The organism is Spirosoma daeguense, assembly GCF_054776875.1.
Genome location: NZ_BAAHBF010000003.1, coordinates 696,201 through 753,871 on the forward strand (window position 1 = coordinate 696,201; position 57,671 = coordinate 753,871).

General features: G+C 47.3%; 33 protein-coding genes and 1 pseudogene (1 of these 34 only partly in view). 20 read left to right on the forward strand and 14 right to left on the reverse strand.

Features of this window, described 5'->3' with window-relative positions; translation table 11 throughout:
- A partial coding sequence (locus ACYVD4_RS11920) for a hypothetical protein (RefSeq protein WP_460945776.1) occupies positions 1-248 on the reverse strand: 248 nt, incomplete at its 3' end.
- Positions 249-578: 330 nt separating this feature from the next.
- Between ACYVD4_RS11920 and ACYVD4_RS11925 the strand changes: the two genes are divergently transcribed.
- Positions 579-2,186, forward strand: a complete 1,608-nt coding sequence (locus tag ACYVD4_RS11925) for a hypothetical protein (protein WP_460945778.1) — start codon at positions 579-581, stop codon at positions 2,184-2,186.
- Between the two features lie 316 nt (positions 2,187-2,502).
- On the opposite strand, the gene ACYVD4_RS11930 is transcribed toward ACYVD4_RS11925, so the two are convergent.
- The 10 genes from ACYVD4_RS11930 to ACYVD4_RS11975 form a co-directional block, all read right to left on the reverse strand.
- Positions 2,503-3,162: a hypothetical protein gene (locus ACYVD4_RS11930; protein WP_460945781.1), complete on the reverse strand. Its 660-nt coding sequence runs from the start codon at positions 3,160-3,162 to the stop codon at positions 2,503-2,505.
- Positions 3,163-3,199: 37 nt separating this feature from the next.
- A complete protein-coding gene (locus tag ACYVD4_RS11935) occupies positions 3,200-3,988 on the reverse strand; it encodes an ISL3 family transposase (RefSeq protein ID WP_460945783.1) in 789 nt (262 codons plus the stop codon).
- A 209-nt stretch (positions 3,989-4,197) separates the two neighbouring features.
- Complete coding sequence (locus ACYVD4_RS11940) at positions 4,198-4,890, reverse strand: hypothetical protein (protein ID WP_460945785.1); 693 nt, start codon at positions 4,888-4,890, stop codon at positions 4,198-4,200.
- Positions 4,891-4,902: 12 nt separating this feature from the next.
- Positions 4,903-7,623: a VWD domain-containing protein gene (locus ACYVD4_RS11945; RefSeq protein ID WP_460945787.1), complete on the reverse strand. Its 2,721-nt coding sequence runs from the start codon at positions 7,621-7,623 to the stop codon at positions 4,903-4,905.
- A 17-nt stretch (positions 7,624-7,640) separates the two neighbouring features.
- Positions 7,641-8,144 (reverse strand): hypothetical protein, encoded by a 504-nt coding sequence (locus ACYVD4_RS11950; RefSeq protein WP_460945789.1) that lies wholly within the window; start codon positions 8,142-8,144, stop codon positions 7,641-7,643.
- A 15-nt stretch (positions 8,145-8,159) separates the two neighbouring features.
- Entirely contained in the window at positions 8,160-8,675 is a 516-nt protein-coding gene (locus ACYVD4_RS11955) for a DUF3575 domain-containing protein (protein WP_460945791.1), read from the reverse strand.
- A 53-nt stretch (positions 8,676-8,728) separates the two neighbouring features.
- Positions 8,729-9,769, reverse strand: coding sequence for a TolB family protein (locus tag ACYVD4_RS11960; protein ID WP_460945793.1), 1,041 nt, complete (start codon positions 9,767-9,769; stop codon positions 8,729-8,731).
- 261 nt (positions 9,770-10,030) lie between these two features.
- Positions 10,031-12,016 (reverse strand): caspase family protein, encoded by a 1,986-nt coding sequence (locus tag ACYVD4_RS11965; protein WP_460945795.1) that lies wholly within the window; start codon positions 12,014-12,016, stop codon positions 10,031-10,033.
- A 6-nt stretch (positions 12,017-12,022) separates the two neighbouring features.
- Positions 12,023-12,757 (reverse strand): hypothetical protein, encoded by a 735-nt coding sequence (locus ACYVD4_RS11970; RefSeq protein ID WP_460945797.1) that lies wholly within the window; start codon positions 12,755-12,757, stop codon positions 12,023-12,025.
- Between the two features lie 9 nt (positions 12,758-12,766).
- Positions 12,767-13,783, reverse strand: a complete 1,017-nt coding sequence (locus ACYVD4_RS11975; protein ID WP_460945799.1) for an RNA polymerase sigma factor — start codon at positions 13,781-13,783, stop codon at positions 12,767-12,769.
- A gap of 137 nt (positions 13,784-13,920) precedes the next feature.
- Between ACYVD4_RS11975 and ACYVD4_RS11980 the strand changes: the two genes are divergently transcribed.
- Positions 13,921-16,722 carry a CHAT domain-containing protein gene (locus ACYVD4_RS11980; RefSeq protein WP_460945801.1) on the forward strand — a complete coding sequence of 934 codons (2,802 nt, stop codon included), beginning with the start codon at positions 13,921-13,923 and terminating at the stop codon, positions 16,720-16,722.
- Between the two features lie 88 nt (positions 16,723-16,810).
- On the opposite strand, the gene ACYVD4_RS11985 is transcribed toward ACYVD4_RS11980, so the two are convergent.
- The gene (locus ACYVD4_RS11985; RefSeq protein ID WP_460945803.1) at positions 16,811-17,083 is read right to left on the reverse strand and encodes a hypothetical protein; all 273 of its coding nucleotides are present in this window, start codon (positions 17,081-17,083) and stop codon (positions 16,811-16,813) included.
- A 178-nt stretch (positions 17,084-17,261) separates the two neighbouring features.
- Here ACYVD4_RS11985 and ACYVD4_RS11990 point away from each other — a divergent pair, with 178 nt between their 5' ends.
- Entirely contained in the window at positions 17,262-17,801 is a 540-nt protein-coding gene (locus ACYVD4_RS11990; RefSeq protein WP_460945805.1) for an RNA polymerase sigma factor, read from the forward strand.
- Positions 17,798-18,466 carry an anti-sigma factor family protein gene (locus ACYVD4_RS11995; protein WP_460945807.1) on the forward strand — a complete coding sequence of 223 codons (669 nt, stop codon included), beginning with the start codon at positions 17,798-17,800 and terminating at the stop codon, positions 18,464-18,466. The genes ACYVD4_RS11990 and ACYVD4_RS11995 overlap by 4 nt, the downstream gene beginning before the upstream one ends.
- Here the strand turns inward: ACYVD4_RS11995 and ACYVD4_RS12000 are convergent.
- Positions 18,448-21,261: a CHAT domain-containing protein gene (locus ACYVD4_RS12000; RefSeq protein WP_460945809.1), complete on the reverse strand. Its 2,814-nt coding sequence runs from the start codon at positions 21,259-21,261 to the stop codon at positions 18,448-18,450. The two genes, ACYVD4_RS11995 and ACYVD4_RS12000, sit on opposite strands and share 19 nt — an antisense overlap.
- A gap of 612 nt (positions 21,262-21,873) precedes the next feature.
- Here ACYVD4_RS12000 and ACYVD4_RS12005 point away from each other — a divergent pair.
- The 7 genes and pseudogenes from ACYVD4_RS12005 to ACYVD4_RS12035 all read left to right on the forward strand — a co-directional run bounded on the left by ACYVD4_RS12005 (position 21,874) and on the right by ACYVD4_RS12035 (position 41,431).
- Positions 21,874-21,990: a transposase gene (locus tag ACYVD4_RS12005; protein ID WP_460946219.1), complete on the forward strand. Its 117-nt coding sequence runs from the start codon at positions 21,874-21,876 to the stop codon at positions 21,988-21,990.
- A gap of 136 nt (positions 21,991-22,126) precedes the next feature.
- Positions 22,127-22,998, forward strand: a pseudogene (locus ACYVD4_RS12010) (IS982 family transposase).
- A 391-nt stretch (positions 22,999-23,389) separates the two neighbouring features.
- Complete coding sequence (locus ACYVD4_RS12015) at positions 23,390-23,830, forward strand: FKBP-type peptidyl-prolyl cis-trans isomerase (protein WP_460945811.1); 441 nt, start codon at positions 23,390-23,392, stop codon at positions 23,828-23,830.
- Positions 23,831-24,761: 931 nt separating this feature from the next.
- Complete coding sequence (locus tag ACYVD4_RS12020; protein ID WP_460945813.1) at positions 24,762-35,222, forward strand: Ig-like domain-containing protein; 10,461 nt, start codon at positions 24,762-24,764, stop codon at positions 35,220-35,222.
- 58 nt (positions 35,223-35,280) lie between these two features.
- On the forward strand, positions 35,281-38,862 hold the full coding sequence (locus ACYVD4_RS12025) for an Ig-like domain-containing protein (RefSeq protein ID WP_460945815.1): 3,582 nt from the start codon (positions 35,281-35,283) through the stop codon (positions 38,860-38,862).
- An 81-nt stretch (positions 38,863-38,943) separates the two neighbouring features.
- On the forward strand, positions 38,944-40,473 hold the full coding sequence (locus ACYVD4_RS12030) for an Ig-like domain-containing protein (protein WP_460945817.1): 1,530 nt from the start codon (positions 38,944-38,946) through the stop codon (positions 40,471-40,473).
- 55 nt (positions 40,474-40,528) lie between these two features.
- A complete protein-coding gene (locus ACYVD4_RS12035) occupies positions 40,529-41,431 on the forward strand; it encodes a T9SS type A sorting domain-containing protein (RefSeq protein WP_460945820.1) in 903 nt (300 codons plus the stop codon).
- A gap of 99 nt (positions 41,432-41,530) precedes the next feature.
- Here ACYVD4_RS12035 and ACYVD4_RS12040 read toward each other — a convergent pair whose 3' ends face one another.
- On the reverse strand, positions 41,531-41,944 hold the full coding sequence (locus ACYVD4_RS12040) for an RrF2 family transcriptional regulator (RefSeq protein ID WP_460945822.1): 414 nt from the start codon (positions 41,942-41,944) through the stop codon (positions 41,531-41,533).
- 490 nt (positions 41,945-42,434) lie between these two features.
- Between ACYVD4_RS12040 and ACYVD4_RS12045 the strand changes: the two genes are divergently transcribed.
- The 9 genes from ACYVD4_RS12045 to ACYVD4_RS12085 all read left to right on the forward strand — a co-directional run.
- A complete protein-coding gene (locus tag ACYVD4_RS12045; RefSeq protein ID WP_460945824.1) occupies positions 42,435-42,929 on the forward strand; it encodes a hypothetical protein in 495 nt (164 codons plus the stop codon).
- Positions 42,930-42,988: 59 nt separating this feature from the next.
- Positions 42,989-44,236: a peroxiredoxin family protein gene (locus ACYVD4_RS12050; protein WP_460945826.1), complete on the forward strand. Its 1,248-nt coding sequence runs from the start codon at positions 42,989-42,991 to the stop codon at positions 44,234-44,236.
- Positions 44,237-44,569: 333 nt separating this feature from the next.
- Entirely contained in the window at positions 44,570-47,635 is a 3,066-nt protein-coding gene (locus ACYVD4_RS12055) for a SusC/RagA family TonB-linked outer membrane protein (protein WP_460945827.1), read from the forward strand.
- A gap of 66 nt (positions 47,636-47,701) precedes the next feature.
- A complete protein-coding gene (locus ACYVD4_RS12060; RefSeq protein WP_460945829.1) occupies positions 47,702-49,054 on the forward strand; it encodes a RagB/SusD family nutrient uptake outer membrane protein in 1,353 nt (450 codons plus the stop codon).
- A gap of 57 nt (positions 49,055-49,111) precedes the next feature.
- Positions 49,112-50,473, forward strand: a complete 1,362-nt coding sequence (locus tag ACYVD4_RS12065; protein WP_460945831.1) for an O-acetylhomoserine aminocarboxypropyltransferase/cysteine synthase family protein — start codon at positions 49,112-49,114, stop codon at positions 50,471-50,473.
- Positions 50,474-50,482: 9 nt separating this feature from the next.
- Positions 50,483-51,901, forward strand: a complete 1,419-nt coding sequence (locus ACYVD4_RS12070; protein ID WP_460945833.1) for a DoxX family protein — start codon at positions 50,483-50,485, stop codon at positions 51,899-51,901.
- A gap of 13 nt (positions 51,902-51,914) precedes the next feature.
- Positions 51,915-53,651 carry a hypothetical protein gene (locus ACYVD4_RS12075; protein ID WP_460945835.1) on the forward strand — a complete coding sequence of 579 codons (1,737 nt, stop codon included), beginning with the start codon at positions 51,915-51,917 and terminating at the stop codon, positions 53,649-53,651.
- A 258-nt stretch (positions 53,652-53,909) separates the two neighbouring features.
- Positions 53,910-57,071, forward strand: a complete 3,162-nt coding sequence (locus ACYVD4_RS12080; RefSeq protein ID WP_460945837.1) for a SusC/RagA family TonB-linked outer membrane protein — start codon at positions 53,910-53,912, stop codon at positions 57,069-57,071.
- Positions 57,072-57,088: 17 nt separating this feature from the next.
- Positions 57,089-57,671, forward strand: the start of a protein-coding gene (locus tag ACYVD4_RS12085) for a RagB/SusD family nutrient uptake outer membrane protein (protein ID WP_460945839.1). Its footprint extends 878 nt past the window's final position; the window shows 583 of its 1,461 coding nt (coding positions 1-583); it begins with the start codon at positions 57,089-57,091; its stop codon lies off the right edge, out of view.

Consider the following 57,671-nt stretch of genomic DNA (forward strand, 5'->3'; position numbering starts at 1 on the left):
CCTTGAGCCAGCAGGGTGCCGTTGATCTGCAGACTGGCATTGTAAGCGGGTGCCTCAATGGTCACTCCGGGGGCAATAATAAGTGTCTGTCCACTTGGAACAGTTACGGCTCCATTGAGTAAATAAGGACTGTTAGCCTTTGTTAGCGTGCCAGAAATAGTACCGCTTATAGCAGTTTGGGAGTAACTATTATTAAAGAAAAATACTGCTAAAACAAGAGTGAGACCTAGCGTATATATTTTATTCATATTATTTTCATTTGTGAGAGAACAACTCTCGGTTGATTATACCAAAACATGAGAGATGGAAACTACTACATCGTGTGGTGGTGGATGATAGTAAAAGTTGTCGTGAAGTATTTTCATTGTACCCCTTGGCGATTTAGGATGCTTTAAGACCGTTTTGGTTAGTACAAAATTCTTATTGAACGCAAGCAACGGCAATATGGTATTTGGCAAAAGGAGGAAAATTTTGTTGCTGTATATTGCTGTATATTGCTGTATATTGCTATTTTGTCCTGTTCACTGTTAGAATATTCTAATAGCCTGCTTTACTGATAAATTACTACCAATTGTTCCATGCCTTCTATAACGCATTTTACTGAACGCTTAAAATTGCATAGAATTCATCCATTTATAAGACGTAATTGGAACGTCTTAAAAAACCATCTCTCTGAAGATAACTACAAAACGGAGCAGTTTTCTCATGCTATTTTTTGCGAGCTGATTGGTAAAAAGAATGACCAATGGGCAAAACTTTTACTTCGTCCTAAGGATGGGGAAATATCTATAGATAAATTTTCTGAACTTAAAAAAAAGAATTCGGTAGAAATTTCTACTAATGATATCTTCACTGAAGATTGGGCCGGCAAATCTGATAAGTATACGGATATTTCTGATAAGCTAATAAGTTTATTTGGTAATATATTTGAATGGAATCCGGATACTATTAGCTGGCAATTCAAAAAGTTAAAAGAAATAGCCGGTGATAATTCTGCTACGCATAGACTTCTCAATAACCTGCTGCAACCAAATTTAGTAGACGGATTCGCGGGTTCGTACTGGTATATGTACAAGCGTCACCAAAAGGGGGGGGCGCAACGAATGATATTAACTGTAAGTGATTCTGTAAACGAAGAAGGTTTTTATACGGTCAAAATTCTGACTCGATATAATCCTGATGAAGAAGTATATGAAGCAGATACAATATATAAGGGTATTGCATTAACCGATAAAAAGGGTAGAACTATTTTTATACTCGAAGACCGGGATGAACAATATGCACACATGATTCTGTTTACACAGAAAGTTGCTAGCATTAGCAAACGTGAAATTTGCGTAGGGCATTTTACATTTTTTTCGAAAACTCCACATGTAAAGAAATACTTAACTAAATCCATAATAATGCTTGCTGCCCCCAAACAGGCACTAGAAGTTAAACATGTCACATCTTCAACTGAGGATCTAATAATTGGAGAAGATTTGGTCTTACGTTATCTAAGGGATAAGCAGTTGAATAGATTAACTTCAATTGATGATCACATATATTATCTAAGGGGCTTCCAACAATGGCTTGAAAAGTATTCATTGACTCCATCTGCTGAAAAAGAGGAGAAGGAGTCAATATACTCGTATTTAGGTGACTATCATGTTTTTTACGTAAAGAAACATCCTAAAGGAGATAGCACTGAGAATCGGATGGAGTTTTTTCAAGACAAATTGAACTTGAGTCTTTATGCTGAGACAAAAACTCTAAATGGAACTTATGAGCATTTGCAAAGTTTAGAAACTGGTTTTATACATGAACGGACTAAAATTCATTCTGATTACAAAGGATCGTTTAATGTTTGGTCAAATTATTTATTTGGGCAGTTATTATCTAATGAGGGAGGGCCACTTTTCTTGACTATGCTTATACGGGAGAGGGGGCTTATAAAAACAACAGAACGTTTTATTGGTACTCTTGTTGGGGAGCGAGATTCAGGAGTGGTTACTGTGGCTTATACTTGTGTAGTTGTTCCATTCTCAATTTTGGAAGGTTTAAACGATGGAATCAAGCAAAAAAAAATCGAAAAAATTAAAGATTACCTGGAAGGAGAAGCGAGAAAAGGATGGGGCGTGATCGACCCTCCGAGGCATAATGTTAATTCATTCTCTATCGACGACTTAAGAAGTGATGATAACTAATGCAGGTTCTGATTAATCCAAACTACTGTCGATTATAGGATTGACCTCCTCCCAGTAAACTGGCTCTTACGCACTTTGTGTGGTTCAGCACCGATAGAGTACCCGTTGCCGCAACAAGTCTAGCTTGGCTCGCCCGTACATCTGGCGCTTGATTAGTTTAACTCTAGTCACTTGACCCTCGGTTTGCCCGTTACTCCATTCAGTGGCTAAGGCAGCTTGAACGTCGGTGTCTTAACCCCCTGAATGGCTGGACAAAATTGCAAAAACAGTTTAGTCCTTTTACATTCAGAAATCATGAGCAAAATTAGGCGAAGTTTTACCCCCGATGACCGCTACTCCATCGTTCAGGAAGCCATTCGCGATGGCCATGTCGAACCATTGCGGCAAACTCCTTAGCTAGTTTGTAGACTTGGTTAATAACGGTGTTCTGACAGACATGGATTAGAAGTTGTCGATCAATCTCCTCTAACTGAGAGACTGGGCGAACCATCAGCCAGGCAAGTTGTTGGGTAGAGGGTAATTCAATGGGTGGTTTGGGCGGATTAATAAGCGGCTGATTCGCTAATAGCTTGTCTGCAAATGCCTGGCCTTCAGTCACTGGTGGGTCCTCCGCACGGCGTCGACTGAGCCATTTAGTGGGTTGACTATCCGAGCCGGGGTAGCCTTGCTCACAAAGCTCTCGCCATAACTGTTGGGCATTATGACACCCCGCTTGATAGCGCTGCTCTAAATAAGCCAGGTAAGGGGTTAACATACTGCGGCCTGTGGGACGACGAATTCGCTCCGGGAATGATTCAGCGTAGGTATACCGTCGCACTGTAGTCCGATTCAGGTTCAACTCTCGGCTAATCTGGCGAACGGACCAACTAGCCTGGAGCAACTGTTGTACTTTATGGTAATATTCCAATCGCCTTTCCCGGCTATTATGACGAGTTTCCAGTTCATTTTGTGAATAATCGCGCAGAGTGTAAGCCAATCTCTTAGTAGACTGACCTAATGGCTCCGCTTCTGACTTAAGTAGATTCCGCAGTCGTTGGTAGCTGTTTGTCAGTATCCGTTCTAAGACTTTCGGACCGCCGAAGCGGCTCAAGATTTTGTAATAAGTGCCACCGATCGGCAACCTGTTGAGCCTGTAGCGCACCTTCCCGCGCACCCCGCGCATATTCTCCTGAACGATCCCTTGTTATCACTTCTACGCCAGGATGGCCCCTCAGCCAATCTCGTAGGCCTTCGGCAGTACGACCTTCAAGTAAATCAATAGGTTGATGCCGATCCAGATCAACTAAAATCGTACCATACGTCTTGGCTTTTCGTATCGCCCAGTCGTCGACTCCCAAAGCCTGAGGTATCTGAGTGACAATCGGTTGCCATTTGCGGATGAGCCGTAACAACGTATCATGGCTAGTCGACATATGTAGTTGAGTCAACAATCGGCTACCCGCTTTGCCACCCAACATCATGTCTACACTACATTGAGCATGAGCTAATCGGCTGGTTCGACGGGCATAAACAGGTAGCCAATCCGGGCAAGGCTGACGAAAAGTTCGCTTAGGACAAGCTGGATTCAAACAGCGAAATCGTCTCAATCGTAATCTCAACTGGACTGGTTTATTGCTGATTGGTAAATCCGTAGGCTGACGAAAAGAAAATCCATGCAGTCGTTTGGATAGTTGCTGGCAAACAGGGCAGTTAGCCTGCTTGTTGGTTGAGAAGGCTGTCAGGCTATAGTCTTCTTGAAAGGGTCGGTATTCAATGATTTGGCAATTGGGCAAGTAAACAAGAAACGGAAGTTCAGTACTCATTTAGACCGAACAACTAATCAGTCACACAAAGTGCGTAAGAGCCAGTAAATGGGGTACCTCATATTTGGGAGGAGCTTAATTTAATCATGGTGATGAGAGCTACTGATCAGAAAGCCAAAATACTTGACAAAATAACCTTTAAGCAGTACTAGTAAATTTATCTATTTCAACTTTTAAATTACTGGCATCAAGGCCTTAACTCTTAGTGTTCATCTTTTCTCCCATCCAATACTAATCTCAATGCCAATGAAATGAAACGGCCCATCTAAATTTTGAAGCATCTGGTTCGGTGTGAACTGGTAGTGAATACCAATGTCGGTAAGTAGTCGTTTTGTTCGAAATTCATAACCAATTACACCGCCAATCGCCGGCCGAAACACCTGTAGTTTTTTATCGCTGCTTTTACCAGGATATGTATCTGAAAAAGAATGAGAGATTTCAATAATCTGCCCACCACCCACAGGCTGTATAAATAGCTGATGGTAGGGGTAAACCCGAACAGTTGCCATTAGAGCCAACTGACGCATCTGTTGTTGGCTGCTGAACTTTATTGTACTATTTTCAAAAAAACGGCGTTGTACCTGCCATTGGGCATAGTTCACTCTCAAGCCCACAGCGAGCCAGCGAACTAATGCCCATTGTACCTGTGCTCCTCCGCCTACACCCCAGTCCATTCCTACACCTCTTTCTGTATCAGCCCAATCACCCGATAAGGGAGCTAAAGCCCTGTTCAGGTTTCCATAAAATAGCAAATTCCATCGGCCAGGAGTTAGCGGTTTATTGATCATTGAAACATTCGAATCAAATTGACTTCCAGAATGATCGCTGGCTGACGTCGTTTGGGCTCTGACAGAAGTTACAAGTTCTATACCTAATAACCCGATAATTAGTATCCATTTCATGACATCCTAAGTCTATAAGGTTTTGTACTGCCAGTTAAAGAGCTTAACGATAGAAGGAGAGCCCTGATTAATCTGAAACTCGATATAACCAACACCGCTATTGACATCAATCTGGTCGGCAATTGATTCATTGTTCACAACCGAATAGGAGGGAGTAACAAGATTATCAAGAAACATATCTACTTGCCACCTACCGTTGGCTAATGGGTATTCTGTTATTCGAACCTTGTGGGTTCTACCATCGACAAAATTGGCTATATGGCTCTCTGCCAATGTGCTCGATGAGCCACCAGCGGTTAGCTGGTAGAAAGCTGTGTAATGCCCATTCATGTATCCGAAACAAAAACCAACTCGCTGTTGGCTACCACTTCTGGTTTTAGTATCTGTTGGCCACAGGGCTAAATAGAAGCAGGAAGACGGATCTAATTCAGCGGTAGAGAAATTAAATTCAGTAGAAAAACCCCGACGAATATTAACCCCCTGCCGCATCACTATCCGCGAAAATCCATTGGAACGTGTGTCTAAAACGGCGGCTCGATTCTCGGTAGTGGCTCCATAATACTCCAACTGAACATCAGATGTGGAGAATTCACCCACTGAAAAAGCATTTAAGGCCGAAGTCGTTAGCTGGAAATCCAGCGCGCGATTAGCAAACGTTGAATTGTTCGTCATCGCTACATCTACAATACAATTGCTGAGTGCCAGCGGATCTGTCACTCCAGCCGCCCTGCAGACTGCTTCTGCCGATGCGCGTTGCTGAGCCGTTAGGGTTACGGCTGTCCGGGGAAAACTACGATCTGTATACGTTTCTGTATTTTTTCCAGTTTCGTAGACGAACAGCGACTCTGCCTGCCTAATCCGCCAGCTATCTGCATACGCCGGGTAGAGCCCGATAAATGTATTTTGAACAGGCGAACCATTATCTCCTCGTACAAGATCATTAGCGGCTGCCCCGTCATAATTGCCAAATAGCCCTTTTATCCGACCCGTTCGGTTAGTAGAAAGTACAAGATCATAATCCAGCGTTGACCCAAACAATCGAATGTCTATTTGGTCTCCTAATGCCGTCCGTACACTCAAATGATTGGGTTCTATAATGAGTTTTCCGCCATTCGCCAGGGCTCGTTCTCCTGAAACAGCACCTATGTTCTGCCCATTAAGATAAACCCGGTCAGGATAAACGCACACAACCTCGCTACCACTTCCAGTACGGATTGCCAAACCCGTATTCAACGACACTTGAGTGGAGTTCGTTTGGGGTTCCTGCCGTACCTGAATCTCAAAATTGTCGCCAGGTGTTGTGGAGCGCACAGCCACAAATTCGCCAACTGCCTGAAAGCTATAGCCTTTTCTGTCAAAAGTGCTTAAATGCGGATCGCCTGTGCTGACTGCCACAGCCGCTGACTCCGTATTGTTGGAAATCGGCATAGTATTGTTACTACACCAGTCGCTCTTTATTTTTTTATAGCTAACCCCAAACGTGACAGAACCTTGTACATTTTTTTCCTTGTCAATTTCCGGAGCATCCTTTGTGAACATATTGAGCCGTGCAAACAGATCGGTTTTGATACCTCCGCTCAATTTAATCTCCAACTGGTCTTTTTCGTCGGGTTTAGTCGATGTGCTACAGACAGCGTCGAGCCTTCCAAATATTTCTCCGCCCACGCCAAACGTAAAGCCATCCCAATCGTAAAAAGAAAACTCTAGTTCGGGCCGTAAACCAGTCTGAATAAAGCCCCCTGCTTTGAGCGTAACATCGGGCTTATTGGCGAGCGTTTCGCCCTCTTTGGGGTCTTGTTCTTTGATTAAGTTAGTTTTAAATTTCCCATCAGGTCCTTTATCCCAGCTGATGCCATATGTAAACGAATCGCTAATGTTCACCAAGTTGGCCTCAAACCCTCCCTCGATACCGGCAGACAGGACTAAATTTCCCACAAAGTCGGGAGTTAGAATAATGGGTACTGGTAACGGTACCCCAAAAGGGGTAGGAACCCAGAGAATAACCCGGATGGGTGCTAACGATACACGAATGAGTTCGAAGGGTTTAGGAGGAATAGTCAATCCGACGGTTCCGCTGACTCCTATCTGTACATTGCGACTAAATACTGCTTTAGCAGCAGCGTGTTCAAGTGAGCCTTTAGCGACGGTAACCTCAATCCGAAGTTTACCTTGGGGGCGCAGGGCTCCCTTCATTGTAATAGACGCTCCTGCAACACCCAGTTCTCCTGATAGCGTTCGGTCCAAGCTGAAGGTCTGAGCAATACCGCCCTCTATCGCAAAACTGGCCCGTTCAAAAACTTCGTCATATGGAGCATTTTCAACGGTAAATGTAATTTCAGTTGCTGACTCGACTTTGTCGGTAACTTTCTTTAAAAATCCTCTGGGGGCCTTCTCTGAAACGTCGGATGCAATAAAGTCTCCGGGCACAATGGTGTTAGCGCCTAGCAAACTCGCGACTCTAGCGTTTCGCAGGGAGGCTGACTTTTTCAGCACTAATTGCTTGCTCGTAAACGAAATGATATTGTCAGTCGTTGTACTGTCGATGACAAACAGCTTCCCTTTTAACTCAACAGGCCCATCAACCTGAATGGTACCCTGAGCAGGCGGCTGATATTGAGTTGGATGAATAGTCTCCAGTTGATAATCCAGCGTTCGGCGGCAGGAAGAAGGAAGCAGGCAGCCAGTTAAAAGGAATAATAGCGTAATTGAGCGGAATAAAGTAGTTTTCAGCATGTTAATACAGGTTATAGCTACCGCAAATCAATCCGGAACTTCCCATCCGTCACTTCCAGCTTTTGGCCAGTGTCCGTCTGGCCAGTGAATGAAAATGTTCCCTCGGCGTACCCTTTTGTGTCAAACCGACTTAAGGTAAATGTACCTTTCCCGTTCGTGGGCATTTTGTATTCCTGAATTTTGGGGTTGGCAATTGTCCCTTTTAAACTGGCAACAGAAGCCTTTAGGCTATTTTTGGGAGCCGTAAACGTTCCTACCTTGGGGTTGTTCAGTTCAAGCTGAATGGAGTACCCGTCATAATCGTTAATAGAGGCTACTCCCCATAAATAAAAATAGTCGTCGTCACCCAGTGAGGAAGCACTTCCTGAATACTCCGTTCCATTAATCTTGAAAGAAAGCCGCTCATCGGTAGCGGATGGTATCACTTCCTCATCCGAAGAAGCACAGCCCGAAAAACATAGCCAAAATCCTAATAGCGCAATGACCGTCGTTTTTTTTAGTATTGGATGTGTAGTTCTCATAGTTATAACCAATTATTATTTACCCAGTACCAGACCTAAACGTAGTCCCCCGAGGGGCGTAACACCACCTCCGAAGATCCCCGAATCTGTTTCATTGACACCCAGTGAAAATCCAGCTCCTAATCCTAAGCATGGTTCAATACTGACACGATTGTGAATAATAAATTGATAACCGGTTATGCCGCCCAGCATCACAACGCCTACTCCGGAAGATTCTCCCAGAAAGTCATTGAATCGCACGTACCAGAGTAAGGCTGTGGGCGCTACCCAAAATCCATAGGGGGCAGGCTTGTTTTGGCCCGTATAGAATCGATACTCTCCTTTTATTCCAAAGGCGGTAATATCAGCCTGGGCAATTGGGAAGAGACTGGCTCCGACATATACAGATTTTTTAGGGGTGAGAACCCGTTCATAACCGACATTGAGCAGTGGTGAGTATTTCACAATCTGGGTAATCTCCTGGCCATATGAGCTTTTACCAGCCAGGCACAACAAACCAAACAGAGCTACTGAAATCAGATGATTTTTCATGGCAAAAAGAAAATGGTATGAATAGAAGCTTGATGAAGGAAACCAAATCCGAGTTAACGAGTAGTCACCGTTCCGGTTGTGCTTGAAGAAAGACGAGGGCGGGCTTTCCAGATACTGTAGTTTTTAGCGGCATCGCACGCGAAATACAACATGCCATCCTGGCCCCAGGCGGGGTCGGCTTCGTCGGTTTCTCCCTGTGTAATCTGCTTCACGTCCGTGCCATTGCTACGCATGACATATACATGGTGACGGGATAGCTTAGGATTCTCTCGGTTGCTAACGAAAGCGATGAATTGACCGTCGACGGAGAAGGCAGCATCTTTGTTGTTGTAATCGCCTGTGGTTAGCTGCGATTTCTGACCCGTTTTTAAATCCAGTGTAAAAATCTGTGAGTGTTTTTCAACCACAAAGTTGTATACCAGCTTGTTCGGATCAGTTGGATGGAAAATAGGTTTGTAGCCTTCGGTAATTACCGTGAAGTTTCCGCCTTTCTGATCCATAGAACAGATCATGCGATTATCACCAATCAGTGTGGTAAAGACAATTTTAGTCCCATCACGTGAAATAACTGGTTGAGAGTCATCGTCACCGAGAGCCCCCTGAGAAACGTAGTTGATTCCCACTCCATCGGGCGAACTGTAGGCAATTACAGGCTTTACAGGTAATACGTATGTAAATAGAATATTGCCATTGGGCATTTGGGTAGCATCAGCTGCATTGTCTTTCAAGGGATTAGTAGTTGGGCTACCTATTTCCTTGCGAACAATTTTAGTTTTTTTGTTCGTTTTGATATCAGGCGTGTAACCAGAAAGATCGCCATCCAGCGCTTTCATGAGGGCACCAAACCCACCGCCACCGGTCCGGGTTGTAGTTGTTTCAATAACATTATAAAACAAATAGCGACCATCCGAGCTGACACGTGGATAAAACTCATCCGAGGGTTCGCTGGTCTCACGAGTAAGATTCTCGGCGTTACCCGTGGTGCCGGGGGCCGTGATCACTTTAACTGTTGGTTGCGCTTTAGGCGAGCAACCCTGAAGATAGATACTAACCGATAATACGGTTAACAAGAGAAATAGTACGGATTTACGCATAATAGTTTTGACGTAAAAGGATGAAAATTACTTGGGTAGAACATCAGAAATCTGGCTTCAAAAGGTTACTGCCTGCTGAGCCGGTAAATGTGACAGGCACAGGCATTTTTTTCTGATCTTTTGAATTTCCTGACTCTTTCCTCAGCTATTTGTCCCTGTATCGAAGAAGGTATCCAGAATGTCAGGTGGCTAACAAAAAAATATCAGAAAGCCCATCCTGATCTGAATGGGTTTTCTGATACGTGCTGAACAGGCAGATAATTACCGGAGGGGCGGGGTAATCTGAAACGTAATGGTCGTGGTAGCCCCTTCACTCAGCGGTATTTTTCGAGGGGATTCGCCACGATAAGTACTGTTGAATAGTTGAATTACCGGATTATCAGAATCCGTCACCATATCTCCTCCGCTTCGAACAGTAGTTTCCACAGGCAATGGGCTAGGCGTAGCAATCAATTTATAGACTTCGGTTCCATAGGGAGGGTAAAAGCGAAACAAAATCGGTTCGCTACGTTGACCAGTGCGAATACGGATACCTTTCTCCTGACCGGTACTCGACGCGTCGGGAAGCAGGACTGCTAAACGACCATCAGGTGATATATCGATCAGCGTAATAAAGATATCTTGTTTGCCCTCGTTAAAAACAGTCAACTGCCCCTGAACGTTGGTGGGAAACCGGGGGAACGTTCCTGTCAGTAGCCGTTTGACCGTATCAACAACAAACTGACCGGTAGGATCTGTAAGGACGGGCAACAATTCAGCTTGGATGGCATATTGGTCGTTATTGAGCGTTAATCCCCGTAGCAATTTAGCTTGCCCATAGTTCAGAATTCGATGTAGGCAGAATGCAGCAATATCTGGTGAGTCCAATGGTATGGAATCGAAGTGTTGATACGTATCCGTCATCCGCAGCAAAACGAAGTTATTTCGCTGGTCGATCTGTATATCTGAGCCTTTGTTTTGAATACGTATCGCTTGCTTTGCGGTTAATGTTTCGGTTAACGATTGATGTAATGCTGTTGAAAGGCGGGGCGAAAAAGACACTTTAATTTGCCAATTGCCAAATGCTTTTTCTTTTTCAATGACCCGTATGCTGTCCAGGTTTCCCTGAACGACCCCACTGTCGATTGCGACAACTGAATGGGTCAGCGATGATTCAACAACCCGGCCGATGGCCATAGGTGCCCCACCACGGTTCTGCTCCGAGCTATAAAAAGCCATACTGGCGCGTTCGAAAATGGCCGATGCATACCCGCCTGTCACTTCAACCAACCGTTGACTGATTTTAGATACATCCGTTAAACGGAGGCCGGTTTTTCGATCAATAAAATTGCCTCCAAACACAGCTACGTCAGCGTCACCTTCCAGGGTAGGATTCTGGGTGGTTGATTGTTCGGCAATGAACGTAGCTATTTTATTAAAAAGCTTTCGATACGAATCATTGCTCTTCAACTGACGAACGGCCCGGCTGAATGCATACGTAAGAGCCCCAATGGGTTTCCCTAGTTCATCCTTTGCATTCGCGTTTAATTCATTTTTTTCAGATGCAGTTATCAGCACAAACCGCCCAGCACGGGTTGATGAAGTTCCACCTCGCTCCAGATAATCTGAATAGTCGGTGGTGTTTGTACCGGTAGCTGTAAGTGTTTTGTGATAGGGTAGCCGGATTGGTGGTTCCCCTCCCCGGACACTTAGTTCCCCTCTCGAAATATCGCCCGAATAACAGGTGTCCATTAACAATAATAAATGCCCTCCTGGTCCGATCCGTTGTCGTATATCCCGAATCCACATTCCGATAAGATCGTCCCGAATGTGTTTTTCGCCGAGGTACTTGGGGGCTATTTTCAAACTTACTGGTGCATCAAAAGGCACAAAGCATTCATCCCATGCATCATCTTTTTCGTCACCATTGTTGTCTGAAATCTGCTGACCATGCCCGGCAAAATGGACAATAACGAGGTCGCCTGTTGCTAACTCATCAATAAATTGCCGAAATTTCTCATTGATGCCTTTATAAGTCGCAGCTCCATTGGTAATAGTTTGAATAGAGTTTGGCTGATTGAACCCCTGCTCACTTAAAATCTGCCTCATCAAGCCCAGATCCCGATCTACTGGCAGATTACCCCATCCTAAGCCGGCGGTAGCGTAGTTAGCAATGCCAATCAATAATGCTTTTTTGCGAGGTGCCGCCTGACTGTCCACTCCCATTGTCAGCCACATCACCCAGGCAATCAATCCTGTAAATTTCATTACATTTTATGGATTTAAGCGTTCTAACACCCGTTGGGCAGTTCTGGCAAATGGATGATTGTCTGAAGTAATTATCTGATTTAATAGTCGACGGGCCTCATTGGGCTGATTGTTACGTAGGTAAGCCAGACTCAGATACCAATTTCGTTTTTGAGAAAGGAGCTTATCGTTAAGCTGGCCCATTTGTTCAAATAAAGCAATGGCCGCTTCGGGCTCGCCCAGTGCTAACTGAATAAGTCCTTTCTCGTAACGTACACAGGGCGTCGAAGCATCTGAACGTTGATTTATTTTTTGAAGGGCCTGCTCATACTGTTCCTTCTGATATAGCTGAATTATATCAGTTATTGCTTCACAATTTGCTTCGGCTCCTCTGAAGCCATTATCAGGGCGATAGTACGTATCGAACGCCTGACGGGCTGGACTGAAATAGGTCCGGTACAAACCTGCTCCGATGATCAGTAAAAGCGCTATGGAAGCGGCTAATGAACCGATAAATTGTGGAGTTTGCCACAACGGTCGAACAATAGGTAAGGGCTTCTGTTCCGTCACATTTTGTACCTGGCGCATTCGCTCTAATGCAGCCATATGGCGCAGACCGGTTACTGTTTGTTTATACCTGGCTACTTTTTCCTGCAGGGCAGTATCCGATTGAAGCCGCGCTTCAAACGCTACCCGACGGGCATTGGGTAGTAGGCCTTGTATATAAGCAAGTATATCGCGGGTTTCTTTATCATTAGCCATAGTTCAATACTAATCAAAATGTTTACGTACTAACTGACTTAACGTATCAAGACAATTCCGATGAATGGTACGTACATGACCATGAGAAAGCTTAAGAATCTGTGCCACCTCACTAAGTTTCTTCTCTTCTAACCAATGTAGCCGGATTATCGATGCACACGGTTCTCCCAACTGACTGAGCGCTTTTTCCAGCGCTTTACTGTCAATAATCTGTTCAATTAATGTTGGAGTGGACCGGGTAAAGGTTTCGACCACTTTAAAAATGGCCAGTCGATGGCGCTTATTTTTTCTCAACTCATCGAGCCATCTTCGCCGGGCAATGGTTTGAAAGAAACTACTCATCAGTGCCTTTTTCAGGTACCATTGATAACCTGAAGGATGGAAGGGGCCATATTCAATCTTTGTTGTAAGTTTAGCTAAGGTATTATCCCAGAGTGCTTCGGCATCATCAGCTTCGCCACTGTTTGCGAGCACATGATGTTCGAGGGGACCATAGGTAATGTTCCAAAAAGTTGCTAGGGTTGTTGGATATGTATTCTCTCTCAATAGGCGAATCGACTGTACTAGTTCGGTTAATTTGAGATCAGTATGATATCGGTGCAATTTCTGGGTTACCTCATAGTCCATTTGAAAGCCCGTTCGGTCTTCGGCTTCGACGAATGCACTGTCTATACTATGGAGCCGGTCATCAACTTGTTCAAAATAAAAGGATTCATATCGGCGTTCAATTGCCTTCAATCGAGTGATTAGGTTGGCAAGATCATTAGCTTCTATTAGCACCATTAATTCATTTTCTTCATCTTCTTCCAGTAAATTACCATAATCTTCGAACAATAGATCGGGCCATTCTTTTGGTAGGGTTTTCCCCTGTTCGAGCAGTTCAGCGTAAGCCGTTGCTTTTTTGTTGATAAATACTAACGAATCGAAAGCTACCCCCGAAACAAAAACCTGATAAAATTGCCTATCCTGCTGAACATCATTTTTGCGGGGCGATAATAAAGAGAAGTCAAATTGAAAATAGGCCATACAGGTGTTATTGAACCAGCTGTTACGAATAAAATATAATCAGATGAAATTATAAATAATTTGACTCATATTTATTATGTTGGTTGAGTCACAAAGACCGATTCGGTAGGCAGTAATCAGAACAAAAGAAAAACACTATGAAGCCACACTACGTAGGTACCCTACTCCTTATTTTGCTGCCAGTTAGTTTGTTATACGCCCAAACGCAAACAGACTGGAAAGCTATAAAAAAACAAGCAGAAGAACGCTTCGGACGAACCGATAAGCGATATGTCCGAGTACTTCATGCCCTATTCAACAAACTCTATCAGGGGGGCAATTACACTGACGCTATTGGAGTCGAGGAGGAAGCCCTGCAGGTAGAAGCGAAGCTATTCGGCTCTGAAAGTTATGACTATGCCATGACGGTTGCCAACTTAGCCTCCGTGTCGCTATTAATCAATCATAAATTGGAGGAAAACGAACGTCGGCTTAACTCTGTCTTACCTATTCTTGGGCGCGAAAGTCCAGGTAGTTTACCATCCTACTATAGTATTCTGGCATCTATCTATACTCAGACCGAACGATACACAGACGCCATTGCAACGTATGAGACGGGCATTCGGTACGAAAAAAAACATCCGAATGCCCAGGCAACGGCACTTCCTTCGTTGCTGAACGGCTTAGGTATGCTTTACTCAGACATGGGTAATTACTCTAGGGCTGGTATACAATTCGCTCAGGCATTGCAGACTATGGAAAAACGTGGGTTGAATAAACAAGACCTGATTATGTATTTGACCATTAAGCAAAATCTTGCAGCTTCTGTCGTAGGGATAAAACAGTGGCAGAAAGGGGCTAATTTGATGGAAGAAGTGGTGAAAGGTTTAAAAGACCTGATTGGTGAAGACCATCCAAGATATTTTCCAGCCTTACTAAACCTCGCTTATTTCTATGTTCGATTGGATCGTAAAGAGGAAGCATTGCAGCTTTTAAAACGATGCAAATCGTTCATGGAAAAGCAAGCAACAGGCGATCCGTTCGTCTATGCTTCATTGCTCAACAATATTGGTTCCATTGAGTTAGACTTTAAAAATGACGAGGCGGCTGCCGCAGCATTAGGTGAAGCATTGTTGGCCTTGAAAAAAACGAATCATGCCAACAGCCCTCTTGAGCTAGGTACGTTAGAGAACTGGTGTTATAGCCAATGGCGTCTACAGAAGCCCGCTGAAGTTGCTAAACAAATGCCTAAACTGACGGACGGGCTTCTGGATCGTCTGTTCAACCTCTTTACTGTTTCGGACGAACGAGGCCGACAACGACTAATTGAGGATGAACTTGAATCATTGGATTTTCACCGTTCCTTTCTATTGGCAAATCCAACATATAAATCGTTGGCTGAACTCATCTATAATGAAGAGCTAGCTCTGAAAGGAGCTGTATTAGGATCAAATCGTCAGCTCGCCAGTTTGCTTGATTCTATTACAGACCCTACCACCAAACGAGATGTTGAGACGTGGCTTACTCTTCGTAAAAAATTAATCGAAAAACAGCAGGCTCCTTTTGCGCAACAAGATCCAAATTTGGACAAGCTTGATATTCAAGTAGGGGAATACGAGGAGAAATTAATTAGAACAACCAAGGCATTCAGGCAATTTAAAGAACGGCAGAATATCAACTGGCAGTCTATAAAGGCGGGTTTATCGGCCAACGAAGCTGCTGTTGAGTTCGTTACCTTCCATTTGCGTCAACCCAATCGCTGGGCCGACAGCATCATGTATGCCGCTTTAGTGTTACGTCCCGATTTCGATCAGCCTGTTTTCGTGCCTTTAGGTGAAGAACGACAATTAAAGCGATTTCTAAATCCTAAAGTGGTACCCCCTATCACTCAGCCCAAAACATCTAGTCCTCATCCCTCCTCTGCCCACCTAGCGTCGTCAAGCCGTGGAGGAGAATTAATAGGCCGACAGGTTTGGTCCGATTCGCTCTACCGATTGGTATGGCAACCGATTGATAGTCTGCTAAAAAACGTCCGCGTCATTTACTATTCCCCAGCGGGTTTGCTCCACAACGTATCGTTCTATGCATTGAGTAAAAAAGGCACTTTACTTGGTAATCAATACACCTTACACCAAATAACCAGTAGTAGAACGCTCGCTGCCAAACGTAATACCTTCCGCTTACCAACAAATTCACCAATCCAGTTGTATGGGGGTATCAATTACGATAAAGATTTATTAAGATCTTCACCAGAGAGCGAATCAGCTTTTATGGATATGGATTCTACTTTTCTTAAAACAGTTTCATCGTTTAAAAGCCTTCCGGGCACTCGCCAGGAAATCGACACAATTCAGCGCTTGATTCCTTGGCGCATTGATAAACTGATGGACGATCAGGCTACCGAAGAATCGGTGAAAGCTCTGATTAAGAGTAATCCAGGTATTATTCATTTTGCCACTCACGGCTATTTTGTCCCGTCGATGCAGGATAAAGAGTCAAAAAAAGCATCCGTTCCAATAGGAGTAGACTATCGACCATCTCAAAATGCCATGCTTCGCTCCGGCCTGATCATGGCGGGAGGAAATACAACCTGGAAAGGCGGTAAAAAATCTAAAACAGGCGATGACGGAATATTAACAGCTTTTGAAATAAGCCAATTAGACCTTTCCCAAACCGAATTGGTCGTTCTATCGGCCTGCGAAACTGGTCTTGGAGAGATTCGAAATTTTGAGGGCGTATTTGGTCTACAGCGAGCGTTCAAACAGGCTGGCGTTAAACGGTTGCTCATCAGTTTGCAAAAAATTCCAGATAAAGAAACCGTAGAATTTATGACTGAATTCTATAAAGCACTGCTCCAGAAATCGGAAGCCGGTGAAGCGTTCGTTTATGCACAGCGCGCTTTACAAAAACGATATCCCACTCGACCGTCCATTTGGGCTAACTTCATTTTCGTAGAATAAATATACTGTGGTAATGATTATGACAAACCGGCTAAACGTAGTGTTTAGCCGGTTATCGTAATCAACTATGCGCCACCATGACCGTTCTTTAATGGGCAGTGTTATGCCGAATTTTAGAAAACTCATTGGGGGCGCTGACTGGCTTTTGAATGAGTCTACCGCCATGGCCATTTTTTGGTGGCGCATCATCATCACCATCATCCTGAATAGTTGGTATCTCCACTATATCCGTTCGGGGAGACTCTACGCGAGGATCGACAATGGTCTCATGCTGGCAGGAGGCCATACAAAGCATAGTCATTAGCGAGGCTATTGCCAACAAACCACGCTGCGGCTTTACCGCAATACAAACACGTATCATTAGGGCTTTGCCCCAGTGGATTTAGTTCTTACACCTGAAGAACTCTCACTGAGAGCAAGCCTGTATCGAAGAGTTGGCCGGGAATGTCAGATAGAAAATAAAATAAAATGATGTAACCTTTTGGGTATGTATTGGCAGTAACCTTTTGAAGAGTATTTCATTAGAATCGATAATAGATATGCCTCTTTTTACCGTACGTGAAGTGGTATCCGGGTTAAGAAATGCACAGGATGTTGAAGCCATTACTGAATATCTATACCACGAATACTTCCAAACGATTCGTAATATGGTTCGTAAGTATAAAGGCAATGAGCAGGATAGCCAGGATTTGTTTCAGGATGTATTGATAATTTTTATCGAGATTGTAGCCCGCGATAAGTTTGATCCGGAAGGAAATGCATCGCTTGCTACCTTTCTGTACGGAATTGCTTACAGACTCTGGAGAAAGCGAAAGCAACGAGCAGAAAATCGCCTGAAATGGGAACAGGATTTTGTTACAACTACTTATGAAGTTGAAGACTCGGTCCGTCAATATGAAAATCAGCTTACCGCCAATCAGTTATTAACACGAATTGGTGAACCTTGCCGATCCCTCTTAGAAGCGTACTATCTGGATGGGCTGAGTCTTGATGAAATTGCCAGTCAATACCAATTGCCAGAACCAACCATAAGACAGCGTAAGTTTAGGTGTCTGCAAAAACTTAGAATACTGCTATGAATCCTGACGACGAATTGGAAGAACAGGAATGGATCGACCGATATATAGCGAATCAACTATCAGAAACCGAGCGGCAACAATTTGAAGAGAAACTTCAAGAAGACTCGTCTTTAGTTATGAAAGTAGAAAGTACCCGCCAGCTTATGCGGATGATTCGGACGGCCAATGCCGAAAAAAGAGCCCAGGAAACGCTACGAAAGCTGTATCAGCAACAACCCGCTGTCAGTAAGCGGCTCCCTGTTGTCTATAGATGGATGATGGGTGCAGCCGCAGCCTGCATCATTATGTTGCTCTACTTAGCCAATACAAAAGCTGAATTGCCGATTATCGAAGATGATTTATTGGTGGTTAAGAACGCTGATAGTACGACGAGTCATGATTCGTCGACTTATCATTTATTGATGGCGGGCCAAAAAGCCCTGCAAAGTGGAAATTATTTACAGGCTGCTAATAAACTAGAGATGGTTCTCAAAACAAAGGACATGCGCTCGTATTTCAGAGAGGCCGCAGAATGGTCTTTACTGGCAGCTTACCTATATAGTAACCAGCCGCGTCGTGCCGAAATCGTTTATCATAGACTCCGGCAGATTGATAACCCTGAGTATGAGATTGGTATGTTGGAGCGGTGTAAAATTTATATCCAGATTCAAGTTCGGAAATGGTAATAAAGTAGCGTTAATGTGAGGAGGGCGGCCGTACAGAGTAGTACAGTTGCTGAACTGTGGACAGTCAGATTCGTCAGGAAAAGCTTCTTCTTGGGTGCGTTATTTAAACCAATTAATCGATAATTCGCCCAAAAAAAAGGATGGTTATACAAGCGATTCTGCGTTGCTGTAAAAAAATCATTCCTGGCCTTATGTATTGCAGTAGCCGGTGGATATCCTTCTTCCAGATGCAAATGTATTTGCTTGATCAGATAAGCCGAGGTTCGATCATGAACATTCCATAGGGGGCTGATAATCGAAGGACATCCCGCTATAGCAAGTGTACGCGCAATGCTCATCATCCCTTCTAATGGATAAGTTCTTCCACTACCCGATTCGCAGGCACTCAGCACGATTAATTTCGTTTGTAATAAATTCATCTGACTAATCTCTTCGGCATGCAGGCGATGGGAAAACGATGTATCGTTAGGAAAAAAGGCGATATATGACTGCATAGGTTTAGTTAGATTAAGGTAAGCATGCGTATCTAGGTACCAGACGGGATAACGTGTGGCATTTTGTAAAAAATTGGCTCGGGTCGCCTGTGATCCACTCAACCAGGTTGCTTTAATCGTATTTACTTCTTCCTGACTTCCTGCCAACGTTGAATAATGAAAACGCAGATTAATCAATGAGTCAACGGGGCGATTAAATGGAGCGACACCCAATATTGAATTCAGAGGAAGGGGTTCTTTATTTGACGCCGACAATAGAGACGTACCAGAATAAATATATTGAATAGAGTGACGTAATGAAACATAATCATTTACGCTTCGCCCTGTCTCTAACACCTCAAACGGAACGTGTTCAAAATCATTTCCAGCATTGATAATCCAGTCGTTTTTCGACCCGATCAGTGCTTCGACCGGTTTAAAAAACCAATCGAAACATAGTAGTGAAAAGGGCGTTCCCTGATATTTTCTTAGACCAGGGTGTACACGAATAGTCGATTCCAGTAAATGAATGGTTCGGAAAAGAATTGTTGAATCCACTAAAACGGTCTTCCAGAGCGTCTTTGTCCTAGTAATGGCAAAAATATGCAAACGCCCATATTGAAAATTATAGGTCAAATAAGCCTGATCGTCTGTAAGTACTGCTTGGATTTGCTTAATCTGAACCGGCTGAAGCCCATAGCGAATTTGGTAATAGCCCGGGTACTTTCTTTTCCAGTCTTCCAGCAGGCGGTAGTGTTCTAGTTTAATACTGGTTTCTTTATCGTTCAGATATTGTTGTTTGCTTACAGTGGGCTTGTCAAACCATTCTGAATAAATACTTGCCAGATCCTGCCGGAGCCTTTGCTCCCTTTGCCGTTGAATGCTCGGAATGTACTGAGGTTGTATAATTTTTTCAGACATTACTATCTGTAAGGTGATAGCTCGGCTCTGATCTATCAGTTCAAAAGCGGTATTATAAGCAGCCTGAGTACGGCTTTGCTGATATAACTTCAGCGCAGCTTCAATCCCATGTGTATAAAGAGGTGCTACCGATTCGTTGGCATATAATCGATCATGTAGCAAATTCATGCGTGTTTGCGCCTGCTGAAAAACGGTAATCCCAAACTGATAAGCCGTGAGTGCTTTTGACCAGTTATTTGAAAGGCTGTATATATTACCTTCATACAGCATGGCTGCGATAGCCGCTTTTTCATCAAGAACATCGGCTGGTATTAGATTAGGATTTGGTTCAGTAGTTTTTTTGGTTTTAAGAACGGCTTGTAGTGCTCGAGCATTATAGACTAGCGCCTTAGCTATTTGTTTTTTTTCGAGCATGAGTTTACTCAATAATAACCAGCTGGTAGACAGTGTTTTGCCAAAGGGACCGTATTTCTTGACGTAGATATTAATTGCTTGGTTAACCCACTTTTCAGCTAGGCCAAACTGATGTAATGAGGTATAGCATTCTCCCAGATGATTGTACAGATTGGCTAGTGTTCGTATATCAGCCTGTGAAGAGTCTTTACTTGCTAACTTATTATATAGATTTCTTGACATGTTTAAATACTTACATGCTTCCGTGTATCGTTTCTGTAGATACGCATTTCTGCCAATTCCTGAGAGGATTCGCGCCCGTTGTAAATCCCAGGCACGATTACTGATCAGGCCTTCTTTTCGTAATGCCATAGCCACAGAATAATTGCCTAATCTCTCATACTGGCCCGCCAGTACGTTACTTAAAATAGAAATATCAGATAACAAACGACGATGCCGAGCCATATTGAGGGCTTTCTGAGCCAGATTCATACTGAATGAGTACCTGCCCATGTCTTCATGTAACAAGGCTTGATTGCTATAATGGTACATCACATAATCTGGAATGTCCTTTGCTATTTCTGGATGCTGACTTAAACGCTCATCAGCCTTTGTGAAGTAATAAGCTGATGAATCATATTGATTTAATTGCTGATAATGTCCCCCTAAACTCGATAATAATTTAAAATAGGTAGAATCTTTTTTAGCAGGATATTTAGTTAATAATGTTAATCCATTTAGGCAAAGTGCTATTGATTTTCTATAATTCCCACTTAAAATCTCTACTGAACTCATATCAACCAGCAGGTTAGCAGCAATATCGATTTGATCATATTTTAAACTCAGCAAATAAGCCTGCTCATAGTACTCATTCGCTTGATTATATTTAGATTTTGCATATAGACGTTCTCCTTCGCCTCGTAAACGATATATATTATCTAACTGAGCTAAGGATTGTGTACCTAAAAGATGACAGATAAGTATTGTAAATAGTATCTTATTACTCATAAAGCAGTAATTATCACGCAATCTAAATCTGAAATGGTCTACCCCATTCCTGCTAAGTTAGCTTTTACTCTGAGGTAGTCTGGTTTAGCGGCGCACTGAATTTGTCAGGTTTGTATATACACCTATTGAAATTGGCAGAGGCTTTTGTAAACCCCCAACGATAGTTTCTTACCCAATTATAACGTGAATAATGGATTGAACGAGTGTTTTTTATAGAAGAAAAAGGTGATGAATTTGGATATTGTGGTATCGAATTGCGGTCCTACGACTTTCGCTTTATGCTATCCCAAGATACAAAAGAAAAACTTATCGAGCTATTCGTAGCCATTGATGATTTTTGCATATCCCTCGAAGTCTAGCAAGCTCAGCGCCAACTCGGGCTGTCTACCTACCCAGACTGACTCCTGAGCTAAGTTATAGCGAGCAAATGTCTATCTTATTTTTCTACCAATACTCGGTCTACAAGTGTTTTGAATATTCTTATTGCCAAGTGGTCCAAACTGAACTAGTTTCGTACTTTTCCGCATCTAATTAGTTGCGAACGCTTTGTGGTCACCAGCACCCGAGTGCTGCCGAGTCTATTTGCAGTACTGGTGCCGCTGCCAGAGCCAGTTGACAGGAACCTATTTTATTGATTCCAAGAAATTCCCTGTTTGTGACAAGCGACGGATTCATTCGCATCGTGTCTTTGAGGGTGTGGCTGCTCGGGGCAAAAGCTCAACAGGCTGATTCTATAGCCATAAGTTGTATCTGGTCATTAATCAGCTGGGCCAACCCGTTAGCTTAATCGGATTTAGTTGCTTATTCCTTTTAACAAGCCATCAGTATTTATTCCTGCAGCGGGTAGCCTTTAAAGGATTAGACAATTATTCACGTTAAACTAATCGAGGTATTAATCACTTTTGATGATTTTTGTAACACCTTGACTCACTGGCAAATTCAACAAGGTTTCTTGCCCATCATTCGACAAGGTAAGTTAACCGACAGCGAGATGTTAGCCATAAATATCTTCTATCATCACTCAAAAGCTAAATGCTTTCAGTACTATTACCAAGGCGGGGTAGAGGCTCAACTAAGTAGTTATTTTTCAAAGTTAATTAGTAATGAGCGACTCATAGCCCGTATGACTCGCTTACTGCCAAGGCTGTTTGTGCTCTTAATATGGCTCTGTAACCAAGATTAGCGAACCAGTTTCTGTATTGTCGATAGTAAACCGCTGGCTGGCTGTGATAGCCAGCGCATCCAGGCCAATAAGGTCTTTGCTGGACTCGCGGCACGTGGGAAATCCTCGATTGATTGGTTCTTCGGGCTAAAAGCGCATTAGTCATTAATCATTATGGCGAGTTAATCAATGTAATGATTACGCCCAGAAACGTCTCTGACAATAACGCCAGCTTACTCCCTGAACTACTGGCGAATTTGAAGGGACAGTACTTTGGCGAGGGGGGCTATTGGACCAAGCTGTTTGCCGAGTTTTACCAGCGAGTGCTTCATTTGGTAACCAAGATTCGACGCAGGATGAAGAACACACTAATGCCCTTGAATGGTAAACTCAATTTACGCAAGCGAGGGCTAATCGAATCGGTCAATGCCTATGCTCACTTCGGTCTTGAACACACTCGCCATCGAAGTGCGCTCAATGACCAAATCAATCTATGGGCAGGTTTAATCGATTATTGTTTTCATGATCATAAGCCTTCGATTGTGATCTCAGTTCAAAAACGCCTTCATACATAGTTCACTTAGAATAGAAACTAAGCCTTGACAACGAGTAAATGAAAAAGGAAAATGAGGATTTCGAAATCCCTGAATCAATTGAAAGTGAAAGATCAGATATTTGGGTTTATAATAGCATATTTACAGCTGTGAGTCAACATTTCTGTGGTAGTGCAATCTCATTCTCAAAGGTAACTTAATTGTAAAAGATAATTTGAGTACTATTTGTACCTTATTAAATATTCAATAGCTATAAATATCTGATGATGAGATGTATAGATATACACGTTACTTTCTGTATCGGAAAGTAAGAGCACTAAACACACTTATGCTTTCATTAGAAATTGAGGGCTATCTTTCAATTATGTTTATATCTATTTCGAGATTACTTCTAATTATACTAAGCAGTCTTTTGCTGATAACTGGTTGCCAGCCAACTAACAATGCACCCTGTGAGTCCGCCCCTATCGCTACCAAAGCACCTAACGAAGAAGTAGCTCAACTCAACCAGTTCATCGAATCAAACCATATTAAGGCCATAGCCGATGAACGGGGTTTCTATTACACTATTCAAAAACCGGGGAGTGGAGATAAGCCAACCGTCTGCTCAACGGTGAGTGTTAACTACGAAGGGCATTTGACCAACGGTACTAGTTTTGATAAGGGAGAGGATGTTAGCTTTGGGCTTAATCAGCTAATTGTGGGGTGGCAGGAGGGAATACCCTTAATTGCTCCTGGTGGACGTATAACGTTGTATTTACCTCCGTCACTTGCGTATGGTTCGCAGCCACAGGGAGATATTCCCGCTAATTCCATTCTGATCTTCCAGATCGACCTGTTATCTATTAACTAGATTATTGTTTGACAAAGCCTCTGGTGAATAATGATGCTTACCTGTTAATTATTGACTTTGGCAAAGTTTTGAAATCCCTGATAGCCCGCTTTGTCAAAGAAAATCTTTAGGATTTATTCACATATCAATAAATGGGCTACTGTCTCCAATCACTTGTGGCTGCATATAATTTGCTCTTCAGCAAACCAAATCCTGAGATCAGATTATCAAATAAATTGTGAACTAGCCTAAAAATTACGGCTCTCCATTCGACAAACGATAAAATGGAAGATCTGCTTGGGGCAAGCATAAAGAAGAACACTGGGATAGGAATGGCAAGGAATCGGTTAGTGCGAGACAGGTAAGTGGTCTAGCTTCAATTTTGCGAATGTTGTGTCCTAACAGACCGTGATTCACTCTGCTTCTTGTGACCCGTTTTTTAATTCTCGTTGCTCGTTAAGTAGCAGACTTCTAGTACTATTTTTTTGGCGAGTTCCTTTTACAAAAATCGAGCCAATAACTAATTGTATACGTCAGCGAATCCTACCCTGCAGTATTCCCGATTTATTTACCTTGACTAATTGACTATTTTGAGTCTTTCTTATGGATTATTTTTCATCTATAAGCAGGTGGCTAAAAAAACCTGTATAGATGCGATCATTATGCCCTGATAGTTAGATTTTGCCTACAATCCTATTCGTAAATCTGCTCTATGTTGTCAATAAAAGGTTAGTTGTGATTATTATATATTTAAGAATGAAAATATATTATATTCGAATAATAATTTAAAGTAATTTTTTGTTTATGAATAGTGTCTAATATTAACAAAAGATGTACTTTAGTTGTTGAATTAGTTGCAACAAGTTGTTAAACATAATGGTATTTTATCGATTAATAGCACGATAGTTGCTATTCCTTTATCCAATCAGGATTATCATACTCACGTTATTTTATGAAGTCAAACCTCTACACAAACTTCATTAATACGTTAATTCGGTTGATAAGGGAGGGCGTTACTTGCATCCTATTGCTTGTTCTCTTCTGTCTTACAGCAGAAGTGCAGGCCCAGGTTCTTCCTTGTAGTTACCGAAATCTGACAGTTACTAATTTTCCCAACGCTGGGGTAGTGGGCGCGCGTACAAACGGGTATGGCGGCCTTTTAGGCATTATTGGCGTTGGTAGTGTGGCTAATACAGGGAATGTTGTTGATGCAAACCTAACCAACTTTGGTTCCATCAATTCGACCATATATTCGGGGAGTGGTGGACAGATTTCGGTGAGTGCCAATGCTACGCCTAGTAGTACAACTACTGTATTTCCAGGGGGAGCCGTTGCTGGGTTTATTCTGGCCAATAATGCGTCGCTCAATCTGTTGGCCGCAGTAACTATCCGGACGTACTTAAACGGAACACTTCGGGAATCATCCGATACCTCTCCATTGGTCGATTTGCCACAACTGGCGGGGTCGGGTCAGCGTGCGCTTGGCATAACAACAACGCTCAGTTTCGATGAGATTCAGATTGCCATCACGGGATCTGGTACAAGTACAAGCACCGCAATTTATTATCCTTTTGTACAGTATAGCGCTTTAACGGCAACGACTATGGTAACCAACGCCAGTAGCTCGACTACTGCCGATGGTATTGTCTTTACGTCAGTATCGGGAGGGCGCTCTCCTTATACGTACCGATGGAACACTGGAGCTACTACGGCTAGTATAAGCAATGTCACAACGGGTACTTATTCGGTAACTGTAACCGACGCCAACAGTTGTACAACGTCAACATCGGCAACGGTAGGTATTCGGGTGGCTGCCTGTCCGGTTCCGGGGCAAAGTGGTTTCACCATCTTTACATTTTCGGCTCCATCCTCAAATTCTGGGGTCGGTGCTACTAGGGCTGCCCGATATAGTAACGTAGCAACCATCAATGGGCAGTCTGTTGATATTATTGGTCGAGTCCTGAGCCTTACAACCTCATATGCTCTTACTCAGACAACGGCGGCCCCTATCACCTTTACGAATACAGGTACGCAGGCTCAGGTTATTTTGTACGGTGCTAATACGCAAGCTACTGTTCGATGGACTGCTGTATTAAGTAATACAAACACACCCGTTCCTTTTCAGGGGACATTTACCTTAGGAGATATAGACAAGATTACGAGCGGTACTACTGTGACTCGACTGGAAGGGTTTTCCATCGCAAAGTCAGCTCTATATTCCTTCAAGTTGAATGTGCCTGCCAGTACTACAACAATTGATCAAGGTAATGCATACCGTTTTGAGGGAACTTCTGAACAGTCGAGCGGTGACTCGCCCCGTTATGCCGTAGCACTTAGCTTTGTTGGATTATCATCCTTTGATATAACCTATACCAAAAACGGAAACGAGGTAGATGCACAGGGAGCTGGTTACACATTCGATGGGAGTAATGCTATCGTATTCGAAGCAACGACAAGCTGTACGCCTGTGCTTGATACCGATGGGGATGGCGTGCCCAACGGTATTGATATAGACGATGATAACGACGGTATAGTCGATGATTCAGAAGGTGTTCTGGCCGATCCGGATGGCGATGGTATTGCTAATGCCCTCGATCTGGATTCGGATGGCGATGGTATTCCCGATAATATTGAAGCGCAGGCTACAAGCAGTTATATCGCATCGAACACAGTCGTTACGTCGCTGGGTTTGCCAACGGCTTACTCCGCTACTGGCGGGCTCATGCCTGTTAATACCGATGGAACGGATACGCCTGATTATCTGGATACGGATAGCGACAATGACACCAGACTAGATACCAATGAAGCGAACCTGACCTTGTCTGGTAATGACGCGGACTTAGATGGTTTGATAAGTAGTATAGATACGGACCCGGCCAGATTTGGTCCGGCCAGTGCAGGTATAACCAATCTTCTCAATGCTTACCCGTCCAATGGTACGCAGGTTTATTGGCGAATTAAAGAGGGGGCCTTTACTTACGGGAACTGCGCCAACGCAACTGTCAACGGTACGTTTGTAATGGGTAGCTCGTCTACGGGCGTACTGACCATTCCAATCACTACAAACCGGGATGGTCAGGTGGTTGTTTCAGTTTCTGGTACTGGGTTTACTTCATCACCAACATCCGTTACAACAACGCTGGTTGCCAGCCAGACGGCCTTGTCGATTCCTATTGCGTACAACGGCTCAGGTTCTGTTGGTTCCCGGACGTTAACGGTCACTTCGACACAGGCAACCGGTACTTGTTCATCAACGGTTGCTGTTATTGGTTTGCCGGATCTTACACTCTCTTTAGCCCAACCAACACCATCATTATTAGTAGGGCAAACCAGCAATTTGCCAATAGTAATTGGTAATATCGGTTCCGCAGCTACCAGCGGCCCCATCACGACTACGCTGATTGTTCCGGCAAATGTGGCTACGCCTGCTACGTTCACAAGTGGTGGTTTTGCCTGCGTTACAGCAGGGGCGAATGTTACCTGTACTAGCTCAGCAGTCATGGGTACCGGCACCAGCACGACGATCACGGTGCCAATAACACCGGGACCTGCTACCGCCGGAACGACATTGAGTTTCAGCGCACTTGTGACTACTACAACGGCTGAAGCAAGTGTAACAAACAATGTCGGGGTTGTCTCTGCTTTTGTCAGTTCAAGCGTAACCGCCAGACCGGATGCGGGAACAGTATCCGCCGGTACGGGCGGTACAGCCGTTGCCAACGTAGTGACTAACGATATTGTCAATACCTTGCCTGCTACGTTAGGTTCTGGAGGCAACGCAGCCGTGGCTCAAATCGGTACGTATCCGGCTGGTATTACGCTCAATTCTACCACAGGTAGTATTAGTGTAGCGGTGGGCACCACGCCGGGCAATTACACGGTCGTCTACCAACTCTGTGATCAGTTGACACCCGTCACATGCGCGACCACCACGGTGGCCATCACCGTTACCCCCAGCATCACCGCTGTGACCGATGCGGGGGTGGTGAGTGCGGGCACGGGTGGAACAGCCGTGGCTAACGTCCGGGCGAATGACGTGGTCAATGGCTTACCCGCTAGTACGACTAACTCCAGTTTAAGCTTAGTCAGCAGCAGTTCGGCGAGTCTGGTTTTCAATACGAGTACGGGTAGTGTGAGCGTGGCCCAGGGCACCCCACCGGGAACTTACTCGCTGGTATACTCCTTGTGCAGCACCTTTGGCACGGTTACCTGTACAACGGGTATTGCCAACGTAACAGTCACCGCCAATTCATCGCCTGTGGCTGATGTAGGCACAGTAAGTGCTGGTACAGGTGGTACAGTTGTTTCCAACGTAGCGGCTAACGACTTTGTGAATGGGGTAGCCGCCAATTTGGTAACGAATGCTACGTTGGCAGCCGTTGGTACGTACCCACCGGGTATTACTTTAAATACAACTACGGGTAGTATCAGCGTGGCTGTCGGCACTACGCCAGATAGTTACACAGTGGTCTACCAGCTTTGTGATCGACTTACCCCTGTTACCTGTGCAACCACCACGGTGTCCATCACCGTAACGCCGAGTGCGGTGGCCAATCCCGATGCGGGTACGGTGAGTGCCGGAACGGGTGGAACGGCCATCGCCAACGTAGCGGCCAATGATGTGGTTAACGGTCTACCCGCTAGTACGACCAATTCGAGTCTGAGTCTGGTCAGTAGCAGCTCGGCAAGTCTGACTTTTAACGCTACTACGGGCAGTGTGAGTGTCGCTCAGGGCACTCCGCCGGGGGCTTACTCGCTGGTGTATTCACTTTGTAGCACGGTGGGTACCACTACTTGTACGACAGGTGTGGTCAATGTAACGGTTACGCCCAGTGTTGTGGCCAATCCCGATGCGGGTACGGTGAGTGCCGGAACGGGCGGAACAGCCATCGCTAACGTAGCGGCCAATGACATAGTGAATGGGGTACCCGCCAACCTGCCCACTAATGCAACTATAACTGCTGGTACGTATCCCGCCGGTATCAGCTTGAACACCAGCACGGGATCGGTCAGTGTAGCTATTGGCACTACGCCCGGCATCTATACTATTACCTACCAGATATGCGACCGCTTAACGACACCTACCTGTGCCACTACCTCAGTCGCCATTACGGTCACACCCAATGTCGTGACCAATCCCGATGCGGGCACCGTAAGCGCTGGCACTGGTGGAACGGCCGTGGCCAATGTTCGGGCCAACGATGTGGTCAACGGTCTGCCCGCTAGTACGACCAACTCCAGTTTGAGTTTAGTCAGCAGTAGTTCGGCGAGTCTGATTTTTACTACCAGCACGGGCAGTGTGAGTGTTGCGCAGGGCACCCCACCGGGTTCCTACTCGCTGGTCTATTCTTTATGTAGCACGTTGGGTACGTCGACCTGTACGACGGGCGTGGTCAACGTAACGGTTACGCCCAGTGTAGTAGCAGTTCCGGATGCGGGTTCGGCCAGTGCCGGAACAGGTGGCACGGCTGTAGCTAACGTAGCAACCAATGATGTGGTCAACGGGCTACCCGCCACGCTGGGTAGTGGGGGTAATGCGACCCTTTTCCTGTCAGGCACCTACGCCACTGGCATTACGCTGAACACAACGACGGGTGCGGTCAGTGTCGCGTTGAGTACAACACCGGGAACCTATACCATAGCCTACCAGATTTGTGATAAACTGACCTCTACCTGCTCTACTACTACGGTCAGCGTGACGGTTGTGCCCAGCGTTGTCCCCACGCCCGATAGCGGAACAATTTGTACGGGCATAGTGATCAATAATGTGGCGGCCAATGACCTGGTCAATGGGCAGTCGGCCGTACTGGGTACCAACGTGGTACTAACCAGCGTAGGCACCTACCCGCCCGGCATTACGTTGAATACAGCTACGGGGGCCATCAATGTAGCCATCGGCACGGCAGCAGGGTCCTATCCCCTTGTTTATCAGCTTTGTTCAACCATTGGCACCCCCGCCTGTACGACGAGCACAGCAACTGTTACCGTGAATGCCTCGGTGACGGCCACGCTATCATCGGCTTCGATTTGTAATGGCACCAGCGCAACACTGACAGCGACGGGAGGGGCCAGTTATCGGTTTGGCCCCGGAAATTCGAATACGACCGGGCTTTTAATCGTTGCGCCAACCGTCGTGGGCGTAAATCCGTATTCGGTAACGGTCACGTCTGGATTGGGCTGTTCGGCAGTAGCCATCGGCACGGTTACGGTAAACGCCCTGCCCCAGCCAACTATTTCGGGCAGTACGTCCCTGTGCGCCGGACAACCTATTTCGTTAACAGCCAGCCCTACCACAGGGCTTACCTATGCCTGGAGTGGGCCAGGCGGCAATTTAGGAAGTAGTAATCCACTGATTATTCCCAATAGCACTACCGCCAACTCGGGCACGTATCAGGTGCGGGTGACGGATGCCAATGGCTGCACAGCCGTAGCCAGCCAGAATGTAACGGTCAAACCAACGCCATTGGCGCAAATCCTCAACACCAGCATCGTTTGTGCAGGCAATATGCCTGCCGTAGCGATTGCCACGCAGGTGACGGGCGGCTCACCACCGGTCGGTTATGCCTGGTATCGCTCTGGTGCCGTCGGCGTTATTTCGACCTCGCCCAACCCGACATTCAGTACGGCCGATACCTATAGCCTGGTCGTTACGGATGCCAGCGGCTGTCTGAGCAACACGGCTACCGTGATGGTTATGACTCCCAATCCGCTGGCTGTAAATACGCAGACGGCCAATGCCCGCTGCTTCGGCGGACAGGGTACCATCACAGTTACGACGAACGGCGGCACAACACCCTATACAATCAGTTATTACAATACCAGCGGCCTCATCTCATCGACGCAAACGACCGGTGCCAGCACACTCACTACAGTAGCTGGTAGCTACTCGATTGTGGTAACCGATGCCAATGGCTGTTCGCTGACGCAGGTAGCCACCATCACACAACCGCCGTTACTGACTGTTTCGCTGACCGGGAGCGGGTCGGTTTGCGCGGGTCAGGCAACCGGAACTATCACCAGTTCAGCAACGGGCGGGACACCTTCCTACACCTACTCGTGGAGTGCCGCTACGGGGCCTCTGGCCCAGACCACACCCAATCTGACGGGACTGAGTGGCGGCAGTTATTCGGTGGTGGTCACCGATGCTAATGGCTGCACGGCGACAGCTAATGTAACCTTGCCCACCAATCCGCTGCCGAGTGCACCAACGGTTAGTGTCACCCAGCCAACCTGCATCACCCTGACCGGCACTATCCAGGTATTGACCCCGGCATCGGGCGTGCAGTATAGCTTCAACAACGGGATTTCGTATCAGGCTTCGGCATCGCAGGCGGGTCTTCAACCGGATGTTTATCAACTGAAAGTAAGGAATAGCGCAACCGGCTGCGAATCGCCGGTTACCAGCGTCACCATCAACCCGGTGCCGTCTCCGCCGATTGTTTCGATAATCGGTAGTACCACCTACTGTTCCGGCCAGCCGATCAGCCTGACGGCCAATCCGGTCAGCAATGTTAGCTACGTCTGGAGTGGGCCGGGCGGCAACCTCGGTACGGCCAATCCGGTGATCGTTTCGAATCCGACACCGGACCAGTCGGGAACGTATCGGGTGGTGGTAACCGATGTTAATGGCTGCACGGCGACGGCCAGTACCAATGTGGCCGTGTATCCACTGCCGATAGCTACGCTGGCTGTCAATTCGCCCACGACCTGCTACGGCCAACCCATCAGCCTGACAGCAGGTGGAGGAACTACCTATGCGTTTTCGCCCAATGTAAGCGGCATAACCGACAACGTAGCCAGTTTCACCGCCGGACTAGGTACAGCTCAATATTCCGTCACCGCTACGTCAGCTCAAGGCTGTGTGTCGCTGCCAACAACGGTGACGGTAACGGTTTCTTCCTGCCTCAGTCCGGTGCCGGACAGCGGTACTGCATCTGCCGGCACGGGTGGGGTAGCTGTCCTGAATGTGGCGGCCAATGATCTGGTCAATCTCAATCCAGCGGTACTGGGCACTGGCGGTAATGCGACTATTGCGGCTGTTGGTACGTATCAACCTGGTATCACGCTAAATACAACGACGGGTTCTGTTAGTGTTGCGATTGGTACAGCACCGGGCACCTACACCATTGCCTACCAGCTTTGCGACCAACTCACTCCGATAACCTGTGCGACCACGATTGTCACAATTACCGTTACACCTAGTGTAGTTGCTAATCCCGATGCAGGCACAGTGAGTGCTGGTGTAGGCGGGATCGTGGTGGCTAACGTAGCGGCTAACGACGTAGTGAATGGCTTGCCGGCTACGTTGAGTGGGCCGGGTAATGCTACGTTGGCGGCAGTGGGTACCTATCCTCCGGGTATCAACTTAAATACGACCACAGGTAGCATCAGTGTGGCGGTGGGCACTACACCCGGCAATTATACAGTCGTCTACCAGATCTGTGATCAGTTGACACCTGTAACCTGTGCGACCACCACGGTGGCCATCACCGTTACCCCCAGCATCACCGCTGTGACCGATATGGGGGTGGTGAGTGCGGGCACGGGTGGAACAGCCGTGGCAAATGTCTGGGCGAATGACGTGGTCAATGGCTTACCGGCTAGTACGACCAACTCCAGTGTGAGTCTGGTCAGCAGCAGTTCTCCGAGTCTGGTTTTCAATACGAGTACGGGTAGTGTGAGTGTCGCTCAGGGCACTCCACCGGGTACATATTCGCTGGTATACTCCTTGTGCAGCACGTTGGGCACCACTACCTGCACGACGGGTGTGGTGAACGTAACAGTCACTCCGAGTATAGTGGCTAACCCCGATGCGGGTACGGTGAGTGCCGGAACGGGTGGAACGGCCGTGGCCAACGTAGTAGCTAATGATGTGGTGAATGGGGTAGCGGCAACGGTAGGTGTAGGTGGCAATGCTACGTTAACCACAGTTGATCCCTACCCAGCCGGCATCACACTAGATACCGCGACCGGATCAGTCGGTGTTGCTCAAGGAACGGCTCCGGGGTCTTATACAATTTCGTATCAGATTTGCGACCAATTAAGCGCGCCCACTTGTGCAACTACAAGTATCACTATTACCATCACGCCCAGTGTAGTAGCAAACCCCGATGCAGGTACAGTCAGCGCCGGTACAGGTGGTACAGTTGTTTCCAACGTAGCGGCTAACGACGTAGTAAATGGTTTACCCGCTACGGTAGGTGCCGGTGGTAATGCTACGTTGTCGGTGGTGGGTACGTATCCACCGGGCATCACTTTAGATACTAATACAGGTTCGGTAAGTGTGGCAAGTGGAACAGCTCCCGGTACGTATACGGTGGTCTATCAGCTTTGCGACCAGCTTACTATACCAACTTGTACCACTACGTCTGTCACAATCATAGTTACCCCAGATGTGACGGCTAATCCTGACTCGGGTATAACAGGCAGCGGAAATGGAGGCATCGTCATTGCAAACGTAGCCGCAAACGACGTAGTAAACGGCCTGCCTGCTACGCTGGGCGTGGGTGGTAATGCTACGTTATCGCAGGTAGGTACGTACCCGACGGGTATTACACTGGACTCCAACACTGGTTCAATAAGCGTAGCGGTAGGAACGCCCCAGGGTTCTTACACACTAACGTATCAAATCTGCGACCAACTGGGCACGCCCACTTGCGCCACGACCACAGCAACGGTCACCGTCACGGCGTTAGCACCTATTACGTTGTCCGACATAACAACCTCACGACCTACTATTCCTGTGTCGGGCAATGTGTTAACGAATGATCGTGACCCACAAGGTTTACCGTTAACTGCTACGTTAGTGGGATCGCCGACTGGAGGTGCGGTTACCCTCAATCCCGATGGTAGTTACACGTTTACACCAGCGGCCGGATTTACAGGCGTTGCCAGCTTCTGTTATAGTGCCAGCAATTCGGCGGGATTGAGCAGTAGTGCCTGCGTGAGTATAAATATTGAAGCCGATCCGGATGGGGGCAATGCAAAACCGATTGCCACAAATGACAACGTACGAGGTTACCAGAACCGGGCTGTGACACTATTTGTGCGGGCAAATGATACAGATCCTAATAGTGCTACGTCGCTTAGCGGGCAACTAACCAATCCGACCCTGCTTTCTCAACCTGCTGATGGAGTAGCAGTGGTCAATGGGGATGGAACGATTACATATACTCCACCAGCTACGTTTACCGGAGTAACCAGTTTTGTATACCAGATTTGCGACCGCGCCACACCGGCCTTGTGCGCAACCGCCACGGTGACAATTACCGTACTGGCCACTCCACCAGTCGGTACTACGTTGGCCCCCGTGAGTGTCGATGATTTTGTGCTGACCCAGATTAACACCCCGCGAACGGGTACCGTATCGACTAACGACTATGACCCACAGGGTCTTGGATTAAGTTATACGACCGGGCAACCCGACATTGGTACGGTGATCATGAGTTCAACGGGAAGCTATACATATACGCCGACTGCGGACTTTACCGGGCCGAGCAGCTTCACGTATCAGGTTTGTAATACGGCTGGTCTGTGCGACGTAGCAACGGTTTCTGTTCTGATTCAGCCCTTGCCGCCTAATGTCAAGCTGTTGCCGCAGGTTTATTTACAGGGAGCCCTCTTCGGTGTTACGTCGGGATCGCTCATGCGTGACGACCTTCGGGTAGCTGGTTATTTGCCCGTAAATCACCCGTATGATGCCCTCAATCCGATTACGCCCGTTGGTACGTTGGCTCCCAGCGTGACGGCTGTTACAGGCAATGATGCTATTGTCGATTGGGTATTTGTTGAACTCCGATCAGAAAGTGACCCACGTGTTACGGTGGATAGTCGTGCCGCTTTACTTCAGCGCGATGGCGACATTGTGGAGGTCGACGGAGTGTCTTCGTTAAGTTTCGCTCAGACTACGCTGGGTGAATACTACGTAGTGGTACGTCATAGGAACCACCTGGGTGTCATGAGCCAAACGGCGCTTCCCTTGTCATCGACGGCTATTACGGTAGACTTCCGGAATAGAAACACGCCTACCTATACCAGCTCCGGTACGACCAGTTACACGCAGGTCACGCGTGACCAGGCACAGGTGCTTGTTGATCAGGGTGTAGCGATGTGGGCAGGGAATATCCTGAATGACAATGCGCCCAACCAACCTCATAATCTGGTGATTTATCAGGGGTCGAATAACGATGTAAATCAGATTTATCAGCTGGTGATCAATGCCCCCAACAATATACTGGTTTCGCCTTCCTTCCGGCTACGTGGCTATCAGTTGGGCGACGTCAATATGGATGGTCAGGTGATTTTTCAGGGCACAGGCAACGATGTTGAATTCATTTACCAGAATACCGTGAAGAACCACCCCGGCAATACGCTTCGGGTACCTTTCTTCATCATTCGTGAACAAGTACCATAACATCTTAACGAGTAAAAGCCCAAACTAAAGTAGTATCAAACCATAACAGATTAAGCCAATGAAGCAGTTATTTACGTATATGTTGTGGGGTTGTTTCCTGCTTGGAAACTATCTTGCTGAAGCGCAGCAGTCGTCAAATAAGGTCGACTATGAGGTAACTTATGACGTAACTACCGGGCGCTATATTGCGTGGGTAGTGCCCCGGTATAATACGCCGAATGCCAACAACCCCGGTAATGATGAGCTTGGTGGTACGGCCCAGTTTACCATTAAAGTGCCATCCTCTTTTTCGATAACCAATGTTCAGGATTTAACGGGTAGCTGGGATAAAAATCCGATTCGGTTGGGGCCGGGTAATCCCAACCAGACCTATACAACCCCGCTCAATGCGAACTTCAATTATTTCGTAATTGGTAAGGCACCGAATGAGGTGAACTATGGGAGATTTACATCGGGTACGCGCATAGCACTGTTCTCGTTTGCGGGCAACGGGTGCTTTGGCGAAATTATTCCATTGCCACCGGGTGATCCATTTATTGCGGCTGCTGATAATGATCTGTCGCTAAACGTAGCGAACAGCTTTTATTCGCGTTCGGGGCAACCCTCGGGCGGTAATCAGGCGCCACTCGAACAGTTTCAGACCATTACCGGGCTTCCGGCCCAGTGCGCCACTCTTCAGGCAAATCCTGATAGTCAGACACTAACGGCAGGAATTCCGTATAGTGTGTCAGTATTGGCCAACGATACGCAAAATGGACAACCGATCAGTGGAACGGTTGCGGTTACGGTTAGTACGCCACCTGCTATTGGTACGGCTACGGTCAACGCTAACGGTACGATTACTTATACGCCGATAGACGGTTTTTCTGGACCTGTTTCATTTACATACACCATTTGCGCGCCCGGTCAGACAACGATCTGTTCGTCGGCAGCGGTTAGTCTGACGGTGAATGCTGTTATCGTCGCCACGCCCGACCAGTCAACAACCAGTGCCGGTACGTCGGTCACTACTACAGTGCTGGCGAATGATACGCGAAATGGACAACCAGCCAGTACAACCAACGTAACGGTGAGTATCAGTTCGCCCCCGGCTAGTGGTACCGCTACGGTAAATGCGAACGGTACAATCAGCTACGTTCCGGCTCCCGGCTTCTCAGGACCCATTTCGTACACCTATACGATTTGTGATATTGCCCAGCCCGGTCAATGTTCGTCGGCCCCTGTCAGCATTACGGTTAATACTGTGGTGGTCACCAATCCGGATCAGGTAACAACGGCCTCTGGAACGCCGATCAGTATAACCGTACTGGCGAATGATACACGTAACGGTCTGCCCGCCAGCACAACCAACGTAACAGTTACCGTGGTTAGCCAGCCGCCAAATGGAACGGCCGTACTGAACGCAAATGGCAGTATTACGTACACCCCAGCTCCGGCTTTCTTTGGCGTCAACTCCTTTAGCTATCAGGTCTGCGACATTTCCCAGCCCTCGCAATGCTCGACCAATTTGGTAATCGTTACGGTGTTGCCCAGCCGACCGCTACCGCAGAATGACTTTAACCAGACGCTGGTAAACCGGGCTGTTTCAGGCAATGTGCTTACCAACGATCAGGAGTCTGCCGGATTGTCGCTTACGGTAACCGCTACGCCTACAGCGGGGCCAGCCAACGGTACGTTGATATTGACGCCAGCGGGAAATTATACGTATACACCAGCCAACAGCTTCACCGGAACGGATTCCTTTACGTATCAGGTCTGTAATGCAGGAGCACAGTGCGCTACGGCCGTGGTAACGATCAAGGTTCGGGATAACGCGCCCAACAACAATGATGCGCCAATTGCTCAGAATGATCAGGCTGTAACAACACCGAATACGTCAGTTATCATTGCGGTTAAAGCCAACGACAGCGACCCAGATGGGCAGCCACTAGGACAACCCATTCTGGTAACATCTCCGGTAAACGGCAACGTAACGGTCAACGCCAACGGTACAATCACTTATACGCCGGTGAATAGTTTTACTGGTGTTGACTCGTTTACGTACCAGATATGCGATAACGGAAGTCCAGTGCTCTGTGATGTGGCGACTGTGATTGTAACGGTTCGGCCAAATCCGGCAGTGAACCAGACATTTGCCTTCGATGATGCATTTAGCACATTCACGAATGCAGCTATTGTGGGTAACGTATCGGTCAACGATCAGGATCTGGAAGGAAATACCCAGACCGTTGCAACTACACCAGTGCGTGGACCAGCCAATGGTTTGCTGGCATTAAGCGCCAATGGTAGTTTCACCTATACACCGAATACCGGCTTCACCGGAACGGATTCATTTGTGTATCAGGTTTGCGATAACGGAACTGGTCCCGCCTGTACAACGGCTACGGCTTATCTTACGGTTTTCCCAGCAAATGGTGCGGTTGATCTGGTTGTTTCGATTGGACAGCCAGCCCCCAGCCTGACGGCTACATTGGCCAGTAGTTTGCCTATTACGGTAAACAACGTAGGAACGGGTAATTATGCCGGACCTGTATCGGTTACGCTAACTCTGCCTGCCAACGTAACGGTAGCTTCCGGATTCACAACATCCAATGGATTTACCTGCACGGTTAGTGGTCAGTTAGTGAGCTGCGTTAAGTCGGTTTCGTTAACAACCCTGACCAGCGAAACCCTCACCATTCCGGTTGTGCCCGGTTTACCAACGGTTGGTCTGCCACAAACGTTTACTGTGGCAACAGTTGTACCTGCTGGCGATGCAACTCCCACAAACAACACTGCTACGGTGACAACAATAGCGGTTAGTCGTGCACCAATTGTTCAATTAGCGCCACAGGTTTATTTGCAGGGAGCATTGTTTGGTGTATCGGGAGCATTGATGCGTGATGACCTTCGGGCGGCTGGTTATCTGCCTGCCAATCATCCGTATGCAACTCTTAATCCGATTACGCCCGTCGGTACGTTGTCGCCCAGTGTGACGGCCATCACTGGAAACAACGCTATTGTCGATTGGGTATTTGTTGAGCTTCGTTCGCCTACGAGTGCATCTATCGTTGTTGATAGCCGAGCTGCTCTGCTTCAGCGCGATGGCGACGTAGTAGAAGTGGATGGGGTTTCATCGTTAACCTTTAATCAGGCCCTGGCTGGTAATTATTTTGTGGCCATCCGCCATCGAAACCACTTAGGAGTTATGAGCCAGTCGGCGCTTGCATTATCGCCGGCGGCCATTACGGTTGATTTCCGGAATCCTAATACGATGGCCTTTACCTATTCCGGTACAACCAGTTATACGCAGGTAACCGTCGATCAGGCGCAGGTAGTTGTACCACAGGGTGTAGCGATGTGGGCAGGTAATGTGTTTATCGATAATGCGGCCAGTCAGCCTCATAATCTGGTGATTTATCAGGGGTCGAACAATGATGTGAATCAGGTTTACCAGCAGATAATTAATGCCGTTACTAATTTTCCTACACCTTTCTTACGGCTAAAGGGCTATCAGTTGGGCGACGTGAACATGGATGGTCTGGAGGGCTTCCAGGGTACAGGTAATGATGTTGAATTTATTTATCTAAATGTAATCAGGAACCATCCAGGAAACAGCTTCCGGTTGCCTTTCTTCTCCATTCGTGAGCAATTGCCTTGATCAGCAGAGGGTAGCAGCCTACTCTAGACAGTAGGCTGCTACATTCATTCTGCGCATCGATGCCGAAAACTGAGCTATACCATGAAACGAATTGTAAACGTATTAATTTGGCACTGTCTGGTTCTGTTTACCTTGACAAGTTACGCCCAACAGTCTACCAATCTGGTGAGATTCCAGATTACCTATAATCAGGGTACTGGGCTTTACTCAGCCTGGGTAGTACCCCAGTACAGCGTGCCTAATGCCAACAATTCTGGAGCGGTAGAGCGGGGTGCAACGGCCCAGTTTACCATTAAAGTTCCGGCTGCTTTTGTGATTACATCGGTCACAAGTATTCGTGGAGCATGGGTGGTCGATGAGAATAAACTCGGTCCTGGTAACCCCGGTCAGGATTGGACGGGGTATAACCTTGATTCGTCGGTCAATTATTATGTGGTCGGAAAATCGCCGTCCGAAACCAATTATGGTGCGTTTGCTGCAGGTACGCCAGTTGAGCTATTTAGATTCAGTGGGAATGGATGCTTTGGCCTAATCAGTCCGCTGGAGCCAGGAAATCCCTTTATCAATGCGGCCACGCAAAGATACTCACTTAACGTAGCGAACAGCTTTTATTCCACCTCTGGGCAAATGTCCAGTGGCACCCAGAATCCGTTGGAGCAGTTTGAAACTCTGGAAGGACCACCTGCGCAGTGTTCGGCGATACAGGCTAATCCGGATAGTCAGACGCTGACGGCTGGTACGTCAGTTACCATTCCTATACTGGCGAATGACACAAATAACGGGCAGCCGGTGAGTGCAACGAGTGTTGTTGTAACGGCTGCTACGCCCACCTCAGGTACGGCTACGGTCAACGCCAACGGTACGATTACCTACGTAGCAGCGGCCAATTTTAGTGGACCTGTTAGCTTTTCCTATACCATTTGCGATCAGCTACAGCCCACGGTTTGTGCATCATCACTGGTTAGCCTGACGGTGGCCCCAAACACGAATCAGCCCGTTGATATGCTTATTACCAAACAGTCAAGTCAGTCATTGACAGCCATTGGTACGAGCGTTAGTTTCAGCGTAACGGTTCAGAATCAGGGGCCGGGCGATGCTTTTGGGGTTGTTGTAACAGATACGTTGCTTCGGAATAGCTCGGTGGCGTTGGTTGGAACACCAACTTCGTCGCAGGGTAGTTTCAATCCGGCAACTGGCCTTTGGGCGGTTGGGAATCTGGCTGCTGGAGGGGTTGCTACGTTGGTGTTGACGGTTAATGTACTAACGGAGGGAGTTCTGGTTAACACCGCAGAAGTGAGTACAACCGGTGGGCAGGAACAAAATCCGGCCAACAATACAGCATCGGCCTGCACAAGTACGCCGGTACGGCTTTGTGCTGATAGTCAGTATGTGGCCAGCGTACCGGCTAATTATCAGGACGTTCGCTGGTTTTTGAATGGGGCTCTGGCTGGAACGGGCAATTCGCTATCCTTGAGTCAGGCCGGTGTTTATACCGTAACCTCGGCCGATGGCGCATGTCCTATTGGGGGTTGTTGCCCAATCATTGTTGAAAATGGTGATTGCTGCCCGCCACCCAAATGCGTTCCCTTTATTGTTCGTAGAAGCAGGTAAAAATGAGATCGACCAGAAACAGTCGACAGGATAACTTTAAATGCTACGTATAGCTATGAAATACAGGATTTTTCTTCTTCTCTGGCTTAGCACAACGCTAACCTGGGCGCAAACCAATGTGATGGTATCGAACAGCGAGGTTCGGTTCATGGTGACTCATGATTCAGAAAAGGCACTGTTCACGGCCTGGATCGTGCCAGGCTATGATACGCCTAACTCGAATAACCCCGAAGCTGAAGATCGGGGGGCAACGGCGCAGTTTTCGCTGAAAGTACCGGCTGCATTTGTGCTATCGGATATACGTGATTTAAAAGGTAGCTGGGATAAAGCACCGTATAAACTCACCGCTCCCGAAGGTTTTGCACAGGACGCTCAATGGGCATATTACATCATTGGCAAAACTCCTCAGGAAACCAACTATGGTACGTTTACCAAAGGAGAGCCAGTGGCTTTGTTTACATTTAAAGGGCAGGGGAGTAGCCCGGAGCAGGTACAGGTTCTATCTGTTGAAGACCCATTCGTTCAGTTTGCCGATTCGAAAATGGCTCTACACGTTCGCAGTAGTTTTTACACACGTTCGGGTCAGCGAGCTATAATGGCTACTCAGCCAATTGAGCAAATGAATGGAGTAACTCGTCTGGATGAGGTATTAAAACAGAAACAACTGCAATTGGGTGTTACGAGTGAGAATGACGACATCACTACGCTCTCGCTGCAAGCTTATCCAAACCCCACTACGGACGTAATTGAACTGAAATACTTTAGTTCGGCCGAACAACCCGGTGTTACGTTCGATCTGATTGATAATAAGGGAGTAGCGAAACAGCGTAATTCGCTGGATGCAAAAATAGGTTTCAATAACACCCGATTTGTGGTTTCCAGTTTACCCGGTGGTACTTACTTCGTACAGACAATTGTGCAGGGGAAACGAGTAGTTAAAAAAATTGTGAAACAGTAAAACTCTGTCTAACAGGTAAAAGGCTTCTGAGTCACACTGATGATTCAGAAGCTTATTTTTTTTGATTGATTCCGCTCATCAGAAAAGATTGGAAAAGAATTAGTCTTCTTTCAGCATGTTGAGCGTTGTTTTCTCGTAAACAGCCAGATTCGCATCGCGTACCTTCAGCATAATCGGGCGTAAGGCGCAGGTGTTTTCATCGGCGCAATCGTCGCAACGAACGTAAAAATTAAGTGAGACACAGGGAGTAGGGGCGATAGGGCCGTCGATAATGCGGATTACCTGCGCCAGATTGATTCGCTCCGGTTCGACACGTAGCAGATAGCCACCGCCTTTCCCTTTCTGACTTTGCAGAATTCCATGGTTACGTAGCTCAAGCAGTATACTTTCCAGAAATTTTTTCGGAATCGACTCCCGCTCTGAAATTTGCGCAATTAACACGGGCCCACTGCCATACGCATTCGTTAAGGCTTTCAATGCCTTTATCGCATATTTGGCTTTTTTTGAGATCATATGTCATTTAGGTAACTTCTGGTGAGAAATATATAGTCACTAAGTCTTTTTGATCTATAAATCTTATATACTTTTTTGATACAACAAAATCAGTCGCTTTTATCTAATGCGTTTTTAAGAGCATAATTCCGATATATAGGCCAGACAATTAGACACATACCTATTTTATAAAATAAATTTGAATATATATTATCGGCCGAGGCCAACAATATATTACTATCGGACTTACGTCATGAAATAGATAAAATAGTCCGCGAACTCGATAGACTATTTTGTAAATGGCTGATTATCATTTTTTTGCATTTTTCTTGCAAGACTAAAATTTGATCTACAACTTTGCATCAGAATCAGATCGGGACTTAACGACCGAATCTTAAATGACTGTCCAGCCTTTCGGGGCTTCTTTATTTAAGAAATAATCTATTAAGTATATAGATAAAGAGGTTTTCTCTGAATAGCTACTTTTCCTGAATACTAAAGATCAACTACTATGGCACTCAACAAAACTGATGAGAAAAACGAAAACGACGCCCGACTATCGCAGCAAGTCGTTTATCAAATTTCAGGTTTCGACAGACCCCGTTTCGTGAGCGACGTAACCAACGCGGTTCCTCAGAAAAAATCGTGTCACATTACTGGCGTATCGTTCGAAGGAGATGGTGTGCAGGTTAATGGGCAACTGGTGGTTCAGGTAGGCGATCAACAGCTTCTGGCCTATATCGAAAGTCAATTGCGGTCGGTACAGGGGCTAGTGAGTGTGAAGCAGAAAACCAGTCGACAAGCTGAGTTGAGCGTACAGAAAAGCACTATTAATCCCTACGCCCGAACATTCTTTTTGTTGTGGGGCGTACTTGTACTGACGCTAATCGGGTTACGTACCAGCACAACTTCTGAAAAAAATAACGTAGCACCAAAAAACGCTCAGTCCAATACGCTTGCGCATAATGATCTTGGCACCGTTCATTTATGCAACAGTATTGAATGAAATAACATGCTCAGGTCATACACTTGAAAAAGAACCTTCCTCTTTAATTAATCATTCAGATGAACGTATCAAAAACTTCCCGATTGCTGGTGCTGGCTTGGCTGGTCAGTACATTAGCAGTTGCGCAAACCCATCTGCCGCAGGGGCCCTATAGAGGATTATTCCAAACGTCGGGAGGTGAAGTTCCCTTTAACTTCGAGATCAACAATAATACGGCTTACCTACTGAACGCCAGCGAGCGGGAAGAACTAAAAGGAGTTCTGCAAAAGGGCGACTCACTTTTTATCCCGATTCCATTATACGATGCTTCGTTACGTTTCGCTCGCAAAGGACCGAGATTAACAGGCGTTTACCGCGTAAACAGTGGCGGAAAAGACATTCCGGTAACAGCCGAATTTGGTCGGACGTATCGCTATGAAAAACAGCCTGCTCCAACCGTTGATCTGACTGGCAAATGGGATATTGGTATTCAGCGGAATCCGGCAAATCCTGCTGAAGTTAATCAAACGGTCGGCGTTTTTGAGCAAAAAGATGGCCGGGTTACCGGAACAATTCTAACCATTACAGGCGATTATCGATATCTGGATGGGCACGTAACGGGCAATCAATTCGAACTGTCGGCTTTTAGTGGAGGATCGCCTGTAGAGTTTAAAGGGCAGGTTGGCCCCGATGGTAAATTAACGGGCGAGTTGCGCTACGTTCGTGGCGCGTTTGCCGCTTCGGGTACCAGAAATGACAACGCACAGTTGCCTGATTTATATAGCCTTACTCACCTGAAATCGGGCTATAAAACGCTGGAGTTTACATTCCCTGACCTGACAGGCAAACAAGTTTCATTGGCCGACGCCAAGTATAAAAACAAGGTTGTCATTGTAACTATCCTGGGAAGCTGGTGCCCCAACTGTATCGACGAAACGGCATTTCTTGCTCCCTGGTACAAAGCCAATAAACAACGTGGCGTAGAAATTATTGGGTTAGCTTTCGAACGCAAAAACGATCTGGCTTTTGCCAAAAACGCCCTCTCTCGGCTCATCAACCGATACGATGTGCAATATGATATTCTGTTTGCTGGTCTTGCCGATAAGAAAGTGGCATCGGACGCGTTGCCAGCCTTAAACAAGGTTCTGGCATTTCCGACAACCATTATTCTGGATAAACAGGGGAACGTAGCACAAATCCATACTGGGTATACGGGCCCGGCAACCGGGAAATATTACGATCAGTACGTAGCCGAGTTTAATCAGACAATTGATAAACTACTGAAGAACGAAACCGAATCCAGCGTAACGGTTCGTACGGGCCGTTGAGTTCTGGCGCAAAATAGTCATAGACAGCGTCTTGCTGTCTGTATTGCCGGATGGTCTAGTGGTTATTGTCGCAACCCAGATAGCAAGATGCTGTATGAGACAATCGTATTACTCCATTAATCCTGTATGAATACTATGATTTAAAGATTACCAAAAACCACTACTCAACGAATTTTTTAACGAGTACCGAAACTTTGGCGAATAAAAACCGGAACGGCGGCAACCGTTCCGGCAGTCACAACAAGACAGAAACCGCCGAAGCGATTACAGCGCCTTTGCATGCTACCAACACGCACTGGCCTGCCTCATTTTTCACGTAACCAATACAAATTAATGAAAAAAACTCTATCGGGCCGCGTTCGGTCGGGCCGCGTCCGGCTCCTGTGGGGATTAAGCCTGTTTATTCCATTTTTCGTACAGGCGCAAAATGCACCAACGATAAATGCAACACTTTCTGGCCGTATAACCGATGCGCGTACCAAAGAGCCACTCATCGGTGCTACGGTCGTTATTAAAGGAACCACAAACGGCAGCTCTGCCGACGTAAAAGGACGGTTCCAGCTCAAAACAGGTCAAATACTTCCGTTTACGCTGGTTGTCAGCTTCATCGGTTACCAGACCAAAGAAGTTATCGCCGAAAGCAACACGATAAATATTGACCTTGAGGCCGATGCAAAACAACTTTCGGAGGTTGCGGTTGTGGGCTACGGAACGGTTGAGCGGAAAAATCTGATTGGCTCACTCACCAAAATTGACCCGGCCGATACCAAAAATATTCCCGTTGGTAGTGTCGATGCACAGTTGCAGGGTAAAGTGGCTGGTGTGCAGATTTCGAGTGCAACCGGTGTGCCGGGCGAGCGCGTCAACATCCGGGTTCGTGGTGCTACGTCGATAAACGCTAGTAACGATCCGCTCTACGTAGTGGATGGCGTTTTTATCAACAACAACAGCCTACAAACCATTGGAACGGGTGGCAAAGCTACGTCGCCGATTGCCGATATTAACCCCAACGATATTGAACGTATCGACGTACTGAAAGACGCCGAAGCAACTGCTCTATATGGTTCACGCGGTGCTAATGGCGTTATTCTGATTACGACGAAACGGGGCAATTTCGGCCAGAAACCAACGGTAAGTATCAACGCATCAGCTGGGGCTGCAAAAGCCGCGAAACTATGGGATTTGACAACTGGCCCTGAACACGCTACGTTGGTCAATGAATGGTGGATCAACACCGGAAAAGACGACCCGACCCTGAATCGGACGGTCGAAAATCGCCCTTTTCGACCTGTAGCCGATGGTGGTCGTGGACTGCCCGAAGAGCAGAAAACCTACGATCGTCTGAGCGAATTGTTCCGTACGGCTCAGCTTCGCAATTATGACGTAGCATTATCGGGCGGTACACAAACCACCAAGTATTATATCGGTGGCGGCTACAACACGCAGGAGGCTATCATTAAACCTGTTACGTTCAATCGGGCGAGTTTCAAGGTTAATCTCGATCAGCAGGTAAACGATAATATTCAGGTTGGCGTGAGCAATACGTTCACCCGGACGTACCGGAATCAGGCACGGGCGGGCGACGGTCCTGCGGGTGGGCTGTTGCAGGCGGCCCTCCACACGCCAACCTATCTTTCTCCAACGAACGAGCAAGGCGTATTGGTTGGCCGCGCTGGATTCGATAACCTGACGTTGCTGCTTAATAATTATCAGGTCAATACAACGAGCCTGCGGTATATCGGTAATCTATACGCCGATGCGCAAATACTGCCGGGGCTGAAATTTCGGACGAGTTTTGGTATTGACTATAACAACTACAACGAGTCGGAATACTGGAATTCGCTGCTGATTTCGGGTAGCCCGAATGGCTATGCTACGTCGAGTGTGAGTCAATACACAACCTGGCTCAATGAGCAAACTTTAACGTATCGGAAACGTATTGGCGCATCCCATTCGTTTGGCGTACTGATCGGTAATACGTTGCAAAGCGACAACCTGACGCGTACCTATGCCGAAGGTCGCGGTTTCCCGAACGACAATTTCACGCAGATTTCATCGGCCGCTACAACGGCAAGCTCGCAGAACTGGAGCAAAAGCACACTAGCTTCTTTCTTCGGAAAAGTAGATTACAATTTCGCAGGTAAATACCTGATCGACGCCAGCTTACGGGCCGATGGTTCGTCACGGTTTGGTTCGTCGCGCAAGTGGGGATATTTCCCGGCGGTCGGCGCGGCATGGCGGATTAAACAGGAATCGTTTTTACAGAACAACCGCGTTATCAGCGACCTGAAATTACGGGCAAGCTGGGGCGTAACCGGTAATCAGAACGGCATCGGCAACTTTGCCGCACAAGGTTTATGGACAGGAGGAACTGGCTATCAGGGCAGTCCGGGTATTGCTCCGCAGCAGTTAGGAAATCCTGATTTACAGTGGGAGCGCACCCGCCAACTCAATGCCGGTCTGGACGTATCGCTGTTCAACGACCGCATTGGCCTCGAATTCAATGTCTACAACAAATACACGACCAACGGTCTGTTACAGATCGCGTTACCCGGCACAACGGGTTTCAGCAATTACTGGAGCAACGCGACCGAAATCAGCAACAAAGGATTCGAGTTGGGCATCAATACCGTTAATATTCAGCGCGGTGGCCTGACCTGGAGCACCAGTTTCAACGTAGCGCAGAACGTAAATCGGATTGAAAAACTGGCTACGCCACTACGTTACGGCAGTCGCGAATTGATTCTTCAGCAGCAGGGCACCCCGCTCTACTCGTTCTGGGTATATAAACAGCTTTACGTCGATCCGCAAACGGGCAACGTAGTGTATGAGGATGTTAACAAGGACGGAAAAATTACGGTCGATGATCGTCAGATATTGGGCAGCATCTGGCCGAAATTCTTCGGCGGATTAACCAATACGCTGACGTATCGTGGCTTCGATGTCAATCTGTTTTTTGCCTACCAGTACGGCAACAAAATCTATAACCACAACAAGTTTTTCGGTGAAGGCGGTGGAGCCCGCGATGCGGCACGTATCATTTTTGCCTCCAATAATGCCCGATGGCAGAAACCCGGCGACGTTACCGACGTACCACGGCCGGATGGTATCAACGTAAACAACTATCGCGACGGTGGAAGTCGCTGGTTGGAAGACGGTTCGTTCTTACGATTGCGCTCGCTTACGGTGGGTTATACACTCCCGAAAGCTGTAACGAGTCGGCTTGGGATTCAGGGACTACGGGTTTACGCCGTGGGAACAAACCTGTGGCTATTGACCAAATACACCGGACTTGATCCAGAAACCAGCGCCAGCAGCGATCCTAACTCACAGGGTATCGACCTGGGTACGCCACCACAACCGGTTGGTTTTCAAGGTGGTCTTAGTCTGACGCTCTAATCATTCACATCTTCATTGTTCAGGACTGCACGTTGGCTTGTAGTCCTGAGTATAATCTCATTACGTATGCGTGTACAACAACCCATTTTGTTACTGCTTTGCTTACTGACAGTCAGCAGTTGCCGGGACTTTTTAGATGTAAAACCGCTGGAGTCGATCTCCGACACCGAAACCATAACGAATCAGAATTCTGCCCTCACGGCGCTACGTGGCGTATATAGCGCCCTCGGCGACGGTGGTTATTACGGCACTAGTTTTCAGAGTATTGGCTATCTGTCGGGCGATAATGTGCAGTGGACAGGTTCGCAATCGCAGGTACAGGAGTTTATCAATAAGCGCGTAAACGCCGATAATTCCACGATTGCATCGGCCTGGAATGCCATTTATCGAACCATCAACCGGGCGAATAACGTACTGGCTAAGGTTCCGACTGTTACCGATCCATCGTTCACAACAGCCCTAAAAAATCAATACGTCGGTGAAGCCTACGCCATCCGGGCGCTGGCCTATTTCGATCTGGCCCGGACGTTTGGCGGAGTGCCCATCATTACGTCGCCAACGGCAAAACCGACTGATAATTCGGGAATTAAACGTAGTACACAAGCTGATACCTATGCGCAGGTAATCAAAGACTTAGATGCCGCTGAGCCGCTGTTACCGACCACTGTTGACCGCTATCGGGTAACCCAACGTACCGTTTTTGCTCTGAAATCACGCTTCTATCTATACCAGAAAAATTACGCCAAAGCCGAAGAATATGCCACTAAACTTATCAGCGATGCCACCAATTATCGTCTGTTGAAACCCTATGGGGCTTTCTTTCAGAGCGATGCAAGGGGTACGGCTGAGTCGGTGTTCGAGATTTTTTACAACGGCACGACCGAAGTAAACAGTCACCGGGGGCAGTGGCAACCGCAAACCAACGGCGGAACTCGCCAATGGGCGCCGAACGATGCGTTGGTGACGCTTCTCAACAATCCGCTTATCGGTGGAAATCGCTCGGTGCTGGTGGCGAAAGACAATCAGAACCGCTGGTATGGCAACTTGTATTACCGCAATCCAGCGTCTGATCCATCCTACATCTTCCGCATTGCCGAAGCCTACCTGATTCGGGCCGAAGCGCGCGCACAACAAGACAAACTCCCGGATGCACTAACCGATCTCAACGCCGTTCGCGACCGTGCTGGATTAACGGCCCTGACTGCGACTACTACGTCGACAAAAGATGCGGTTTTGCTGGCTATCGAAAACGAACGCCGGGTTGAGTTTGCGCTTGAGCCTCACCGCTGGTTCGACATCGTTCGGACAGGCCGGGCAGCTGCCGTTTTCAATGTAACCGATGTCAACCGCTACGTACTGCCGATTCCGGTTCAGCAGCTGCTGGCCGATAAAACGCTGGAGCAGAATCCGGGCTATTAGCACGTAGCACTCACTACGTATCATCTCAACAAAGTCTTCAACCAAACCACAAGTATTATGAGTCAGAACCTGCGTTTCGAAACCCTGCAATTACACGGTGGTCAACAGCCTGACCCAACCACAAATGCGCGTGCAGTACCTATTTATCAGACTACGTCTTACGTATTCAATAACTCCGAGCATGGGGCTAACCTGTTTGCGCTGAAGGAGTTTGGTAATATTTATAGCCGCATCATGAACCCAACCAATGATGTGTTTGAGAAACGTATCGCGGCTTTGGAAGGGGGCGTAGCAGCGTTGGCGGTCGGCTCGGGTCATGCCGCTCAGTTCATCGCCATCAACAACATCACCACCGTTGGCGATAACTTCGTTACGTCGTCGTATCTGTACGGCGGTTCCTACAACCAGTTTAAAAATTCGTTTAAGAATATCGGGGTTGAAGCCCGGTTTGCGGATGGGGATAAAGTCGATAGCTTCGAGCGGCTTATCGATGAAAAAACCAAGTTTCTGTACATCGAAACCATCGGTAATCCGGAATATAATGTTCCCGATTTTGAAGCTTTTGCCCGACTAGCTGAGCGGTACGATTTGCCTTTGCTGGTCGACAATACGTTCGGCGCGGCAGGAGCTATTGCCCGCCCGATTGATTACGGTGCGCATATTATTGTTGAATCGGCTACGAAGTGGATTGGTGGTCACGGCACTACGATTGGTGGCGTAATTGTTGACGCTGGTACGTTCAACTGGGGTAACGGAAAATACCCGCAGTTTACGAGCCCATCGCCGAGCTACCACGGTCTGGTACTGAACGATGTATTTGGCATCGGCGGGCCGTTTGGCAATATCCAGTTCATTATCCGGGCGCGGGTCGAGGGGCTACGCGATTGGGGTCCTTCGCAGGCTCCGTTCAACTCGTTCTTACTGCTTCAGGGGCTGGAAACGCTGACGCTACGTATCGAACGCACCAACGAAAATGCGCTCGCGCTGGCACATTGGCTCCAGCAACATCCTGACGTAGCATCGGTCAATTATCCGGGTCTGGAAAGCAGTCCGTATCATGGGTTGGCGAAGCGGTATTTGAAACGTGGTTTTGGTGGCGTATTGTCGTTCGAGTTGAAAGGCGACAAAGCGCGGGCCGAAGCGTTTGTGAATAACCTCAAACTTATCAGCCATCTGGCTAACGTTGGCGATTCGAAAACGCTGATTATTCACCCAGCCAGCACAACCCACTCGCAGCTTTCGGGCGACGAACAATTGACGGCTGGTGTGACACCGACGGCGCTACGTCTGTCGGTGGGTATCGAGCATATAGACGATATCAAGGAAGATATCGAACAGGCGCTGACTCAACTTTCCGATACCGGCGAAACGTTGCCTGAAGAATCCCATTTCGTTCCTGCTGACGACGTATTAGCCTAACTCAAAACTATGAGCAATCAAACACAGGCGCTTATCGGCGTTGACCCGCTTATTTCCCAGCCCGGCGCTCAGTCGGGTTGGGATAGCCGGTCGGGTTCAACGACTGAATTAGCAACCGAATGGACCAATACGGAGAAGCTTATTTTCCGTTTCGTATTTCTTTATTTTCTCATTCAGACGCTGCCCATCGACGTCCAGTTTTTTCAGAATCTGGTCGATTTCAAAGGCGGATACACGCGCTACCTGTTCAATTTGTCGCACTACGCACCCCGTTTTTTCGGTCCCATCGATACGTTTGCCAACTGGGGCGTTGTGCTTGTGCTGGCCTTGATTGGCACGGTGATCTGGTCGCTACGTAGCGAACGTAACACGAACTACGACCGGCTCTATTACTGGTTGCGAGTTGTGCTACGTTACCGGCTGGCGCTGGGCGTATTGGCTTATGCGTTCATCAAACTGTTTCCGTTGCAGGCTCCGCTGCCATCCATCAGCAACCTGAACACGGCTTACGGCGATCTTACGGCATGGAAGCTGTTTTCGCTGTCGCTGGGCGTCGTTCCGTCTTACGAATCGTTTCTGGGACTGGTCGAATTAGTGGGGGGCTTGTTACTGCTTCACCGCAAAACAGCCACCATTGGTACGTTGGTTCTGCTACCGTTTCTGGGAAATATTTTCTTCTCGAATCTGGCCTACGAAGGTGGCGAATACGTTTATGCTGGCCTGCTCACTACGTTCGGATTAGTTCTGTTTGCGTTCGATGCCATTCGGTTGTTCAAACTGGTTTCGCTCGAAATACCCGCTTCGCCCAATCGGTTTCAGCTCGTGTTGACGGAGCAATGGCAACGATACGGTCGGCTGGCGCTTAAAAGTGCTTTTCTCGTATCGGTAGTGTTTTTATACGGTTTTACTACGTATCGCACCTACAAAAAAGGGCCTGTTCGGTTTCCGGAAACAAAGGGTCTGTCGGACGTAGCGGGTATTTATAACGTCAGTGAATTCCGTGCGGATGGGAAAACGGTTCCGTACTCAAAAACTGACCCGAACCGCTGGCAGGATGTGGTTTTTGAAACCTGGAATACGATCAGCATCAAGTCGAATCGTCCCGTAAAACTGGTCAATACCAATACTGAAGAACTTCCGGCAACCGACGAACAGCGCGATTATGAACTGGCGGGTTCACAGGGGCGACACTATTATCGATACACCATCGATCCAACCGGCAAGAAGCTGACACTAACCAACGCCAATCCGAATTATGCCGGTGAAACGCTGCAATTATCGTATAGCCGTCCGACGGCCGACCAGATTATTCTGAGCGGAACTGACGAAAAGCGAGATTCGGTGTACGCTGTACTGGATAAAGTAGCTAAAAAATACCTGATCGACGAAGCCGCCAAAGCCGGTCGGCGTGGAGGACTTACCTTATAACCCTTTTTGACCAATGGCAACTCCAAATATCACGCCCGAACGCGCCGACCTGGGGCTACTGTCGCTCGATGAACTGGCCGAACAGCACCGGGTTACGTCGAATCAGACAGCGAATAAACCCGTAGATCAGACAGGAACTGGCAAAACAGGCCAATCCTGGACTGAGGGGCAGAAAATCCTGTTCCGCATTGCTTTCGTTTATTTTATTAGCATGTCGCTGCCCAATAACATTGAGTGGTATAAAGAGGTGCTGGAATTCGATTGGCTTCACCTGCACTACCGCGACCTGTACGACGTAGCACGTTTCGGCTCCGGCTTAACCATTTTCGGAAACAAGCTCTTTGGCAGTACGCTGAATGGCTACGCTACGTGGATCATTACCCTGATTTTCGCTACGGTAGTTGGCTTCATCTGGACTGCCATCGCCCGCTTCCGAAAGAAAGAAGTCAACCAATATGATTTGCTGTATTACTGGTTACGGGTTGTGGTACGTTACCGGGCGGGTATCGGCATCATCGGGTTCGGTTTCACGAAACTCATGCCCACGCAGTTGCCATATCCGTCTCTGGGCCTATTGAATACTAATTTCGGCGATCTGACGGCGCAGAAAATTTACTGGCTTTCGATTGGTATTGTGCCCTGGTATGAAGTTTTCACAGGGGTAGTCGAGGTGCTGGCTGGTGCGTTGTTGTTTTTTCGCTCCACTACGTTCTGGGGGGCGGTGTTGCTGTTTGGCGCGCTGGCCGACATTGTCTACGTCAATTTTGCGTACGATGGGGGCGTTCATGGCTATAGCTCGTACTTCGTGTTGCTGTCGGGTTTTCTGCTCATTTATTACATCAAAGACCTATACAATCTGCTAATTCGTGAGCGGTTGACGGTTCCGAATTATTTCGCGCCTGTATTTACCGGCGGATTGCAATACGTACGTATCGGTCTGAAAACGCTGACGATTGGCCTGTTTCTGGTGCTGCTGTATTGGCTTCAGTACGTTAATTTTCGCTACGATCCCTACAAACAACCGGCTCAGAAAGGGCTGAAAGAGTTGCGCGGTAATTACAACGTAACAGAATTCCAGCTCAATGGAAAAAGCCTTCCATACTCGCCAGTTGATTCAGTTCGCTGGCAGGAAGCGACGTTCGAAAACTGGACCACGCTGACGTTTAAAACCGCAAAACCTGTCGAGCTGGACCTGTCGAACGGGGGAGGCTCTCCAATGCGTGACATTAATCGGACGTTTGAGTTGACAGGTGTGGCTGGCGGTCAGCGGGTGTTCTACTACGAAGCCGATACCAAAAACCAGGTGCTGTATTTGCAGGATAAAAATCGGGGTACTCGTAATCAGGAAAACCGCGAATTTTTGGCTAACAACCGTGATTTTTCCACGACAGACGCTACTAAAGTTCGGAATGGTGCAGGTAGAAAAGCGCGGTCGGCTGAAAAAACAGGCGAACGTAACGAAAAGTCCGATGATAACTGGATTCCAGCCGAAGCGAAAGCAAACATTGGCCCTGAAGATCCAAAAATCGACCCGATTGCTCGCTCAACCCGACGTACCAAAGGCATCAAATCAGAAAATCGCCCGGCAAAACGCAATCGGATGATACTTCACTACGTCGCTCAGAACAACGGCGACCGTGTTATTTTGAAGGGTATCAACGAGAAAAAAGATTCCATCTACGTAGTACTCGACCGGACGAACCGCAAATACGCTCTTTCGGAAAGTACGTTGAAAGCCGGAACGTATTGATTGGTTTGGCTTTGATTCTTCAGGGCCAGTTTTACCACCCCCACCCCCCTCCTAAAACAGGAGGGGGCTTTCTTAAAGACCACTTATCCTTATCATTCCACGTTTTGAGTGAGGATACAATTAACCCGTTGCGTGGCCCCCTCCTGTTTTAGGAGGGGGGTGGGGGTGGTCATTTTTAACAGCATTTAAACAACCTGAAACTACACTTAATTGATAGATAAAATGTATTTAATTTACAATCCTTCTCAAACAAGGCGCTTGCTAAGCGTACTGTTCTTTTTCTTACTCGCCACGGCAACACTTCAGGCGCAAAATCGGACCATTTCAGGCGTTGTAACCAGCAAAGAAGACGGCCAGCCGTTGCCGGGAACAAATATTGTGGTACAGGGAACCACCGTTGGCGCTCAGACCGATGCTAGTGGAAAATTTAGTATTCAGCTTCCGGCAGGAGCTAAAAAGCTGGTTGTTACGTCGATTGGCTTTGCGAATCAGGAAGTTAGCGTTGATGGAAAAGACGTTCTCAACGTGAGCCTTATATCCGATACCCGGACGCTTGGCGAAGTGATGGTGGTGGGTTATGGCACGCAATTAAAGGCAGAGTTCACTGGGTCGGCGGTGCGCGTGAAGGGCGACGTCATCAAAGAATTGCCGGTTCAAAGTTTCGATCAGGCATTGACCGGACGCGCTACGGGCGTGAATATTGCCCAGCCGAATGGCGTACTGAATAACCCGCCGGTAATACGTATTCGTGGGGTGAACTCGATTTCACTTAGCTCGTATCCGCTGATCGTTGTCGATGGAATTCCCATCAATTCGGGGAACGTATCGGCCAGCACCGCCGTACCAAATAACCCACTTGGCGATATAAATCCGGCTGATATTGAGTCGATTGACGTACTGAAAGATGCGGCTTCTACGTCGATTTATGGCTCGCGGGCTGCGGCTGGTGTGTTACTAATTACAACCAAACGGGGAAAAGCTGGCAAGCCACGTATCACCTACGACGGATGGGCAGGTGTATCGGAAGTGGTACGTTTGCCTGAGCTATTGAATGCCGAGCAATTTATGGCTATCAAAAACGAAGCGGTGCTGAATGCCAAAGTGTTGGGCGGCAACGCGAACAACGATAACGTAGCATCGGCGCTGTTTTTTCCGAACAAAAATCCAGATGGTTCAAACGTTGACACGCGCTGGTACGACTATATCTACCGCACGGGTACGTCGCACAACCATAACCTGAGCGTATCGGGCGGTACCGAGTTCACTACGTATTACTTCTCCGCCAATTTCAGCAATCAGCAGGGGTTCGTCAAAGCCAACGATTTTAACCGGAAAGCGGTACGTTTCAATATCGATCAGGTTGTAACACCCTGGCTGAAACTGAAAGGTAGTGTATCGTACAACAGCAGTTTCAACAGCTCGCCTTATGCCGGTTCGTTGCCTAGTTCAAACTTCTTTCTGGTTGGTGCGGCTCGCCTGGCTACAGCACTTCCGCCGAACGTACCGGCCTATAATCCAGATGGTTCGTACAATATCAATCCGGCTAGCCCGAACACAATTGGCGTAGGCAACAATCTGTTTGTGAGTAACTTCGGTAACCCAGCTGCACTAATCGATCTGAACCGATATACGTCTGAAAACGACCGGATTATTGCAAGTTTCTCCGCTAACGCCAAGCTGCTGAAAAATCTGGATTTTGTCAGTTCGTACTCCGTCGACCGGTTACGTACTGATAACGTCAGTTTTGATAGTGCCATTCAGGGGAACGGTTTCGCCAGCCGGGGAGCCGTTGCGAATGCTACCGCCCTGCGCGATAACTGGAACTGGACCAATACGTTAACCTTCAACGAAACCTTTGCTGGCAAACACGGTGTGTCTTTACTGGCGGGTTATGATGTGCAGAAATTCAATACGAGTTCGTGGGGCGCTACCCGTACGCAGTCTTCCGATCCTTTCTTTCAAAGTTATCAGGGAAACTGGGGCGCTATTACCGCTTCGGACAACGAACTCAGCGAACGGGCGTATCTGTCGTTCTTCTCGCGGCTGACGTATGATCTGAACAAAAAATATTTCGCGACGCTCAACTTCCGGCGTGATGGCAACTCAGCATTGGGAGCGGGTAAGAAGTTCGGGAACTTTGGTGGTGTGTCGGGCGGCTGGGCCTTGTCGGAAGAGCCTTTCTACAAAGATTCGCGGCTGGCGTCGACGCTTACAGGCATCAAGTTACGGGCTAGTTGGGGACGTGTTGGAAACGGCAATCTTAACAACGCCTTTAGTTCGCTTGAGCTGTTCAGTGGTTCATTATACGGAAGCGCGTCTACGTGGGCGTTGTCGCAGGCAGGTAACGCAAATCTGGGTTGGGAAACCAGCGAACAAACCAACATCGGTGCCGATCTGGGTTTCCTCAACGACCGCATTCAGGCCGAAATTACTTATTTCAATAACAATGTGAACGGGCTGATTCTGAGTGCGCCACAAGCCATTTCAAAAGGTATTCCGAACAATTCGATTCTGAGCAACGTCGGTTCGATGTACAACCGGGGCCTTGAGCTGGGGATTACCGCGACGGTGCTACGTAGTAATGATTTTTCGTGGAATACTACGTTCAATTATACTACGTTACAAAATCGGGTAACAGCGCTGGCCGACGGAAACACGGACATTATTGGCACTACACACGTAGCGTATGAAACCACAAATATTACGCGGGTTGGCCATTCGGTGGGTAGTTTGTACGGGGCCAAAACCGCTGGCGTGAACCCTGCTAACGGACAACGTATATTCATCAACGGTAAGGGAGAACAGGTGCAGTATACGCAGGTTGCGGCCCCCGGACAAAGTCAGTGGACGTATCTCGATGGTCGTACGGCTTCGGCCATTACGGGTGCCGATTATTACCTGATCGGGAATGCATTGCCAACCTGGTATGGTGGTTTTATCAATACGTTTCGGTATAAGAACTTCGATGCCAGCGTAAACTTCACCTATTCGGGCGGCAATCTGGTCATGAACGGAACCCGCGCTACGTTGCTCGATCAACGGGCGTATAACAACTCGACAGAAATCCTCAACCGCTGGCAGAAACCCGGCGACATCACCGACATTCCCCGACTGGTATATAATGACCAGACATCGAGCGGGTCATCGTTTCCGGTATCGACCAATGCCGAAAAAGGCAATTTCCTCCGGCTCCAGAACGCGTCGATTGGCTACCGATTGCCCGTTACGTTGTTCGGCAAATCGGGCATCAATTCAATACGTGTGTATGCGCAGGGTTCGAACCTGTTTCTGCTGACAAAATATACCGGAACTGACCCCGAATCGTCGGTGAACGGCAATTCGAACACAACGCCGGGTATCGAGAAAAACTCGGTTGGGCAAGCCCGCACGCTTACGCTGGGACTAAATATTGGCTTCTAATACAACCTACCATCAAGATGAAATTACAACCTGATTATACATTATTTCGCCATTGGAGCAACGTAGCAGCGCTCGGTTTTCTGCTCACCGCATCGGCCTGTAACGAACAGAAATACCTAAATCCAAACCCTGCTACGTCGATTACGAGTGGTAACGCCTTTGCCACGCCCGACCGCGTACTGGGGCTTGTCAACGGTATTTACAAGGCGCAGAAAAGCGTGAATTTCTACGGCGGTAACTACTATACCTACATGGAAGCGCGTGGGGAGGAGTTCATTAACCGAACGAGCAATACGTTCACGGCCTACGAAGCCTGGAACCATACGTTAAATGCGGGCTCGAATTTCGTGGCCGGGTTCTGGGCGGCTGGTTATATGACCATCAATAATGCGAACGTACTGATTCAGGGGTTGGCCGATAATCCAACTACGGTCAGCGAAACGCTACGTAAACAGTACGTTGCCGAAGCCAAATTTGCCCGTGCGCTCAGCTATTTTGCGCTGGTCACGAGTTACGCACGGCCTTATAACGAGAATAAAGGCACGTCGCCGGGATTGCCGCTACGTTTACAGGCGGAAAAAACAACGGCCAATAATGATT

Excerpts from the sequence above, each read along its gene's own strand:
- ACYVD4_RS11970 (WP_460945797.1), bottom strand. The coding sequence starts at position 12,757 with ATGGCTAATGATAAAGAAACCCGCGATATACTTGCTTATATACAAGGC.
- ACYVD4_RS11990 (WP_460945805.1), top strand. The coding sequence starts at position 17,262 with ATGCCTCTTTTTACCGTACGTGAAGTGGTATCCGGGTTAAGAAATGCA.
- ACYVD4_RS12035 (WP_460945820.1), top strand. The coding sequence starts at position 40,529 with ATGAAATACAGGATTTTTCTTCTTCTCTGGCTTAGCACAACGCTAACC.
- ACYVD4_RS12075 (WP_460945835.1), top strand. The coding sequence starts at position 51,915 with ATGGCAACTCCAAATATCACGCCCGAACGCGCCGACCTGGGGCTACTG.
- ACYVD4_RS11975 (WP_460945799.1), bottom strand. The coding sequence starts at position 13,783 with ATGGCCTATTTTCAATTTGACTTCTCTTTATTATCGCCCCGCAAAAAT.
- ACYVD4_RS12000 (WP_460945809.1), bottom strand. The coding sequence starts at position 21,261 with ATGAGTAATAAGATACTATTTACAATACTTATCTGTCATCTTTTAGGT.
- ACYVD4_RS12065 (WP_460945831.1), top strand. The coding sequence starts at position 49,112 with ATGAGTCAGAACCTGCGTTTCGAAACCCTGCAATTACACGGTGGTCAA.
- ACYVD4_RS11935 (WP_460945783.1), bottom strand. The coding sequence starts at position 3,988 with ATGAGTACTGAACTTCCGTTTCTTGTTTACTTGCCCAATTGCCAAATC.
- ACYVD4_RS12045 (WP_460945824.1), top strand. The coding sequence starts at position 42,435 with ATGGCACTCAACAAAACTGATGAGAAAAACGAAAACGACGCCCGACTA.
- ACYVD4_RS11965 (WP_460945795.1), bottom strand. The coding sequence starts at position 12,016 with ATGAAATTTACAGGATTGATTGCCTGGGTGATGTGGCTGACAATGGGA.
- ACYVD4_RS11950 (WP_460945789.1), bottom strand. The coding sequence starts at position 8,144 with ATGAGAACTACACATCCAATACTAAAAAAAACGACGGTCATTGCGCTA.
- ACYVD4_RS12030 (WP_460945817.1), top strand. The coding sequence starts at position 38,944 with ATGAAACGAATTGTAAACGTATTAATTTGGCACTGTCTGGTTCTGTTT.
- ACYVD4_RS11980 (WP_460945801.1), top strand. The coding sequence starts at position 13,921 with ATGAAGCCACACTACGTAGGTACCCTACTCCTTATTTTGCTGCCAGTT.
- ACYVD4_RS11955 (WP_460945791.1), bottom strand. The coding sequence starts at position 8,675 with ATGAAAAATCATCTGATTTCAGTAGCTCTGTTTGGTTTGTTGTGCCTG.
- ACYVD4_RS12050 (WP_460945826.1), top strand. The coding sequence starts at position 42,989 with ATGAACGTATCAAAAACTTCCCGATTGCTGGTGCTGGCTTGGCTGGTC.
- ACYVD4_RS11940 (WP_460945785.1), bottom strand. The coding sequence starts at position 4,890 with ATGAAATGGATACTAATTATCGGGTTATTAGGTATAGAACTTGTAACT.
- ACYVD4_RS12070 (WP_460945833.1), top strand. The coding sequence starts at position 50,483 with ATGAGCAATCAAACACAGGCGCTTATCGGCGTTGACCCGCTTATTTCC.
- ACYVD4_RS11985 (WP_460945803.1), bottom strand. The coding sequence starts at position 17,083 with ATGATACGTGTTTGTATTGCGGTAAAGCCGCAGCGTGGTTTGTTGGCA.
- ACYVD4_RS11945 (WP_460945787.1), bottom strand. The coding sequence starts at position 7,623 with ATGCTGAAAACTACTTTATTCCGCTCAATTACGCTATTATTCCTTTTA.
- ACYVD4_RS12060 (WP_460945829.1), top strand. The coding sequence starts at position 47,702 with ATGCGTGTACAACAACCCATTTTGTTACTGCTTTGCTTACTGACAGTC.
- ACYVD4_RS11995 (WP_460945807.1), top strand. The coding sequence starts at position 17,798 with ATGAATCCTGACGACGAATTGGAAGAACAGGAATGGATCGACCGATAT.
- ACYVD4_RS12025 (WP_460945815.1), top strand. The coding sequence starts at position 35,281 with ATGAAGCAGTTATTTACGTATATGTTGTGGGGTTGTTTCCTGCTTGGA.
- ACYVD4_RS12020 (WP_460945813.1), top strand. The coding sequence starts at position 24,762 with ATGAAGTCAAACCTCTACACAAACTTCATTAATACGTTAATTCGGTTG.
- ACYVD4_RS12040 (WP_460945822.1), bottom strand. The coding sequence starts at position 41,944 with ATGATCTCAAAAAAAGCCAAATATGCGATAAAGGCATTGAAAGCCTTA.
- ACYVD4_RS11925 (WP_460945778.1), top strand. The coding sequence starts at position 579 with ATGCCTTCTATAACGCATTTTACTGAACGCTTAAAATTGCATAGAATT.
- ACYVD4_RS11960 (WP_460945793.1), bottom strand. The coding sequence starts at position 9,769 with ATGCGTAAATCCGTACTATTTCTCTTGTTAACCGTATTATCGGTTAGT.
- ACYVD4_RS12055 (WP_460945827.1), top strand. The coding sequence starts at position 44,570 with ATGAAAAAAACTCTATCGGGCCGCGTTCGGTCGGGCCGCGTCCGGCTC.